We start from the raw sequence: 55236 nt of genomic DNA, 5'->3' as shown, positions 1-55236 counted from the left end.
GTGGTCGCCGATCGGCGGCATCACGTTCTACCCCGGCTGGGGCGAGAACCGGAAGAACGTCATGCGGGACCCGGTGATCGCCGGCGTCGCCAAGGCCCATGACAAGACGCCCGCCCAGGTGATGCTGCGCTGGCACCTGCAGCAGGGCCGCTCCGCGATTCCCAAGTCCACCAACCCTGCGCGCATCGCGGAGAACTTCGACGTGTTCGGCTTTGAGCTGTCCGCCGCCGACCTCGCCGCGATCGACGCCCTGGACACCGGCGTCCGCAGCGGCCCGGACCCGGATGTGGCCCGCCCGGAGCGGTTCGCCATGGTCATCCCCGAAGCCTAAGGAGAGAAACAATGGAATACCGCCCGCTTGGCCGCACCGGGGTGCAGGTCAGCCCCCTCTGTCTCGGCGCCATGATGTTCGGCCCGTGGGGCAACAATGACCGCGCCGACGCCACCCGGATCATCCACCGCGCACTGGACGCCGGCATCAACTTCGTCGACACCGCTGACGTCTACTCCGGCGGCGCGTCAGAGGAGATCGTCGGCGAGGCCCTGGCCGGGCGCCGCGACGACGTCTTCCTCGCCACCAAGTTCTTCATGCCCATGAATGAGGATGACCCCAACCAGCGCGGCGGCTCCCGCCGCTGGATCATCCGCGAGGTGGAGAACTCGCTGCGCCGGCTGGGCACCGACTACATCGACCTCTACCAGGTGCACCGGCCCAGCCCGGACACCGACGTCGAGGAAACCCTTGGCGCCCTCACCGACCTGGTCCGCCAGGGCAAGGTGCGCTACATCGGTTCGTCGTCCTACTCGGGCTCGCAGATCGTGGAAGCCCAGTGGGCGTCCCGCGAGCGCAACCTGGAACGGTTCGTCACCGAGCAGCCGCCTTACTCCATCCTGACCCGCGGCATCGAGGAGGACGTCCTGCCCACCGTACAGCGCCACGGCATGGGCACCCTGACCTACAGCCCGCTCGCCGGCGGCTGGCTCTCCGGGCGGTGGCGTAAGGACTCGCCGTCCACACCCACCTCAAACCGCCGCCCCAGCGCCCGGTTCGACATGACCAAACCCGCCAACCAGCAAAAGCTCGACATCGTCGAAGAGCTGGCGCAGGTGGCCGAATGGGCGGGAGTCACGCTCATCGAGCTGGCCATCGCGTTCGTGATCAACCACCCCGGCGTGACCTCGGCCATCGTGGGCCCGCGCACCATGGAGCAGCTGGAGTCCTACCTCCCGGCCGCGGACACGGTCCTGGCGCCCGAGGTGCTGGACCGCATCGACCAGCTGGTGGCCCCCGGCGTCACCGTCAACCCCGACGACAACAGTTACGGCGCCCACGAACTGACAGCACACGCACGACGGCGGCACAGGGCTTAAGCGCCGGCCCCGCCTTACCCACAAATCACCTCTGAAAGGAAAACCAATGGCAACGTGGCTCATCACAGGCTGCTCCACCGGACTCGGCCGGGCACTGGCGGAAGCCGTGCTCGCGTCCGGGCACAACGCCGTCGTCACCGCCCGGAACGTCGACTCCGTGCAGGACATCACCGCCGGCTTCCCGGACACCGCCCTCCCGCTCCCCCTCGACGTCACCGACAAGGCGCAGATCAGCGCGGCGGTCAAGCAGGCTGAGGAGAAGTTCGGCGGCATCGACGTGCTGGTCAACAACGCCGGCTACGGCTACCGAGCCGCCGTGGAGGAAGCGGACGACGCCGACATCCGCCAACTGTTCGACACCAACTTTTTCGGTGCGGTGGACATGATCAAGGCAGTGCTGCCGGGCATGCGGGCCAACAAGTCGGGCTCCATCCTGAACATCTCTTCCATCGGCGCCCGGATCACAGCGGCCGGTTCCGGCTACTACGCGGCCACCAAGGCGGCGCTGGAGGGCATGTCCGGATCGCTGCGCAACGAGCTGAAGCCGCTGGGCATCAACGTCACCGCGATCGAGCCCGGCGGCTTCCGGACCGATTTCGCGGGCCGCTCGCTCACCCAGTCGGCGACGCCGATCGGGGACTACGCTGACACCGCAGGCAAGCGCCGCAAGGAGAGCGACACGAGCCACGGCAACCAGCCCGGCGATCCGGACAAGGCCGCCCGGGCGATCATCGCCGTCGTCGAATCCCCCACCCCGCCGGGCCTGCTGGTCCTGGGCACGGACGCGTTCGGCGCCTTCGGGATGGTGGCGGACGCCCAGCGGGCCGAACTCGATCAGTGGCAGGAGCTGAGCACCGGCACCGACATCACCGATTGACGCGGGACCGGCGCGGCTCCCGCGACGCGCGAGGTCAGCTTGTCGCCTCGTTGGCAGGTTCTTCCCGCATTGCCCGCAGGCTTCGGGGCCCTGGGGACGGTCGCCGCGGCTCGCGGTCTCCCGCTGTGCCGCCTCTGCCCAACCACAGGATCACCGGCGATCCTATGGGCGCCGTCGCCCCCGATTCCGGACTCTGGTCGGTGACGACGCCGGTGGGCCAACCCGACACCTCCAGGGGCAGGCCGTCTGGGTCGGGGCCGACCGCAACGAATTTGCTGTCCATCAGGACGGCCCGTGCGGAGTCGAGGGACAAACCGATGACATTCGGTACGGTGACTTTTGACTGCCTTCGCCTTCCCCGGGCGGCCTGGGCGGCCAACTCGGCGGCCGCGGCAGCCTCTGCCGCCCGGGCTGTCTGCTCGCCAGAGGTAGGCAGGACGACTCCGGTCGGGATGACCTCGTCAAAGTCCCGCCAGCGTTCCCACGCAGATTGACGGGCGATGCCCAATCGGGCGGCGATTTCCGCCCAGGAGGAGCCGCGGCGACGCGCCGTACGAACGGCCGCGAGCTCCGCCTGATCCAGCAAATACCGCAACTGCCGGACATCACTGAGCGCCCCCAGGGCTTCCACATCACTCGCCGGGGCGTCCCGGGAATCGCCGAACCACGAGCGCAGGCGCTGCCACACCGACTGGCCCTCGCTCCATGGATCTCGTTGCGCACCCATACTGTCAGGATAGCCTGACAGGGCGCCCGCGTCGATGGGTTTGAGTCCGGGATCATGACCGCGTGCCGCCCGGCAGGGCAACGAGCAAAACGATGACGGGCAGATAGAGGAGGAACACCCCTCCCATGGCGGCGATATATCCGGCCGTGTAGCCGAGGATTGTCCCGGTATCCATGATCGCTTCCTACTGCTGGTGGTCAGTGACGGACTCTGCGGAGCCTCAGCCTGCGCCTCGGCCCCGGGCTCTGGCCGGTGACGGAACGTACCCGCCGCCACGACCGGTGGGGCCGGTAGCTGATGGGATCAGGGGGAGTCGGTGCTGCTGCGACCACCGAGGACCCTTTCCTGCGGCGCCGCAATGTCAGCAGAACAACCAGGGTCAGGCCAACCCACACAAAGGCAGCAACAAATATGAGTGCCACTGACTGGGCCGTACTCATGGCAGGGATCGCCGGGAAACCGCGGGGCGGATGAGCGGAAGCTCTTGTACTGAGCGGTCAGCGGTGGACATGATGCCGTCCTGGTTATTCGCGTGGCTACCCCGTTTGGCTGACTGCATAGCGCGGTACATCAAAGTGTCCGCCCTTTGTGACGGCGCGGCAAGAGCGCGGGCACAGAGGCCGGCGGACGGAAAGTGCGGTATAGGCCGACAGCCGCGAAAGACGTGCTACCTGCCTGCGGCCAGGGCCGGGAGCGTGGTCAAGCTCAGCTGCGCACGGTGGTGGCGGTAGTGCTTGGGCGCCCACTCCAGGACGTCCCGTCGGCTCATCCAGGGCTGGAAGTAAGGGTCCCATTGCGTGGGCATGGTCATGCCGCGGTTCAGCGCCTGGCTGTCCGCGCGGCCGTACCAGTGCACAATGATCCGCGTGGTCCGGTCCATCATCCGCAGCATGCCGTGTGGCGTCAGGACCTGTCCTCCGGCCGCGCTTCCCGCCCAGTTCACCCAGTTGTAGGGCCCGGCGCAGGCATTGAGAAGGCGGCTCCAGTTCCGGGACGCCGACGGCGGCAAGTGCGCGAACAGCCCGAGCAGGGGTATCCCGGCAAGTGCGATGTTTTGCCCCAGCGCCATGTGGAAGAGCAGTTGCCGGTTGGTCCACCGCGTTCCGGTCGAGGGCAGGTCCAGCTCGCCGGCTGAGACGTTCAGGATGATGCTCCGGAAGTCGGCCGCGACCCACAGCAGTTCCGCCTTCACGGGGTCGCTGTCGGGTACCGCCATCGGAGCCTCCCTCAATCGGCATCAGCCGGTGCTCACATCATAGATGGACCGTTTCGCCGGTGCGGCCGTGCTGGACACCGGTGGCGAAGCCGATGGTCACCGGCACCGGCGCTCCGCAGCAGCCGTCCCCGGCGGCGGCGTCGTCCGGGATGCTCGTGGAGCAGACGCCGGTTTCCGGGAGCTCGAGTTCCACGGCGTCCGCGGCCTGGGTGTCCCCGGCCAGCGCCGCCGCAATGGACCGGACCTGTTCGTAACCGGTGGCCATGAGGAAGGTGGGTGCCCGGCCGTACGATTTCATGCCGGCCAGGTAGAAGTCCTTCTCCGGCTGGGCCAGGATTTTAGCGCCGTGGGCCGGGACGGTGCCGCAGCTGTGGAAGTCCGGATCGATCAGCGGGCCCAGGGCCTTCGGCGCCTCCACCGCAGGGTCAAGGTCCAGCCGGAGCTCCGACCGCATTGACAGGTCGGGGCGGAACCCGGTGGCGGGGATGACGCGGTCCACCGATACGGCGCGGCCGTCCGCGGCGTGCACGGTCACAGTTCCGGCGCGGGTTTCGATGGAGGCCGTGTGGAAGTCCGTCAGGAGCTGGACGGCCCCGGTGTCGACGGCGGTGCGGAGCCGGGTGCCCAGCTGGCCGCGGGCGGGCAGCTGGTCGGCGTCGCCTCCGCCGTAGGCGCGGGCGGGAGTGGCAGCGCGGATGGCCCAGAAGACTTCCGTGCCGGGGTTGGCGCGGGCCAGGCGGGCCAGGTCAAGCACCATGTTCGCCGCGGAATGTCCGGAGCCGATGACCAGGGTCCGGCGGCCGGCGAACCCGCCGGCGGACACGTCCGGGAGCGGCCCGGTGACCAGCCCCGTGGCACGGGCCCCGGCCTCGCCGGGGACGGGCAGCCCGGAGGCTCCCAACGGCGACGGTGTGGTCCAGGTTCCGGAGGTATCGATCACGGCGCGGGCAAGCACCTCGGTGACCTCGCCGCCGTCGTGCTCTATCCGCAGCAGGAACGGGGCCTCATCCCGGCCCTGGCTGCGGCCTTTGTCCATACCCTGCCGGGTCACGGCGACCACGCGGGCTCCGGTCAGGATCCGGTTCCCCAGTTCCGGTGTGGCTGCCAGCGGTTCCAGGTAGTCGGAAACGATCTGGGAGCCATACGGCAGTGCGGTGGGCCGGGGCGCTTCCCAGCCGTTGCGTTCCAGCAGCCGCACGGAAGCGGCGTCAAGGTTGTACTTCCAGGTGGAGAACACCCGGACGTGCCCCCATTCCCGGATGGCGGAGCCCACCGTGGGCCCGGCCTCAAAGACGAGTGGCTCCAGCCCGCGTTCGAGCAGGTGCGCGGCCGCGGCCAGGCCCACGGGCCCGGCTCCGAGCACGGCAACCGGCAGGGATTCCTGGGATGTCATGCTGGCCACCTTTCAGATCTGTGCAGGGATCAGGGATGCGATGAGGGCTTCCACGCGGGTCTTGATCTCGTCGCGGATGGGCCGGACCGAGTCCACGCCCTTGCCGGCGGGATCCTCCAGGACCCAGTCCTCGTAGCGTTTGCCCGGGAAGTAGGGGCATTCGTCGCCGCAGCCCATGGTGATCACCACGTCCGAGTCCTGCACCGCCTCCGTGGTGAGGACCTTGGGAATCTCGGCGGACATGTCGATGCCCACCTCCGCCATGGCCTCGACGGCGGCCGGGTTGACCTTCTCCGCAGGCTGGGACCCGGCGGAGCGGACCTCGATGGCGCCCTGGGAGAGGGTGGTGAGGTACGCGGCGGCCATCTGGGAGCGGCCGGCGTTGTGGACGCAGACAAACAGGACGGAGGGCTTGTGGCTCATGAGAGCACCTTTCGGCGGGCCGCGGGAGCGGCGGAAGCAACGGGGAGGGAGGGGTAGAGGAAGCGAACCAGGACGAATCCGGCGACGCCGCCAAGGAGTTGGGCCAGGATAAAGGCAGGGGCCGACGACGGCGCGATACCGGCGAAGGTGTCCGTGACGGTACGGGCGATGGTCACCGCAGGGTTGGCGAAGCTGGTGGAGCTGGTGAACCAGTACGCGGCGGTGATGTACCCGCCGACGGCGAACGCCACCCGGTCAGCCCGGCCGGAGCGGACCGCGCCGAAGATGACCAGCAGCAGGCCCACCGTGGCGATGACCTCGCCCAGCCAGAGCCCGGCGCCCGTGCGTTCGTGCGTGGACAAGCTCACCGCGTCCAGCCCGAACATCAGGTTCGCCGCCACGGTGCCGGCCAGGCCGCCGAGCACCTGGCCCGCGATCAGGCCTGCGGCCGTGCGGGTGTCGATCATCCGCAGCGCCCGTTCCACCAGGGTCACCACCGGATTGAACGACGCCGATACCGGCTGCAGTGCCACGATCAGCGCCACCAGCGCGGCACCCGTGGCGAGGCTGTTCTGCAAAAGCTGCAGGCCGACGTCGTCCGGGGACAGCCTGGACGCCATCACGCCCGAGCCCACCACCGCCATGACCAGGAACGCCGTGCCTATGAACTCCGCCGCGGCCCGGCGGACCAGGACGCTCACGCGGCCTGCCCGCCGATCAGGGCGGCCAGGTTCTGCAGGGCCTCGGTGCGGGCCCGGTAGTAGACCCAGACTCCGCGCTTTTCCCGGTCCAGCAAACCCACCTCGTGCAGGATCTTCAGGTGGTGGCTGATGGTGGGCTGGGACAACTCGAAGGCATCGTTCAGGTCGCAGACGCAGGCTTCGCCGCCCTGGTGTGAGGCGACCATGGACATCAGCCGGAGCCGGACCGGATCGGCCAGCGCCTTCAACAGTGGTGCAATGCCTTCCGCGTCCGACTCGGACAGCGGCTCACGCGCCAACGGCGAACAGCACGCGACGGCCTGGACCGGGGTCAACTCCAAAGACATAGACATATATAAATATTTACACTCATCAATGTCTTTGGCAATCGCCGCAATAATCCCGCAGGTCGGGGCAGGCTTCTTGCGGCCCTTCGCGGCAGGACAAATAGGATGGCCCCTACAGCTACTTGCCGCAGATGAAGGGCGCCCCCCCATGATCGAGATCCTTAACCCCGCTGAAGTGGTCCGCGCACGCATAACCGGCGCCCTGGTGGCTGACATCCTGCAGGCCATGAAGAGCCGGGCAACCGTGGGCACCAACCTGCTGGACATCGACCAGTGGACCAAGGAAATGATCACCGAGGCCGGGGCGGAGTCCTGCTACGTGGATTACGCGCCGTCATTCGGGCGCGGCCCGTTCGGCCACTACATCTGCACCGGCGTCAACGACGCGGTGCTGCACGGACTCCCCCACGACTACGCCCTGGCCGACGGAGACCTGCTGACCCTGGACCTCGCCGTCGTCAAGGACGGGGTGGCCGCGGACGCCGCCATCAGCTTCATCGTGGGCGAATCCCGCCCGGCCGGCAGCGAGGCCATGATCGAGGCCACCGAGCGGGCACTCGCCGCAGGGATTGCCGCTGCCGGGCCGAACGCCAAGATCGGCGACATCTCCTACGCAATCGGCCGCGTCCTCACCGATGCCGGATACCCCATCAACACCCAGTTCGGCGGCCACGGCATCGGCTCCACCATGCACCAGGACCCGCACGTGCCCAACATGGGCCGGCCCGGCCGCGGCTTCAAGCTGCGGCCCGGACTGCTGCTGGCGCTGGAGCCCTGGATCATGGCGGATACGGCGGAACTGGTCACGGACGACGACGGGTGGACCCTCCGCAGCGCGACCGGCTGCCGGACCGCCCACACGGAGCACACCATCGCCATTACAGACGACGGCGCCGAGATCCTGACGCTGCCCTCGCCGTAGGAGCTATTCGGTCCCGGCCACGGTGCTGCGGCGCTCCAGGGTATCCCTGCCCAGGGGACGGGTCAGCTCTTCACGAGCTGGGCAGGTTTGATCGCGCTGACCATGGCGGGGTAGTAGCCCTGTGAATATCCGTCAGCGGTGGGGTGGAAGTTGAACTGGGCATACGGGCCGAGGTTGAACCAGGAGGCGGAGGAACCGATTTCGTGGCCCGTGAATTTGGGGGCGACATCCACGAACTGTGCACCGGCGCCCCGTGCCTTGCCCGCGAGGACCGCGTTGAGCTGGTCCGTCCCCTTGTCAAACACCGCTGCGGCCGCTGCTGACATGACACCGCCGCCGGCGGTGACTGTGGTGGATTCCCCGGACGTCGCAAAGAGCCGAGGGTAGCCGAGCCAGGCGATCCTGGCATTTCCTGCGAAGCCGCGGATTGTTCCGACCGTGCCGGCGACATCGACACTGTTCGCGAGGGCGACTCCAGCTGCCGCGGCCGTCTGGCACCCGGTGGCATCCGGCGACGTGTCTGCGGCGCAGGCTGCGATGATCTGGCCGAAGTTGACGTCGTTTCCGCCGGCGGTGAGGGTAACCAGTCCTGTGCTGCTGTTGAGCGCGCCGTCAAAGGACGCCTTGGCCGCCTGCTCGGCGATGGTGGGAATACCCGAGGTTGTTGTTCCAACGGTCGCGCCTGCACAGGCATAGTCGCCGGTGAGGGCCACCGATTGCAGCTGGTCGAACAACGCCACGTCGTCAGGGCCGCCTTGCAGGCAGGCCGGGCTGCCGTACGCCGGATTGACGGTGGCGGTTGGCGCCAACGAGCCCCAGCCGCTTGAGTAGGAGTCCCCGAGATTGACATAGTTGACGGGGACCTGTGCGGCGAAAGCCGGCGCGGATGCCCCCGAGAGGATAAGCGCTGCTGCGGCGGCGGAAGCGGCCGCACTGCGGCGCAAGACTGCGGGGAACTGCATGATGTGCTCCGTACTGTCCTTGAGTAAACGTGTCCCCCGACGCTAGGGCCTGGGCCGGACGCCCAAACAGGGTCCTTGGACCCTGGCAAAGCGTCGACAGGAATTGCCAGCGCACAGATCCTGACGCTGCCCTCGCGGTAGGAGCTATTCGGTCCCGGCCACGGTGCTGCGGCGCTCCAGGAGCAGCGTGTCCTGCCAGTGGCCTGCCTTGGGGCCGTTGCTGATCCGCGCTATCCGCTCCCGGGTTCCCACCACCCGGAACCCGAGCCGCTGGTGCAATACCAGGCTGGCCGTGTTTTCCGGGAAGATGCTGGACTGGATGGTCCAGATGCCGGCGGCCTCGGTGGAATCGATCAGCGCTCCGAGCAGGAGCCGGCCCACGCCCCGGCCATGCGTCTGCGGTGCCACGTAAATGGAGTGCTCCACGAGGCCCCGGTATACCTCCCGTGACGAAACCCGGGATACGGCGGCCCAGCCCAGGACCCGGCCCGCGTCCTCGGCGATCAGCCGGTGCTCAGGCAACCGGCCGGCGTCGAACGCTTCCCACGTGGGCGGTTCGCTCTCGAAGGTCGCTTCTCCCGTGGCGATGCCCGCGGCATAAATCGCGTGCACCGCGTCCCAGTCAGCGGGGCGCATCGGGCGGATGGTTACCGGATTATGCATGGGTCCCATTATGGTGCCGCCGCCGGCCAGTATCTGGCCGTTCATGGACCCCGGATCCATCCCGGGGTAACCTGACCTGCACACAGCCATGGAGTAAAACCTGGCTGACTGCGCCGGCGGGGACGCCGTCGAATCGCATCCGGGGGGATTTGATGACCACACTGGCCCATGCCGATGAAGAACACCGTCCTCCTGTAGGGGAAAACTCCACCCCCGGCCCCGCAGCCTCAGACACCGGCTCGACGAACTTCACCCTCGACGTGGAAGGCGAACGGATTCTCCGGATTACGTTGCGCCCGGGAAGTCGCATAACTGCCGCGGACGGAACTTCTGTGCGGGAGCGTTTACTGACCCTGACCGGAGGCGCGGCCTGCGCGGTCCTCCTGCAGGTCACTGGCGTTGAACATGTCAGCCGGGATGCCGTCCGTGTCTTCAGTGAAGCCGTTACCGTCAGAGCCTTTGCAATCCTCGGCAGCACGTCAGTGGACCGGGTCATCGCCCACGGACGGCGCGGACTGCCCCTGCCACAGTGCCCGAGCAGGTATTTCACAGACGAGCAGGCGGCCCTGACGTGGCTCCGCACGGCCAACCTCCCTGCCGGGTCGTGCGCCTCCTGACGCAGCCTCACCCTGTGCCGACCGCTGCAGAAGGCTGGGACGGCTACCCTGGCGTGGGCCTCCCCGCAATTCACAGGCTGCGCGGGACGGGCCGTAAATAATCCGTCAAAAAATCGCCCCGGCCACCCCGCCCGTGCCCGCGCAGCCCTTTGATGGAGGCATAGCCAGCAGGTGCCGAAGTGAGGAGCTCAGATGCGGTGGGATGATGCGCCGGAGGACCGCGGCAGGGTCAAGTTTGCCGCGGCAGCCGGGGCCGTGGAGGGCTACGGCGGCCGCGGCCTGAACGGGCGTGCCCTGCATCCGGCCACCGGCTATCTCTTCCCCGACCAGGACGGCGAGGGGTGGTGGGTCATCTTCCAACCATGGCCGCCGTCGGGTTCGCACCCGCACAAAGTCCCCGGCGACATCCTTGCCTGCAACGACTCCTACGGCGACATGGTGCACGTGGTGGTGCTGGCAGCCGGCGTGTGGGAGGACGACGCCGAGGCCGCCTTCCGCGCGAACATCCCGCTGACCCTGGGGGACGCCGCCCGGGTTGCGGCCGCGGTGGCGCACGTGGCGCTGCACGAGCACCCCGGGCCCGCACCGGAGCACCCGGAAGGGGCCGCGGCGGAACCTCCCGTCAGCCCACGTGCACCCAAGGGCGCTGCGTGACATCAGGGACGGCCTCGCGCAGGACCTCACGGGTCACCGGCGCGATCTCGCCCTCGCCCAGGAACAGGAACCGCACCAGGTTGGTGATGGGGTTGCCCTCGGTCCAGCGGAAGTAGATGTGCGGCATGAGCCCGGTCACGTCCCTGATGTGCAGGAGCACGGAGGCGATGGTGTTGGGAACCACCGGACCGTGGACTTCGAGGATGTGGTAGCCGTGGCGGTTCACGCCGCGGACATGGAGTTCGGTTTCGAAGTCGGACGAGTCGTCCACAATGACTTCCAGGAACAGGGCGTCGCCTGCCAGCGGGAGGTGGCTGACCTCGATGGCCGACTCCAGCTTGTCCCGGTAGGCCTCCGCTGACAGCCGGAGCGGCTCGTGGGCAATGATCGCGATGGGGCCGTCCAGGGTGCTGGACATGAATTCCAGGGCCTGCTGGTCCAGGTGCACCCGGGTTGCGTGGAGTTCGAAGGAACGCCGGACCCTGGACAGCAGGGAGATCACGATAATGCCCAGGATGAAGATCGCGGCGATCCGAATGCCTTCGGGCCGTTCGAAGATGTTGGCCACCGTGGTGTACGCGAACACTACGGAGATGGTGCCGAAGCCGAAGGTGAGGTTCCGTTGCCCGCGCCGGCGCGCCGACAATGTCACGGCCACGGCGGCGGAGGTCATCAGCACCAGGACGCCGGTGGCGTAGGCACCGCCCTGGGCGTCGACGTCGGCGTTGAAGATGAAGGTAATGACGAAGCCGATCAGGGTGAAGACGAGCACCAGGGGGCGGACAGCCTTGGCCCATCCCGGGGCCATGCCGTAGCGCGGCAGGTACCGGGGAACCAGGTTCAGCAGGCCGGCCATGGCCGAGGCGCCGGCGAACCAGAGGATGCCGATGGTGCTGATGTCGTAGACGCTGCCGAACCCCACGCCCAGGTATTCGTGCGCCAGGAAGGCCAGGGCTCGGCCGTTCGCCTGGCCGCCGGGCTGGAATTCCTGCTCCGGAATCAGGACGACGGTAATGAAGCTGGTGGTCAGCAGGAACACGCTCATGATCACCGCGGCGGTGGTGAGCATGCGGCGGGCACCGCGGATGCGGCCCGCCGGGTTTTCTTCGGTATCGTCCGCTGCGCCCTTGACCTGCGGCATGACCGCAACGCCGGTCTCGAAACCGGACAGGCCCAGCGCCAGTTTGGGGAACACCAGCAGCGCGATGGCCACAGCCATCAGGGGGTTGCCGTGGGATACCCACAGGTTGGTCCACCAGTCCCCCATGGCCACGGGGTGGGAGACCACCTGCATGAGGGTGGCAACCACCACCACGGCGTTCAGGCCCAGGTACAGGACCACCAGGACGACGGCGACGCCGATCGCTTCCTTGAATCCCCGCAGGAACACGGCCGCCAGCAGCGCCAGCAGGACAAGCGTGACAGGCACGTTCTGGTTCTGCAGCCACCCGGGGGCGACCGGGTTGCCGATCAGGTGCGCGGTGGCGTCCGCTGCCGAGAGGGTCATGGTGATCATGAAGTCGGTGGCGGCGAACCCGAGCAGGACCAGCACCAGGAGCTTGCCTCCCCAGCGGGGCAGCAGCCGCTCCAGCATGGCAATGGAGCCTTCACCGCGGGGGCTTTCCCCGGCCACGCGCCGGTAGACCGGCAGCGCCCCCAGCAGGGTCACCGCCACCAGCACCAGCGTGGCCAGCGGGGAGATGACCCCGGCGGCCAGTGCGGCGATGGCCGGCTGGTACCCCAGGGTGGAGAAGTAGTCCACGCCCGTCAGGCACATGACCTGCCACCACGAGTGCTTCTTTTCGTGCTGCGTCGGCACACCGCCGGGGCCTTGATGGGTACCCTTGCTGTCCTGCAGCCCGAACAGCAGCCAGTCCTTGAGCGCCTTCCTGCCGCGTGGGTGGAGCGCGGAAGGATCCGCCGGGGGCCTGCTCAACGTGGTCATGTCTGCCTTTCCGCGCTGCCCTGTGCAACACGATCACTGCGAAGCTAGCACCGGCAAAAATGGCTGACGTGGGAAAAGGGGTTTTCTTAATGATTCCTTTACGCGTGATGTACGACGCCGGCGGGCGGCTTTTTGGGGCACGTCAGGGTTCGAAGCGGTAGCCCATACCGGCCTCGGTGAGCAGGTGCCGCGGCCGGGCCGGGTCCGTCTCCAGTTTGCGGCGCAGTTGGCCCATGTAGACGCGCAGGTAGTGGGTTTCGTTCTCGTAGCCGGGGCCCCAGACCTTCCGGAGCATCTGCTGCTGCGTGATCAGCCGTCCGGGGTTCCGTGCCAGCAGTTCCAGGATGGCCCATTCGCGGGGCGTGAGCCGGACCGGGTCTCCGGCACGGGTCACCTTCCGGTTGGCCAGGTCCACCTCGAAATCCCCCACGTCGATGGCCGGACCGTTGTCCACCGCTTCCGGGGTGCCGCTCCGGCGCCCGGCTGCGCGCAGCCGGGCCAGGAGCTCGTCCAGCCCGAACGGCTTGGTCACATAGTCGTCTGCGCCGGCGTCGAGGGCCCGGACCTTGTCCACGGACCCGTGCCGGGCGGAGAGCACGATGATGGGCATGCTGCTGGTGCGGCGGATCCGGGTGATCACGTCCACGCCGTTGATGTCCGGCAGGCCAAGGTCCAGCACCATCACATCCGGATGGCCGCCCTCCGCGTGGTGCAGGGCGGATGTACCGTCCAGCGCTGTGAGCACCCGGTAGCCTTCCGCTTCCAGGTTCACCTGGAGGGCGCGCAGGAGCTGGGGTTCGTCATCGACGATCAGGATGGTCCTCATGACGTGCTGCTCCCTGCCGGCCGTCGGCGGTCCGGGGATGCGGAGCCAGCGGAGAGCGGCAACCTGATGATCATTGTCAGTCCGCCGCCGGGGGTCGGTTCGGCCACCAGCTGGCCGCCCATGGCTTCCGTGAAGCCCTTCGCGACGGCCAGGCCAAGCCCGATGCCCAGCCCTTCCGGGGCGTCGTCAAGCCGCTGGAACGGCTGGAACATCGCGGCGGCCGCGGCAGCGGGCACACCCTGCCCGTGATCGACGATGCGCAGCTCGCCGAACCGGCCGCCGTCGTCGTCCGTCCGCCTGGGCCCGGCCGAAACGCCCACGATCACGACGTCCGACTCCGGCGCGTACTTGAGCGCGTTCTCCACGATGTTGGCGATGACCCGTTCCAGCATGCCAAGGTCGGCGTCCACGGCGGGCGTGCCGGGGGCAAGGTCAATCCGGATCCTGTCCGCCGGGAGGCCCCGCAGCGCGTCCTCGATCGCATCGCGCCACGTGACCGGTGCTGTCAGCGGGGCCGCCGAACCGCTGGAAATGCGGGACATGTCCAGGAGGTTGGAGATCAGGGCGTCCAGGCGCTCGGTGTAGGACTCGATCGTGGCGAGCATCTCGGCCTGCACCTCCTCGGGCAGCCTGCGGCTTTGGCGGCGCAGGGCGGTGACGGCGAGTTTGATCCCGGCCAGCGGGGTGCGCAGGTCGTGGCTGACGGCCCGCAGGATGGACGTGCGGACGCTGTTGCCCTCCGCCAGTTTGGTGGTGCTTTGCAGCCTGCGCTGCAGGGCCTGGCGCTGGCGCAGCAGCAGGATGTGGGCGCCGTGGGCGGAGAGGAGGAGGCGGTCCCCGGCGGTCAGGGTGCGCCCCGAGAGGACCAGCGCCGTCCGGTCATCAGCCAGTTCCACGCTGTCCGTCAAGGCCGCGGCGTCCGGAGCGGGCGGCGGCAGGGCACCCGAGAAGGCCTGGAGCTCCCAGGCACCGGTGCCGTCACCGGCAACGGTGAACAGCCCCGCCGAGCGGACCTGGAACGTTTCCCGGACCTTGTCCATGAACGCGGCCACGGTGTCATCGGCAAGCAACGCGTCGCGGGCCAGGTCCGCCAGGGTGGCTGCCTCGGCGCGGGCCCGGGCAGCTTCCCGGGCCCGCCGGGCGGACAGGCCGACCACCAGGGAGACCGCCACCGCCGCCGCCAGGAACACCGCCAGGGCGAACACGTTTTGCGGGTCCTTGATGTTGAATGTTCCCACCGGGTCAGTCTCGAAGAAGTTCAGCAGCAGCGAATCCAGGACCGCCGCGAGCACGGCCGGCCACAGCCCGCCAATGAAGGCCACGGCCATGACCCCGGTCAGGTGCACCAGTGCGTGGGTGGCGAGGTTAAGGTCCGGGCTGGCGGCCAGGGCAGCGGTCAGGAGGACCGGAAGGACGACGGCGAGGACAAACCCGACAGTGGTGCGCGTCCGGCCCAGTGCTGCGGTTGCGGGCCTGGGCAGGCCGGCGCCGCCCTGCGGCCGGGACACGATGTGCACGTCGATGTCGCCGGAGCCCCGCACTACTTTGGCGCCGGCTCCGGCGCCAAGCAGCCGGCTCCACAGCCCTCCGCTCGAGGCGCCGATGACGATCTGCGTTGCATTGACGCTGCGGGCGAACTCCAGGAGCGATTGGGCCGCGTCCTGCCCCGAGACCGTGTGCCAGGTTCCGCCGAGGTCCCTGACCAGGCGCTGCTGGGCGTCCAGTGCGTGGCCGGACTCGGCGGTGCCGCCGTCCCCCCGCCGAACGTGTACGGCCAGCAGGTCGCCGCCGTGGACCCTGGACAGGATCCGGGACGCCCGCCGGATGAGCAGTTCCCCGTCCGGGCCGCCGTCCAGGCCAACCACCACCCGTTCGCGTGCGGGCCAAGTGGCGGTGATGCCCTGGCTTTTCCGGTAGGTCGCCAGTCCTTCGTCCACGCGGTCGGCCAGCCAGATCAGGGCGATTTCGCGCAATGCGATCAGGTTGCCCAAGCGGAATCCGTTGGCCAGGGCCGCATCTATGGCGTCCTTGGCGACCACCTTTCCATCGGCGACGCGCTGGCGCAGCAGCTCCGGCGGAATGTCCACCAGCTCGATGTGCTCTGCCCGCCGCACCACGGCGTCCGGCACGGTTTCACCGCCTGGCTGATCAGTGATGGCCGCGACGGCGTCCCGCAGCGACGCCACGTGCTGGACGGTAAGGGTGGTCAGCACGTCCGTCCCGGCCGCCAGGAGTTCCTCGATGTCCTGCCAGCGGCGCCCGTTCCGGCTTCCCGGGGCGTTGACGTGCGCATAGTCGTCGACGACGGCCACCTCCGGGCGCCGGGCCAGCACTGCCGGCACGTCCAACTCGGCGCCCCCTGCTCCCCCGGCGCCGGGCACCAGGTGCGGGGCAACGGCGTCGAGCCCGTCAAGGAGCAGCGCGGTCTCGGTCCTGCCGCGGTCCGCGGCGACGCCGACGGCCACGTCCCGGCCGCACGCCGCAAGGCGGTGCGCCTCACGCAGCATGGAGTATGTTGTGCCGGCTCCCGTTGCCGCGCCCAGGAAGATGCGAAGCGTTCCCCGTGCCATGTTCACAGTCTTATCCCCTCCGGCCACCCGGACCAACTCCCCGGGCTGCCGGCCGCCCGCAGGTACAGGCTATTCCACCCAGCGGAGCAGCCACACGGTCGTGGCGGGCGGCAGGTACCCATCTTGGAGGACGCCGCTGCTGATCACAACGATCCCCTCGGGCACCGGCACGGGTGACCGGCCGAAGTTGGCAATGCAGTGCCACCCGTACGGCCGGCTGAAATGCAGCAGCGCGTCGTCCCGGGAGTCCTCCCAGTGGACGTAGTTGAAGGACTCCAGTTCGGTCCGCCACGCAGAAGCCGCGCGCAGGAAGTCCCTCCGGCCGCCGTCGCCACCGCTACTTGCGTGGTCAGGACCCCGGTGGTCCGGGTTCCTAGGACCCGCGTGGTCCGGGTCCACGGGATCCGCGTCCTCAGGGCAGGGCAGCGCCAGGTTGAGGAGCAGGACGGCCCGGATCCATTGTTCCGCCAGGCTGCGGTCCAGCGGAGGCTGCCGGAGGGCGGCCCGCACGTTCAGTGAAGGCAATCTGTACTCGATTCTGTAGGAAGACCCGCTCGCCGCAATGTTGCCGGCGCACGCAAGGGTGGAATGCCGCGGTGGTTCAGCGCAGGGACCGCTGGATGGCCAGGCAGGCGGCGCCTTTGCCCCAGAGGTCGGCGTCGGCAGGCGCCACCTTGAGCCGGGGCAGGAAGTCGCCGCCCTCGAGCGCATACTCCCGAAGGGACGCCGCCAACCGGCCGGCCAGCAGGTCGTAGGCGGCGGAACCTTCGCCGGTGATGACTACCAGTTCGGGGGCGGCGAGGTTGCATACCACCGCCAGGCCCCGCCCGATCCAGCCGCCTGCGGCGTCGAAGGCTGCCCGGGCGGCGGCTCCCCGCCCGCCCTGGCCGTCCCGGGCCAGCTGCATCGCCGCGCCCACATCCGCGGTGCCGGCGGCGGCGGCGATGGCTGCGTCCCCGGCGAGCGCTTCCAGGCAGCCCCGCCGGCCGCAGCTGCACAGCGGGCCGTCCGGAACCAGCGGGATATGGCCCAGTTCCCCGGCGGCTCCCTGGGCTCCGCCGTACACCTTTCCGTCGAACACGAGGCCCAGGCCGATGCCGGGCCCCAGGGTGACCACGGCGAAGTTGCGGGCGTTCCTGCCGTCGCCGAACAGGTGCTCGGCCACGGCCAGGGCGTTGACGTCGTTGTGGACGGTGACGGGCAGCGCGATCTGTTCCGATAGGGGTGTTGCCACGTCCACCCCGCGCCAGCCAAGGAGCGGGGAAAAGCGGCATGTCCCGGCGTCGGGATCCACGTGCCCGCTGACCGCCACCCCCACGCCCAGCGCTTTTTCCCGCGCGCCGGGCACCGAGTCGAGCAGCCGGTCCACCAGCGCGGCGACGGCCCGGAAGGTGTCCGCCGGCACCAGCGGAACACCCACTTCCTCGCCCCGGGCCAGCACGTTCGCGCCCAGGTCCGTGACGACGCCGGAGATGACCTTGGGACCGATCTTGATGCCCACCGCGGTGTGTTTGGTGGCTACGACTTCGATCAGGCGCTCGGGCCGGCCGCGGCCGTTGGGGGTGGTGGGCGCCTCCACGACGTACCCCTGGTCCACCAGCGGCCGGAGTGTCCGGGCGATGGTGGACGGGTCCAGGGATGCCTGCCGGGCAAGCTCCACCCGCGAGATCGGTGCATGCCGAAGAACCAGGGAAAACAGCCCTGCCCGGTGCGGATCCCGAAGGGCGGGAACCCCGAAGGCCTGCGTCGGTGTGCTCACATGTCCAACTCTATCCAGTTCAGGTTGATGGCTCCCTTGTCCGTGGCGCCCCTGCCGATGGTGACCAGGTTCAGGCCGGCGTCGAGCGTGATGGTGCCCTCGGCCACGCCCCAGGTGTCCCACGACGCCAGTCCCGGGAAGCTGACGTGGACTGGGCCGTCCACGGTGGAACGGTCCGCCTTTTCGGCGGTGACCGTCATGGTGCTGGTATCGCCGGTGGCATTGGCATACCGGTAGCGGATGGCGTAGCTGCCGCGGTGCGGCACCTGGACCGCGAACGTGACCAGCGGGTCCGCGCTGCCGGAGCCTGCCTGGAGCCCGTCCACGAAGCCGTTGCCGTCGTATCCCGGGTGGTTGTTGTTGAAGCCTGCCCCTCCACCCCAGGCTGCGAAGGCCGCCGGGTACCGGGTGGTGCCGTGCATCTTCGGCGGCGTGACGCGGAAGATGGCTGAGGCGTGCGGGGCCAGCGCGGCCGTGGCCCGGGAGTCCATGCCCAGGTTCCTGTGCTCCCAGAGGTCCCGGACGTTGCCCCCGGTTGCCAGGCCGAGGTCCTTTACGAAGTCGATGGTCTTGGTGACCGTTTCGGTGTCGCTGCGGTTGAAGAGCGCAATGCCCCACGAACCGTCCGGGAGCTGACCGGCCCAGCGTTCAGTGTCACGGGAGCCCGGGTCCTTGGAGAACGGGGTGGCGGACCGGTAGAGGGGCTTGCCCACCAGGCCGTCGGCATTGAGCTGGAGCACTTCCTTGTTGGTGTACACCCAGGCGTTGTTGCCGATTTGCTGGTAGGTGTCAGCGATGGCCAGGGGCGATCCGGCCGCGACCATCAGGTTCATCATGGTCTTGCGTTCCTCGTCGCTGGCAAAGGTGCTGGCGCGCATGAAGTCGCCGTCCAGGATCAGCTGGCCCCTGCCGTTGCGGTGGGACCAGCCGGTGAACCCGCAGAACGGGTTGGCCCAGTTGGGCCACGCGTCCTGCCAGTTCTGGCGCATTCCGCTCAACCGGTCCCAGCCGCCCTTGTCGGCGTCGGCATTGATCCGCACCAGGTCGCCGTTGGCCAGTTCCGCGGAACCGTCCTGGAACATGTGCGGCATGACGAGCGAAACTTCCATGTCCTCGCCGGCGGCCTCGTTGATCCAGGAGAGGGCGAGTTCGTAGTTGGCCCGGCCGTGCGGGGCGTTGACCTGCCCGATGTTCGCGTCCCGTCCGTCCTCGTACCAGGAGAGGAAGTCGATTCGCAGGTAGGGGACGCCGAGGTCCTTGAAGTAGCGCACGTAGCCCTGGACGTATTCCTTGGCGCCGGACTTGGTCACGTCCAGCCAGTACAGCTGGTTTCCGCCGATGTCCCGGGCGAAGAAGTCCCCGGGCACCACCAGGTCCGCGATCCTGACGTCGGGCCGGCCCAGGACGGTCTTGGAGGCGTCTTCGACGGCGGCCCGGTGCACCCAGAGCGGGTTGTAGTAGACACCCAGTTTCATCTTTCGCGCGGCCAGGTACGTGGCCCAGTAAGCCCAGTCGTTCTGCCAGGAATCGTTGTAGCTGGTGATGTAGCCGTTGGCAGTGGTGCGGCTGGAGCCTTCGATCCAGCCGTCCGTGCAGGCGATGTCGTAGCCGAATTCGGCAAAGTTCCCGGCCAGCCAGTCGATGTTGGCCTTCCACTCGCTTTCCGGGATGGGGGCGTTGTGCGGGAACGAGTAGCCGTAGATGTTCCAGTACCTGGGGCCGGCACCGCTCCGCGTGAACACACTGTTCCGGCTGGCCAGGCGCAGGGGTGGTGCAGCGGTCACGGGGACGCCCGGGCGTGCGGTGACGGCGGTGGAGGCCTGGGCGGAGGTGGCCATGCCGAGGGCGTAGGCGAGGGTGGCGGCGCTGCCTGTGGTGAGCAGGGTGCGGCGGGACAGGTTCATCATCGATCAGTCCTTTGGGAGGGAGGTTGGGGCACACAAAAGTATTCACGGGCTATATTCGTGCGTCAAGCATTTAATTAATTGCGACGCCGGGACGGCCGTCGGGCGGGCCTGGCACGGGGAATCCACGAGGTCAGTAAGCTGGGCAGATGCCCGACCTTGCCGCACTGGCCCCCACCCTCGCGGCCATCGCCATCCTGGCGGCACTCACGGTGGGCATCCTCTGGGGCTCGCGCACGCCGTCGTACCTTTCCCCCGCCCTGGCCATCCTCCGCGGCGTGCTGCAGCTGGCGGTCATCAGCCTTGTCCTGGGAGGGGTGATCACCAGCCCGGTATGGGTGGGCCTTGCCCTGCTGGTGATGTTCTCCGTGGCGTCCGTGACGGCTACGCGGCGGCTCAGCTGGTCCTGGCGGCGGTTTGCCGTGGTGGCCGCAACCATGGCGGCCGGCATCCTGGTGACGGTCGCAATCGTCTTCGGCACGGGTGCCATCGAATTTTCGCCGCGCTACGCCCTGGCCGTGGGCGGGATCGTGATCGGCAACTCCATGACCATCGCCACGCTGGCGGGCCGCCGTTTCGTCGAGGCCGTCCTGGAGCAGTGGGACCAGGTGGAGGGCTGGCTGGCGCTGGGCGCGACACCCCGGCAGGCCACCCTCATCCAGGCCCGGCAGGCGGTGCATTCGGCGCTGATCCCCTCCACGGACCAAACCAAGACCACCGGCCTGGTCACGCTTCCCGGCGCATTCGTGGGCGCCATCTTTGGCGGCGCTTCTCCCCTGGAAGCCGGTCGGTTCCAGGTGGTGGTGCTGGCGTCCATCATGGCAGCAGGGTCAATTACCGCCGTCGCGTTGATCCGTTCGCTGGGCAACGTGACAGTCCGGCCCGACCCGTTGTAGGGCTGCGCGCCGTCACGGCCCGGAAGCACGGGGCGCCGATTACGTGCCAGGGTGTTGCTTTCCCTAAAGTGGTACCGGGTAATCAGTGGAAGAAGGGTGGCGATTGGCATGAGCGCGCCGTTCCGCTTCCCCCGCGCCTTTGCCTTCACGGTGGCAATGTTCGCCCTCGCCGCGGGAGCCCACGTGCTGGCCCGCGGCGTGTTGCCCCAGCCGGCCATCGTCGCCGGCCTGTTTGCCCTGGTCCTGCTGCCCGTCATGGTGCTCGCGAAAATCCGGGTCAACTCCCCCGTGATGGCCGGCCTGCTCATCGGCGGCCAGCTGCTCCTCCACGAGGCCTTCAGCACCTTGTCGGCTTCGTCCGGCTTCACGCCGGCTCCGGGAGCCCACGTCCATCCGGGTGAACCGCTTGCCGCGGCAGCAGTGGCCGCGGCCCCGGATCACCTGCACGCGCCGGACACGCTGATGCTGGTCCTGCACGCCGCGGCCACCGTGTCCACCGCCCTGGTGCTGGCCCGCGGCGAAGCGGCCGCCTGGGCCCTCGCGGCCTGGCTGCGGCCGCTGATCCGTATCCTGACGGCGGCGTTCCTTCCCGACTGGCCCCAGCTTCCCGCTCCGCGACGCGTTGTTGTGGTGCTGCGCGCCGACGTCCTCCGGCTTCCCGCACTCCGCGGTCCGCCGCGCCCTGCCGCCTCCTGAGCGGCACCTGAACCCACCATGCTGCCCCGGGCCCAAGGCGATGCCCTTGGACCGCTGCCATTGCGCGCGCCCCGGTCAGCCATGCCCTCGCGCCCGGCCGCAGCCGCGGGCCGCCCTGGCGCACCCATACCTTGTGAAAGCGAGATCATGAACACCTCAATCCGCCACACCGCCAAAGCCTTCGCCGCCATCACCGCGGCCGCCGGAATGCTCGCCGCAGGCGCCGCCGCCGCGTCAGCCCATGTCTCCGTGGACCCGGACGACACCGGCGCCAACGGCTACTCGCACCTGACCTTCAACGTCCCCAACGAGTCCCCCACCGCCAAGACGAACAAGCTTGAGGTCAAGCTGCCCACCGACACACCCTTCACCTCCGTCTCGGTCAAACCGGTGGAGGGCTGGACCGCGCAGGTCATCACCAGTGACCTGCCCAAGCCGGTAACGGTGGCCGGCGCCACGGTCACCAAGGCACCCACTTCAGTGGTCTGGACCGCGGACGAGGCCCACCAGTTGGGGCAGAACCAGTACCAGGCGTTTTCGCTCTCGGTGGGCCGCCTCCCGGCCGAGGGGACCACGGTGGTGCTGGAGGCCGCCCAGGGTTACAGCGACGGGACGGTGGTGAACTGGAACGAGCGCAGTGCTGACGGGCAGCCCGAGCCCAAGCACCCGGCCCCCTCCTTCACCACCACAGCCGAGGACGGCACCGCGGCGCACACCACCCCGGCCTCGGCTGCCGCCTCAACTGCTCCGGCCGCCTCGGATGCCATCGAGCGCACCTCCGATGTGACCTCAATCTGGGGCGTTGTCCTCGGCGCTGCCGGGTTTATCCTGGGCGCCGCAGCCCTGGCACTGGTGCTGGCCGGCCGCCGGTCCCGCGCGGCAGCCAAGTAGCAGGCCCCGGATGTTTGCGAATCTGCTCCGCTGGTTCCGGCGCTGCCTGCTGATCCTGGCCGTGGCGGCATGTTCGGTTGTCCTGGCTGTGCCCGCACAGGCGCACGATGTGCTCGAATCCAGTGATCCTGCGAATGGATCGTCCGTTCCGGCGGTTCCCAGCCAGATAGGACTGACGTTCGACCGCACGCCGATGGGCATCGGCTCGGTGATCCAAGTTCAGGATGAGACCGGCACGGACCAGGCCGACGGCGCCGTCACGATTGTCGACAACCATGTCACCCAGGCGGTTAAGGCCGGCGCACCGGCGGGCAAATACACGGTGATCTGGCGGGTGGCTTCCTCCGATGGCCACCCCATAGAAGGAACCTTCACGTTCACGGCCGGCGCCGGAAACTCCAGTGCGGCGCCGTCCGCAGCTGCTGCTGCCGCCGCTTCCGGCGGGCCACAGGCAGGCGTGATCATTGCCGGCGGGGCCGCCGCCGTCCTGGTCATTGGCTTGGCCGTCGGGGCTGTGCTGGTGCGGCGGCGTCTCCGGAGCGCGGAGTCCGACGCCTGACGAGGCCATGGGCCTGGCCAAGCCGCCGGCTTGGCCAGGCACCGTCGGGTAGGTCCCTGTATCAGCCCTGCTTCACGAGTGCGGCTTCGAGGTTGATCTTCACCTTGTCGCTGACCAGCAGGCCGCCGGCCTCGAGGGCGGCATTCCAGGTGAGGCCGAATTCCTTCCGGCTTATCTCGGCTTCGGCGGAGAAGCCGGCCCGGGTGGCGCCGAAAGGATCCACGGCAACACCGGTGAACTCCACCTCGAGCTCCACGGGCTTGGTGACACCCTTGATGGTCAGGTCGCCGGTCAGGGTGTATTCCTCGCCGTCACCTTCGATGGCGGTTCCGCGGAACGTCATCTCGGGAAACTTCTCGACGTCGAAGAAGTCCTCACCCCGGACATGCGCATCACGGTTGGCGTCTCCGGAGTCGAAGCTGGCCGTGGCCACGGTGGCGTGCACGGTGGATTCGGCCAGGGACTCCCCCACCCGGGCTTCGGCCTGGGCATCGGTGAAGCGGCCACGGACCTTGCTGATCCCGGCGTGCCGGACGCTGAAGCCGATCTCGCTGTGGGACATGTCCAGGGTCCAGGTTCCCGGGGTGAGTTGCTGGGGAAGGGTCATGGTCATTCTCCTTGCTCGTAGGGCCGCAGGCTTCGCTGCCCGCTATGGGCGCAAGGTTGCGGATGATCCTAAATATTCCGCATCGAACCCGCATTTATAAGGGGGCCGGGTGAACCGGAAGGGAACTTCGGGCGTATACATAAGCGTGGCACTAAGACTATTTACCGCCCTTGCGTTGTTCATCGATGCCGGCGTACACCTGTTCCTGGCCCCGGGCTACCAGAACGCCCAGCCGGGCACCGTCAGCCAGGGCACCCTGTTCCTGCTGGAGGCCGCGGCGGCGCTTGTGGCCGGAATCTTTGTCCTGCTCCGCGGCAGCCGGGCAGCTTATGCCGTGGCCCTGCTGGTGGCACTGAGCGCCTTCGCGGCCGTGATGCTGTACCGGTACGTTGATATCCCGGCCATCGGACCGATCCCCGCCATGTACGATCCCGTCTGGTTCTTCTCGAAGACCCTCAGCGCCGTCGCCGAGGGAGCCGGGGCCCTCCTGGCCGCCGGGGGACTGGCGCTGGCGTCCGGGAAGCGGCGCTCCGGCGTCGTGAAGCGCCGCGCGACGCGTCCCGGCACGTGATTCCCCGTCCGGATTCCGCGGCACGCCGGTGGCCCGGGTCGGCCGCCGTCGTCAGTGTGCGGGCGGAGGCGGCAGGGCCTCGCGGTGCGGCCGGGCGTGCCGTCCCCGACGCACTGGCCGCCCTGGCCGCCTACGGTTTGTTGGCGCTGTGGCTGTCGTCCTTGTCAGCCCCCGGATTTCCCCTGCAACTGGCAGGCCTGGGCGCGGGTGCGCTGGTCACGGGCGCGGCGGCCGCGTCCGTGCTGCGGCGGGCACCCAGGTTCTCCACTCCGGCCGACCGCCTGACGCTGCTGCGCGCCGTCCTCGCCGCCCTCTGTGCCGCGCTGGCGGTCCCCCAACTGTTCACGGGGCCGCGGGCGGACTTGCTGATTCCGGTCCTGGGCGGGCTGGCCTTCGCGCTGGACGGGGTGGACGGGGCGGTAGCACGGCGGACCGGGCTGTCCTCCACGGTGGGGGCGCGGTTTGATGCGGCCACCGACGCCGGGCTGGTCCTTGCGTTATCCGTCGCGGCCGCTGCGCGGGTGGGGCCGTGGGTGCTGGCGATTGGGGGCATGTACTACGTTTTCGTGGCCGCCGGACGCTTCCGGCCCCACCTCCGCGGGTCACTGCCGCCACGTCAGTCCCGGAAGGCAATCGGGGCGTTCCAGCCGTTCGCGCTGCTCATGCCGCTGATTCCCGGCATCCCGGCGGGGGCCGCGGTGTCCATTCCGGTTGCGGCCCTGGCACTGCTGGCGTTTTCCTTCGGGCGGGACGTGGTCCAGCTGGAGCGTCGTCACCGTGCAGTGCTCCTGGAATCCCGCGCAGCCAAGGCCGGCGCCGGACCGATCACTCCCTGAGCTGCGCGGCTATCCTGCTGCGCCGCCTAGGCTGGCGAGGGCATTCCGGAGCCGCGTCCCGGCGTCGTCCGCCACGTCCTTGACTGCAGGCGCGTCGCTGAGCTGGACCATGGCCTGAGGGTCGATCGCCTCAACTGTGGTCTCTTGGGCACCGGCTTTGCGGCGCACCACCACATTGCACGGCAGCAGGGCGCCCATCTGCGGCTCGGCGGCGAGGGCGCGGCTGGCAAGGGATGGGTTGCAGGCGCCAAGGATGACATAGTCCCCGACGGCGTCCGCGGCCTCGGTGCCGAGCTTGGCTTCGAAGGTGGAGCGGATGTTGATTTCCGTCAGGATTCCAAAGCCCTGCGCTGCAAGGGCCTCGCGGGTGCGTTCCAGCGCTTCGGCCCAGGGAAGGGCGACGGTGGTGGCCAGCGTGTAGGTCATGGTGCTCCTCGAAGTTGCCCGAAAGTGTCCGGCGGACGGGTCAGGCGAGGGACAGGAACAGCTTCTCCAGCTCTTTCCGGTCCATGGTTTCGTCTTTTTGGGTGATGCACTGCTCAAGGCCGGTGGCGATGATGGCGAAGCCGGCGCGGTCAAGGGCTTTGGAGACGGCCGCCAGCTGGGTGACGACGTCCTTGCAGTCCCGGCCTTCCTCGAGCATCCGGGTGACCGCGGCGAGCTGGCCCTGGGCGCGCTTGAGGCGGTTGATCACAGGCGTGAGTTCGGTTGGGTTCAGTTCCATAAGGGGGTTCTCCATCGGTGGGGTGCTGCCACCAAGCATATACCCCCACGGGTGTTTTGACTACCCCCAGGGGTATCTGTAATACTCGGTGGGGTATCCACCCTCCCCCGTTTGAGAGGCCCCCATGACATCCCCTTCCACAGCAACCGCTGTTACTGCACTCGCCCCCGAGACCCTGCAGTCCTGGTTCAACGCGCACCAGGACCTGATGGTGATCGACGTGCGTTCCGCCCCTGAATTCGAGTCCATGCACATCCGCGGCTCCTACAACGTGCCACTCCCCCTCCTCTCCGAGCACACCGGCGACCTCGCCGCCCGGCTGGGCTCACGCGTGGTCCTGGTCTGCCAGTCCGGAGTCCGTGCCCAGCAGGCGCGCCAGCGGATGGCGGCGGTTGGCCTCGACACCGCCCATGTCCTCACCGGCGGCGTGCCCGGCTTCGCCGCCGCCGGCGGCGACGTGGTCAAAGGCAAGGACCGCTGGGACATGGAACGCCAGGTCCGCCTGGCCGCGGGTTCCCTGGTGATGCTGGGACTGGTGGGCGGCAAGTTCGTCTCCCCCAAAATCCGCACGCTGGCCGGAGTGATCGGCACCGGCCTGACCTTCTCCGCCGCCACCAACACCTGCGCCATGGGCAAGGCCCTCTCGGCCATGCCCTGGAACAAGGCCGCCACGGAGCCCACCCGCGAAAGTGCCATCCTGCAGCTTCCCGTTCAGGCGACTGAAGAGGACGCCGCGGCATGATCCCGGCCCTGGGTCTGGGGCTCGTCGTCGGAATCGTCCTGGGCGTCGTGGGCGGCGGCGGCTCCATCATCGCCGTTCCCGCACTGGTGTACGGGGTGGGCATGAGCCCCGCCCAGGCCATCCCGACGTCGCTGCTGGTGGTGGGCATATCGTCACTGGCAGCCCTGCTCCCCCGGATCCGGGAGGGCCTGAACTGGCCCGTCATCGCCCTGGTCGGGGCCGCCGGCATCCCGGCGGCCTGGGCCGGCGCCGCCGTCGGCAAACTCCTGGATCCCAACATCCTGATGCTGGCGTTTGCCGTCATCATGGTGGCCGCGGGCATCCGGATGCTCAGCAAACCCCGCGAAAGCGAAGGAACCTGCAGCACGGGGCCCAACCGGGCCTTCCGGTCCTGCGCACCCAAGGCCGTCGGTGTTGGATTGCTCGTCGGGTTCCTCACCGGACTTCTCGGCGTGGGCGGCGGCTTCCTCATAACCCCCGCACTGACCATCTTCCTGGGCCTGCGGATGAAGCAGGCTGTCGGAACCTCGCTGGCGATCATCGTGATCAACTCCGCCGCCGGATTCAGCGCCCACGCCGCCGGATACACGCTCCACTGGGCCACCACCCTGGCGTTCGCCGTCCCGGCCATCCTGGGATCACTGGTCGCCGCGCGGTTCGCGCGCCACCTGAAGGACAAGCACATCCGCATCTCGTTCGCGGTCCTGATCTTCGCCGTCGCGGCGTGGGTCACCGCCGGCACCGCCACCGCCTGACACCCCCCAAACCCCCTTAGCCCGAAGGAGAACACCATGGGACTGATCGATTCGCTCAAGAAAGCCTTCAGCAAGCCCTACAAGACAATCTCCGTAACGCAAGCCAAGGAGCTCCTGGGTTCCGGTGCCGCGCTCATCGACGTCAGGTCGGCCCAGGAATGGCGCACCGGCCGGGCACCGCAAGCCAAGCATGTTCCCCTGGACCGGCTGCAGGCCAGCACCGCCGGCATCCAACAAACCCGCCCCGTGATCGCCATCTGCGCCTCCGGCGTACGGTCCGCCTCCGCCGCCCGGCTCCTGGCCGCCAAGGGCTACGACGCCTACTCGGTGCGCGGCGGCATGGCCGCTTGGCGCCAGGCCGGCGAACCCGTCCACTGAACGGGCCCCTCTGAACCAGCCACACACCATTTCGAAGGAGACCCACCATGGCTGAAATCACCATCACCGAAACCGACCAGCGCCGCAACGCCGCCCGGATCCTCGACGTCCGCGAGGACTTCGAAGTCGCCGAAGGCATGATCCCCGGGGCCCTGCACATCCCCATGGGCCAGCTGCAGGCACGCCTGGGCGAGCTCGACCCGGCTGTCCCCGTCATCGCGGTCTGCCGCAGCGGCAACCGCAGCGCCGCCGTCGCCGACGCCCTCAACGGCGCAGGCTACTCGGCGGACACCATGGCCGGCGGCATGACCGCCTGGACCCGTGCCGGACTCCCCACCACCTGACATTCCGGGGGATATCTCCAGTTGCTGTATACCCCCCCTGGTATCTAAAATTGGTACCAGGATTTCATATCTTTCCCATTCGAAGGAGCACCAGATGCTGCTTGAACGCATATACGACGAAGACCTGGCCCAGGCCAGCTACCTGATCGGCTGCCAGGCCAAGGGCGAGGCAATCGTGGTGGACGGCCGCCGGGACATCGCCGTCTACCAGGACCTTGCCGCCAGGAACGGCATGAAAATCGTGGCCGTCACCGAGACCCACATCCACGCCGACTACCTCTCCGGCACCCGCGAACTGGCCGCCGCCACCGGCGCCAAGATCTACGTTTCCGGGGAGGGCGGACCGGACTGGCAGTACGAATTCGACGGCGAACGCCTTTACGACGGCGACACCATCACCCTGGGCAACATCAGCATCAAAGCCGTCCACACCCCCGGCCACACTCCGGAGCATCTGTCCTTCCTGGTCACCGACGGTGCGTTCAGCGACAAGCCCGGCTACCTGCTCTCCGGAGACTTCGTCTTCTCCGGCGACCTGGGCCGGCCGGACCTGCTGGACGAGGCAGCCGGCGGGATCGACACCCGCTTCGAGGGCGCCAAGCAGCTCTTCGCCAGCCTGCGCCACAAGTTCCTCACCCTGCCGGACTACGTCCAGGTCCACCCCGCCCACGGCGCCGGCAGTGCCTGCGGCAAGGCCCTGGGCGCCATCCCGTCCTCAACAGTTGGGTACGAACGCCTTTACGCCTGGTGGGGCCCCTACCTCGCCGCCAACGACGAGCAGGGCTTCATCGACGAACTCCTCGACGGCCAGCCCGACGCGCACGCCTACTTCGGCCGGATGAAGCGCGAAAACCGCGTCGGGCCGGCCGTCATGGGCGAGCTTGCCCCGCTGCAGGAGCTGGACACCGCCGATGTCGCCAAGGGCCTGGCGGATGACACCCTGACCTTCATCGACACCCGCTCCAACGCCGAAGTCCACCAAGGCACCGTGGCCCGGTCCCTGAACGTCCCGGCCGGAAAATCAGTAGCCAGCTACGGCGCCTGGGTAGTCAACCCGGAAACGGACAAGAACCCGCTGGTACTCCTGGCCAACAGCCAGGACCAGGCCCAGGACATGTGGGACCACCTGGTCCGCGTGGGCATCGACAACGTGGCCGGCTACCTCACCAGCATCGACGGGCTGCCCACCTTCACGCCGAAGCTGATCCAGCCCGAGGAGCTCGAGAAGTTCGACGCCGCCATGGTCCTGGACGTCCGCAACAAGACCGAACACAAGGCCGGGCACGTCCCGGGCTCGTACCAGCTCAGCGGCGGCCGCGTCATGTGGCACCTGGATGAACTCCCCTCCGGCGGAACCATCGTGTCCTACTGCCAGTCCGGGGTACGGAACTCCGTAGCCGCCAGCGCCCTGCGCCGTGCCGGGTACGACGTCGTCGAACTCGACGGCAGCTACGCCGCCTGGAACTCCTGGCGGAACAGCGTCCCCGCAGCCTAACCGCGGCTAAACCACCCCAAGACGCCCGGGCAGGACCCCCCTCCTGCCCGGGCCCGGCCCGGACGCGTCCCCCGCGCGTCCGGGCCACCTTTTGCCCCATCAGAACGGAGCCACCATGCAGGGCAACACCCTCCGCGGCACCGGCGGATCCCCCGCAGCGGTGCTGGGCCTCCGGCAGAACCTGGCCCAGTTCATGCTGCTGGTGACCGTGAACGCGCTGGTGGGTGGCACCCTCGGCCAGGAGCGCACGGTCCTTCCCCTGCTCGCCGCACAGGAATTCCACCTTGACCTGTACACGGGCGCACTGACCTACATCCTCGCCTTCGGCCTGTCCAAGGCCGCCATGAACTACTTCGCCGGCACACTCTCGGACCGGTACGGCCGGAAACCGGTCCTCATCGCCGGCTGGCTGGCAGCAGTGCCTGTCCCGCTGATGCTCATCTTCGGCCCGTCGTGGGGCTGGATCGTGGCAGCCAACGTGCTGCTGGGCGTCAGCCAGGGCCTCACCTGGTCCACCGCCGTGATCATGAAAATGGACCTGGTGGGCCCCAAGCAGCGTGGCCTGGCCATGGGCTTCAACGAGGCAGCCGGCTACCTGGGCGTCGCCGTCACGGCCCTGGCCACCGGCTACCTCGCCACGGCCTACGGCCTCCGCCCGGCACCCTTCCTGTTGGGGGCCGCGTACATCGCCCTCGGCCTGGGCCTGACGGTCCTGGCGGTGAAGGAGACCCACCACCATGCCAGGACCGAGGCCTCGCAGCATGTCAGTGCGCAGGGCAGCGCCCACGCCGGCCTCACCACCGGCCAGGTGTTCACCCTCACCAGCTTCAAGGACAGGTCACTGTCCGCAGCCAGCCAGGCCGGCCTGGTCAACAACCTCAATGACGGCCTGGCCTGGGGGCTCTTCCCCGTGCTGTTCGCCGGCTCCGGGCTGAACCTGGGCCAGATCGGCATCCTGGCCGCCGCGTACCCCGCCGCCTGGGGCGCCGCGCAGCTGGTCACCGGCGCCGCTTCCGACAAATGGGGCCGAAAATGGTTCATTGCGGGCGGCATGCTGGTCCAGGCCGTCGCCCTGGCGACCATTGCATCAGCGCACAGCTTCGCACCCTGGCTCGCCGCCGCCGTCGTGCTGGGCCTCGGGACCGCCATGGTCTACCCCACCCTGCTGGCCGCCATCGGCGACGTCGCCCACCCGGCCTGGCGGGCCCGCTCGGTGGGCGTGTACCGGCTGTGGCGCGACGGCGGATTCGCCGTGGGTGCCCTGCTGTCAGGAGTACTCGCGGACCTTTACGGCATCCCCGCGGCCATCGCCGCCGTCGCGCTGCTCACCGCAGCGTCCGGTGTTGTGGTCGCCGTCCGGATGCGCGGGAACGACCACGCACCGGCTGGGGCCCACACCCCGCCGAGGGAGCGCGTAGGGCCATAGCCAGTGGACTACGCTGGGCCTGTGCGGCAGCCAACAGTACTGATCTGCGGGGCGGGAATCGCCGGACCCACGCTCGGGTTTTGGCTGGGCCGCCGCGGGTTCCGGCCAACAGTGGTGGAACGCGCCCGGGGACTGCGTTCCAGCGGCAATCCGGTTGACGTCCACGGCGCCGCTACCGAGGTGGCACGCCAAATGGGCATCCTGCCGCGGCTGCAGGAAGCCGCAACCCACGCACCCGGCCTGACATTCGTGGCGCCCAGCGGGCGCAGTACCGGGCCGCTGCGGCTGGGTCGGCCGCGGGGCGACGACGTTGAGATCCCGCGCGCCGACCTTGCGGATATCCTCTGCAAGGCGGCTGGGGACTCCACCGAGTTCCTTTTCGGTGAGTCTGTGACCGGCCTGAAGGCGGATGATGCGGGCGCGGACGTGACCTTCGAGCATGCAGCACCGCGCCGGTTTGACCTTGTAGTGGGCGCCGACGGCCTGCACTCCACTGTGCGGAACCTGGCGTTCGGCCCCGAGGCCCGTTTCGTCCACCCGCTCGGCCTGTACATCGCCACCCTGTCGCTCGGGCAGCCCGCAGCCCACCCCTCAACAGTGGTTATGTACAATCAGCCGGGCTTGTCGCTGACCATCCACCCCGTCCGCGGAACTGCCGGTGCCGGGTTCATCTTCCGGGGTCCGAAAAGTCCTGGCCCGGAGTACCGCGACCCCCGGGTCCAGCGCAGGATCGTCCTTCAGGCCTATACGCGGTACAGGTGGCCGGTGCCTGAACTGCCAGACCTGACCGGCCAGGTGCGTGACGCGGAGGACATGTACTTCGATGCCATTAGCCAGGTCAGCCTGCCGCGATGGTCCAAAGGGCGGGTGACCCTGCTGGGGGACGCGGCCTCCTGCGTCTCCCTCTTCGGCGACGGATCCAGCCTCGCCATGATCGGCGCTCAAACCCTTGCTGAAGCGCTGGGCGCGGCGCCGGAAGACCCCACAACCGCGTTGCGCCGGTACGAGTCCCGCCACCGAAAGGTGGTCGCCGCCCGGCAGCGCGGGTATCGCCTGGGAGCGGCGCTGCTGGTCCCGGCCACCCGTGCCGGACTTACCGCCCGCAACCTGGCTGTCCGGTTGTTCCCCCGCTGACCATGACCGGGGCGTTGGCTTCCTTCAACAAGGCCCCTAAACCGGACAAGCACGGCAGGGTCATTCCCTTGCCTCCGGCATGGACCGCCCCACCGGTGTCAGCAGGAGGTAGTGCCGGAACCACTCGGCGGCAAGGTTGGCGGCCATGGCCAGGGTTCCGGGCTCCTCGAAGAGGTGGGTTGCCCCCGGGACTATCTCAAGCCGTGTGGGTGCCTGCATGCGTGCAATAGCCTGGCGGTTCAGTGCCAGTACCTGAGTGTCGGCGCTGCCAACGATCAGGAGGGTGGGGGCTCTAACGGCGTCGAGCCGCGGACCGGCCAGGTCCGGCCGGCCGCCCCGGGACACCACGGCGGCAACCCCGGCGCCCGGCTCGCCGGCGGCCCAGAGCGCCGCGCCCGCGCCCGTGCTCGCTCCGAAGTAGCCGATCCGGCCGGCCGAGCCGGCATGCCGCGCTTGCAGCCAATGGGTTGCGGCGGAAAGGCGCCGGGCCAGCAGAGCAATGTCGAAGACGTTGGCGCGGTTGACTTCCTCTTCCAACGTGAGGAGGTCAAGAAGCAAGGTGCCCAGCCCTGCCCCGTGCAGGACCGAGGCTACGTAGCGGTTGCGGGGGCTGTGCCGGCTGCTGCCGCTGCCGTGGGCGAAGAGGACCGTACCGTCGCACCGGGCCGGAAGGTGGAGGCTGCCGCGCAACACAGCACTTCCGTCCGGGATCTCGACTTCGTCATCCCGGGTGCCGTCTTCCCTTTCCTCGCCGCCGTCGCGAGGCCGGGAGGCCGCGGCGTCCAGCAGCTGCACCACCTCACCATCCTCGGTGGGCGAGAAGTCATGGTAGTAGTAGCCCACGGCCTGGAAGTCCTGGGGCGAGAGCAGGCAGACGACGTCGTCCGGTTCCTTCAGCTCCACGATGGCGCGGGCGGGGGCAACGGGAACGGCAAGGATTACTGTTGCTGCGCCGAGTTCCCGGGCCACCTGGCAGGCAGCTTTGGCGGTGGAGCCGGTGGCGATGCCGTCGTCCACGATGACCGCCGTGCGTCCGGTCAGGTCGAGCCGCGGGCGCCCTTGGCGGAACCGTGCCACCCTGCTTTCAAGAAGCACCCGCTCCCGCCGTTCAACCTCCTGCAGGTCTTCCTGGGAGACGCGGGCCATGGACATGGTGCGCGGATCCAGGACCCGGACGTTGCCCTCGCCGATGGCTCCCATGGCCACTTCAGGCTGGAAGGGGACCCCCAGTTTCCGCACCACGATCACGTCCAGTGGCGCCTCGAGGGCCTTGGCCACCTCGAACGCCACGGGCACTCCGCCACGGGGCAGTCCCAGCACCACCACGTCCCGTCCGCGCAGGCCGGCAAGCCGTTTGCCCAGCCGCCGCCCGGCGTCGGCCCTGTTCAGGAATGCAACCATCACCCTCACCCGCCGTGCAGGTACAGCTCCGCCATGGCCTCCGGTGCGGCCTGGGCCGAAGTGGATCCCACCTCATACCGCATCACTTCAGTCATGGCGGATGCCGCTAATGCGAGATGCGCAGATTGTGGTGGGCGTCAGTGCTGGGCTTTATGGCCACCGCGGTGACCACCAGCGCCACTGCCCCTGCAATCCACGACGTCCACGCTGCGCCCGTCGCGCCAGTGTAAGATCCCAGCCACGGCGAGAGGATCACTACTGCGGCAATGACAGCCTGGGCGTATTCCATGACCGGTGTTCCGGGCATTGCCAGGTTGATGATGCCGCTGACCACCAGGAGCCCGCCGAAGACGAGCATGAGGGTAGTGGACATGTTTTCCTGCCGCGTGAACAGGACCGCCACCGCGGTGAAGAGTCCGGCGGCAGCCGCTACATAGTCCTGCCACCGATACCACTTTTTCACTGAGTTTCCTTTCCGGTGTGGATGGAACGCCAGTCCGTTTCCGTCCTATGGGCTTCTGCTGCCCATGGATCAAGTCAACGCCTGGCGGGGTGCGCCCAATAGGGCAGAAAGACCTGCTGCAGGGGCTTGCCCTTCCGCTAGTCAGTGTTACTATCTACTAGTAGTCAGCAACACTAGGTACCGAAGGATTTCGATGGGCAAGCAAATGACCGAGATGCTCAAGGGCACGCTGGAAGGCATTGTCCTGGCAACCCTCGCCGCACGGCCGGCCTACGGCTACGAAATCACCGCCCGCCTGCGTGAGCAGGGCTTCTCGGACATCGTCGAGGGCACGGTGTACGCGCTGCTGGTCCGCATCGAACAACGCGGCCTGGTGGACGTGGCCAAAGTCCCGTCCGAGAAAGGACCGCCCCGCAAGGTGTACTCGCTGAACGCTTCCGGCAGTGCCTACCTGGACGAGTTCTGGCGCACCTGGAGCTTCCTCGCCGAACGGATCGAGCAACTCCACCACAACAATCACCCGCAGGAAAAAGGAGAATGACCATGACCCAGGGATGGCTCGAGAAAGTCACCGGTTCCTTCGATGACAAAAAACGCTGGCGCCAGTACAAGGCCCGCAAGGAACAGCTGCCCGGCAACTACCGGACCACCATCGAGGCCTTGGAACGCTACTTCACCTACGCCGGCGCCATCGTCAAGGGCGACGTCCTCATGCAGATGCTGGAGGACCTGGCGGACCTGGTCGAAGGGGCCGCCGCGGACGGCACTCCGGTCCGCGACATCGTTGGGGAGGACCCGGTGGAGTTCGCAGAAACCTTCATCAGCAATTACTCGGACGGCCAGTGGATCAACAAGGAGCGCAAGCGCCTGACGGACACCATCAACCAGGCCGCTGCCGGCGACGCCTGAGAAACGACCCAACGGAAAGGACCGGCCATGGCCACAGACCAGGCCCTGCTACCAGCCATCCGGGTGCAGGGCATCGAAAAGTCGTTCAAGGACCTGCAGGTGCTGCGGGGCGTCGACTTTGATGTGATGCCGGGAAGCATCTTCGCGCTGCTCGGATCCAACGGCGCGGGCAAGACCACGCTGGTGAAAATCCTCTCCACCCTGCTGAAGCCGGACACCGGCACGGCCGCGGTGAACGGTTTCGACGTCGGCACGCAGGCCGAGGATGTACGGGGCTCCATCAGCCTGACCGGACAGTTCACCGCGGTGGACGACGTCCTCAGCGGCAGGGAGAACCTGGTGCTGGTGGCCCGGCTGCGCCACCTGCCCAACCCGGGCACGGTGGCCGGCAGCCTGCTGGCCCGCTTCGGGCTGGAAGAGGCAGCCAACCGCAGGGCTGCCACGTACTCGGGCGGCATGCGGCGGCGCCTGGACATCGCCATGAGCCTGATCGGGGATCCCCCGGTCCTCTTCCTCGACGAACCCACCACGGGGCTTGATCCGCAGGCACGCATCGAGGTGTGGCGGACCATCAGGCAGCTCGCGGGCCAGGGCACCACCGTGCTGCTCACCACCCAGTACCTCGAGGAGGCAGAACAACTCGCAGACCGCATCGCCATCCTGCACCGGGGCACCATCATCCAGAACGGGACGCTCGCCGAACTCAAGCAGCTCCTCCCGGCCGCCACGGTGGAATACGTGGAGAAACAGCCTTCCCTTGAGGACGTCTTCCTGGCCCTGGTGGGGGATGCACCCGAGGACCAGCAGGAACAGCCCACCAGCGCCTCCGCGACACGAAAGGAACACTGATGAGCACCCACGCCCTGCGCGATACCGGCGTGCTGACCGGCCGCTCGCTGCGGCAAATCCTCCGCAGCCCGGACACCATCATCACCACCGCGGTGACACCCGTGGCCATGATGCTGCTGTTCGTCTACGTATTCGGTGGCGCCATCACCACCGGTTCGGGAGGCTCCTACGTCAACTACCTCCTCCCCGGCATCCTCCTGATCACCGTCGCCTCCGGCGTGGCCTACACCGCCTACCGGTTGTTCCTTGACGTCAAGGGCGGGATCGTCGAACGGCTGGGATCCATGCCGATCGCCCGGCCGAGCATCCTGTGGGCACACGTGGTCACCTCCCTGGCCGCCAACCTCGCAGCCATCGCCATCGTGATCGGCGTGGCCCTGGTCATGGGGTTCCGCAGTGGAGCCTCCGTGGCAGCGTGGCTCGAAGTCGCCGGAATCCTGGTCCTGTTCACCCTGGCGCTGACCTGGCTGGCAGTGGTCGCCGGCCTGGCCGCCAAGACCGTGGACGGCGCCAGCGGCATGAGCTATCCGCTGATCTTCCTGCCATTCATCAGTTCGGCGTTCGTTCCCACGGCCACCATGCCCGGCCCGGTCGCCTGGTTCGCCGAAAACCAGCCGGTGACTCCGATCGTGGACACCCTCCGGGCACTCCTCGCGCAGGAACCCGTGGGCACCGGAATCTGGACCGCGCTCGCCTGGCTGGCCGGCATCCTCGCGGTGGCTTACACGGCCGCGGCCGCCATCTACCGCCGGAAAGTGGGCTGAGCCCGGAAAACGGCCGGATTAACTGCGAACTCACAGGGTTTGCCGGTGCAAATCCGGGCCGCGGTATGCGAGAGTGTCCGCAACGCTGGGGAGCCAATACCTGCCGGCCGGGCCGCCACATAGCCCGGCGGGCAGGACCACAGCTGCGAACAAGTGAGGCCGGGCGTGAACAACAGCACTGTTCCCCGCACCATGACAGGCCGGTGGCGGATCCCCGGCCTGCTGATTTTGCCCGTCCTGTTGCTGCCTGTCCTGGCATCCTGTGCCACGAATGGCCCCGCGCCCACGCCTGCTCCGTCGGCCGCCACCAGCCCGGCAACTCCCACCGGGGCAGCCGCCCCGAGCAGCACAGCCGAGCCAAGTCCAAGCATCACGAAGACCGCAAACCACACCCGCACCCCGGGGCACGTGTTCGTCATCAACCTGGAGAACAAGGGCTACGACTCCGTGTGGGGTGACAACTCCCCCGCCCCCTACCTGTCCGGAACGCTTCGCAAAAAGGGCGTGCTGCTGAAGAACTACTACGGCATCGCCCACAACTCACTGCCCAACTACCTGGCCCAGATCTCCGGCCAGCGGCCCAATGACAGCACCATTTTGGACTGCCACACGTACACCGAGTTCAACGCCACCGGCACCGACTCGGAAGGCACCCTGCAGGGCGACGGCTGCGTCTACCCGGCGGACACGCAAACCCTGGCGGGGCAGCTGACCGCCCAGGGCAAGACGTGGAAGGGCTACATGGAGGACATGCAGGAGCCCTGCGAACACCCGCCGCTGGGCGAGCCGGACAACCACATCAAGGCCACCGAGGAGAGCCAGTACTCCACGCACCACAACCCCTTCGTGTACTTCCGCTCCATCACCTCATCACCGGACTGTGCCAAAAACGTGGTCAACTTCGCGGCGCTTGCGGAGGACGTGAAATCCGTGGACACCACGCCCACCCTTTCCTACATCACGCCCAACCTGTGCCACGACGGCCATGACGCCACCTGCGCGGACGGCACCACCGGCGGCTTGGCAGCGGTGGATGCGTGGCTGAAAGAGCAGGTGCCGGCCATCCTGTCCTCACCGGCGTACAAACAGGACGGCATGCTGGTGATCACCTTCGACGAGGCCGAGGGCGACTCGTCCGGCCCCCCTGAATCAGACGCGGCCAGCCCTGCAGGTGGTGCGGGCGGCGGCAAGGTGGGCGCACTGGTGCTCTCCCCGTTCAGCAAAGCGGGCACGTCCTCGGACCGGGCTTACAACCACTACAGCCTGCTGGCTACCATCGAAGATTTCTACTTCCTCCCCCGCCTCGGGCTTGCCGGCGATCCCGCGGTCGCCACCTTCGGCGATGACGTGTTCAGGAAGGAGTCCTAGGGTGAAGCTTGCATGGAACGGCCGACGGCGGACCGTCCTGGCAGGTGCCGTGGCGCTGGCGGTTTTGGTGATTCTCGCCGTCGTTCTTCCCACCGCCCTGCGCGCAGGCTCACCGGCACCGAACGCGCCCGCCTCCGCCCCTGCCTCGGCCCAGGACGCGGGAGTAGCCGCCGGCCAGGGCACGTCTGCCGACGCCGGGATCTCCAAGATCAAGCACGTGGTGATCATCACCCAGGAAAACAGGTCCTTCGACAGCTACTTCGGAACCTACCCCGGCGCCGACGGGATTCCCATGAAGGACGGCAAGCCCGCAGTGTGCCTTCCGGACCCGGCGAACGGAGGCTGCATCGCCCCCTTCTACAACTCCGCGGACAGCAATGCCGGGGGTCCGCACAGCCACGCCGACGCCACCGGGGACATCAACGGCGGCGCCATGGACGGGTTCGTGGCGCAGGCAGAGAAGGGGCTGTCCGGCTGCAGCGCCGCCAGCACCAAATGCACGTACAGCACCACCATGCCCACCGACGTGATGGGCTACCACGACGGCCGGGACCTGCCCAACTACTGGGCCTACGCGCAGAATTTCACCCTTCAGGACCACCTGTTCGCCTCGGCGGCGTCGTGGAGCCTGCCGGCGCACCTGTACCTGGTCTCGGAATGGTCCGCCAAGTGCACCAAAGCCGGGGACCCGTCGTCGTGCGTGAACGCCCTGCAGGACCCGGACCCCGAACCGGAACCGCAAATCATCAAGGACACCCTGATCGGCAAATGCCAGGCCGGAATGGACCTGGACCCCTGCCGTGAAGCCTTGGAAGCCGCCGGGATCGACCCCGGCCTCGCGGCCCGGATCGACCAGCTGATCGGCACCAGCTGCCAGCCCACCGATTCCTACGCCGTCTGCCAGGCAGCCGTGGATGCCGCCCCCGTGTCCGATGACCTGAAGAAGAAGCTCACGGAAGCCGCCAAGAAACTGGAACTGCCGGACTACGCCTGGACGGACCTGACGTTCCTGCTCCACAAGCACCAGGTGCCCTGGGCCTACTACGTCTTCAACGGCACCGAACCGGATTGCCGGAACGACGCCGCCACCTGCGACCCCGTCAAGCAGGACGCCAAGACCCCCGGCCTGTGGAACCCGCTGCTGTACTTCGACACCGTCAAGGAAGACGGCGAGCAAGGCAACATCAAGCCCCTGAGCGGCTTCTACGACGCCGCGCGCCAGGGCACCCTGCCGGCCGTCACCTGGGTGGCGCCCACGGATAAGGTCAGCGAACACGCCCCGGCAAAGATCAGCACCGGGCAGGCCTACGTGGCCGGGCTCATCAACGCGGTGATGAGCGGGCCGGACTGGGACAGCACCGCCATTTTCCTCTCCTGGGATGACTGGGGCGGGTTCTATGACCACGAAAGCCCGCCGGTGGTGGACGACAACGGCTACGGACTGCGCGTCCCTGGGCTGGTGATCAGCCCGTACGCACGGAAGGGGTACATCGACCACCAGGTGCTCAGCCACGACGCCTACTTCAAGTTCATCGAGGACGATTTCCTGGGCGGCGAACGCATTGACCCCGCCACGGACGGCCGGCCCGATGCCCGGCCCGACGTCCGGGAAAACAACCCGCAGCTGGGCGATCTGGCCAAGTCCTTCGACTTCAACCAGGCCCCGCTGCCGCCCCTGATCCTGCCGAACGCCACAACGTACTGATACGCCGGATTCCGCCCGTGTTAGGGGATGCAAACCTTCGTGGTAAAGCCAGCCGGCCGGTGGTTTACTGCCAGCATGTCTGAAACCGTGAAGCTCAGCCACAACGAACCCCACGACAGCAGCGTGGCGGCGCGCCTGAACTGGCTGCGGGCCGGCGTCCTCGGCGCGAATGACGGCATCGTCTCCGTCGCCGCGACCGTGGTGGGCGTTGCGGGCGTGACCAACGACCTCGCCCCGATCCTGGTGGCCGGCACGGCCGCCGTGGTGGGCGGCGCCGTATCCATGGCCCTGGGCGAATACGTGTCCGTCAGCAGCCAGAGCGACAGCCAGCGGGCACTGATCGAAAAGGAACGCCAGGAGCTCAGGGACGATCCCGACGGGGAGCTTGCCGAACTTGCGGAGATCTACCAGGCCAAGGGACTCAGCGAAGCCACGGCCTGGACAGTTGCCGAGGAACTGACCGCAAAGGACGCCCTGAAGGCGCACCTCTCCGCCGAACTGAACATCGACGAGGAGGAAGTAGTGAGCCCCTGGCACGCCGCCATCGCCTCCGCCGTCGCGTTCACGGTGGGCGCCGTGCTGCCGATGCTGGCCATCATCTTCCCGCCGGAACAGGCCCGGATCCCGGTCACGTTCGTCGCAGTTATCCTGGCGCTCGCCCTGACCGGCACCGTCAGCGCCAGGATCGGCGGAAGTTCCAAGCGCAAGGCAACCCTGCGGCTGGTGCTGGGCGGTGCGCTGGCCATGGCCTTCACGTTCGCCGTGGGCAGCTTCCTGGGCACCACCGGCATCGCCTAGCCGGCCGTAAGCGGCACCACCAGGATTTTCCAGGCTAATTACGTCACGCCATGTTTGCGTAATTGATGTGAACCTCGTCACTTAAAGCGCTTTCCGGCTTGGAGCTTAGGTTTGCCTACCCTACAGTTTTTGAACATAGGCACCGCGTCCCGGTGCCCGTAAAGACTTAGGTTCACGCAGACTTTTCCCCACGAAAGCAGCCTCAATGAAGATCCGCAACAGCGCGCTGGCAGGCATCGCACTCGCCGCCACCGCAGCTCTCGGCCTGACCGCCTGCGGCGGCGGCACGCCCGCCGGTGACAGCTCCGCTTCCAACGGTGCCGCATCCGGCGAGATCACTGTCTACAACGCCCAGCACGAAAGCCTCACCAAGGAATGGGTGGACGCCTTCACGGCCGAAACCGGCATCAAGGTGACCCTCCGCCAGGGCGACGACACCGAGATGTCCAACCAGATCATCCAGGAAGGCCAGGCCTCCCCCGCGGACGTCTTCCTCACCGAGAACTCCCCCGCCATGACGCAGGTGGAGAACGCCGGCCTGTTCGCCGACGTCAACAAGGACACCCTGGCCCAGGTTCCCGCCGAATTCGCGCCGTCCACCGGCAAGTGGACGGGCATCGCCGCCCGCTCCACCGTCCTGGTGTACAACAAGACCAAGCTCACCGAGGACCAGCTGCCCAAGTCCATGCTGGACCTGGCCAAGCCGGAGTGGAAGGGCCGCTGGGCCGCCTCGCCCACCGGCGCCGACTTCCAGGCCATCGTCTCGGCCCTGCTGGAGCTCAAGGGTGAAAGCGCCACCGAGGACTGGCTCAAGGCCATGAAGGACAACTCCAAGGCGTACAAGGGCAACAGCACGGCCATGAAGGCCGTCAACGCCGGTGAAGTGGATGCCGCGCTGATCTACCACTACTACTACTACGGCGACCAGGCCAAGACCGGCGAGAACTCCAACAACGTCACGCCGTACTACTTCAAGAACGAGGACCCCGGCGCGTTCCTGTCCGTCTCCGGCGGCGGCGTGCTCAACTCCTCCAAGAATGCTGCCGCCGCGCAGGCGTTCCTGAAGTTCATCACCGGCAAGAAGGGGCAGGAAGTCCTGAAGAACGGAACGTCCTTCGAGTACGCCATCGGCTCCGATGTGCCTGCCAACGACAAACTGGTACCCATCAAGGACCTGCAGGCGCCCAAGGTTGACGCCGCAAAGCTCAACTCCCAGAAGGTCAGCGATCTCATGACCCAGGCCGGGCTCCTCTAATTCCGTGACCACCGATCTATCGGCTCCCGCCAGGCGGGGCACGACGACGGCGGGCCGGGGCAACAGCCCCCGCCCGCCTTTCGGCGTTTCCGCGGTGTCCGTCCTGGCGGTGCTGATCGCCCTCTTCTCCCTCGTCCCGCTGGGGTACGTGGTGTACATGACGGTGGCAACCGGGTGGGATACCGCCGTCGCCCTCATCCTGCGCCCCCGCGTGGGCGAACTGCTGGTGAACACCCTGCTCCTGATGGCCGCCACCATCCCGCTGTGCCTGCTGCTTGGCGTGGCGGGGGCATGGCTGGTGGAACGGACCAACCTCCGCGGCCGCCGGATCTGGGCTGTCCTGCTGGCCGCCCCGCTGGCCATCCCGGCGTTCGTGAACAGCTACGCCTGGGTTTCGGCCATCCCGTCTCTGGGGGGCCTGGGCTCGGGAATCCTGATCGCCACCCTGTCCTACTTCCCGCTGGTGTACATTCCCGCGGCAGCAACCCTGAGCCGGCTGGACCCGGCCATCGAACAGTCCGCCGCCGCACTGGGGCTGGGCGCCTGGCGGGCCTTCTTCCGGGTGGTGCTTCCCCAGATGCGGATCGCCCTCACGGGCGGCGGCCTGCTGGTGGGGCTGCACCTGCTCGCCGAATACGGTGCGTTCGCCATGATCCGGTTCGATACCTTCACCACCGCGATCATGACCCAGTACCGCTCCACCTTCAACGGCGCCGCCGGCAACATGCTGGCCAGCGTGCTGGTCTTCTTTTGCCTGCTCCTGCTGATGGCCGAGGTCCGCAGCCGCGGCACGGCCCGCTACGCGAGAGTCGGCTCCGGGGTGCAGGCAAGGGCCCTGCGGCTCCCCCTTCACGCCTACCAGGTTCCGGGCCAGCTCTTCCTGCTGGCGCTGACCGCCCTGGCGTTCGGCCTGCCGCTGTACTACGTGCTGAAGTGGATCGTGGCCGGCGGCGCCGACGTCTGGACCGCCGCCGAATTCCTCCCGGCGCTCCTGGCCACCTTCGGGTACGGCCTCGCAGGCGCGGCGGCCACCATCGTGGTCGCGTTCCCCATGGCGTACCTCGCGGTGCGGAAGCCCGGCTGGTTCAGCAAGTCCCTGGAGCTGTCCAACTATGTCACCAGCTCGATGCCCGGCATCGTGGTGGCCCTGGCGTTCGTCACCGTCAGCATCCGCGTGGTGCCGGGAATCTACCAGACCGCCGGCGTGCTGGTGGCGGCGTACGTCCTCCTGTTCCTGCCCCGGGCCCTGGTGAACCTCCGGGCCGGGCTGGCGCAGGCTCCCAAGGAACTCGACGAGGCCGCGCAGGCGCTGGGCAAACCGCCGCTGCTGGCTTTCATCCGCGTCACGCTGCGGCTCACCGCCCCCGCCGCTGCCGGCGGTGCGGCCCTGGTGTTCCTGGCCATCGCCAACGAGCTCACCGCCACCTTGCTGCTGTCCCCCAACGGCACCAAGACCCTGGCCACCGAGTTCTGGAGCAAGAGCAGTGAAATAGACTATGCCGGAGCCGCGCCCTATGCCCTGCTGATGATCCTGCTTTCCGCTCCCATGACCTACCTTCTCTTCCAACAGTCCAAGAAAGTAGCCGGACAGTGACAGCACCATCCACCCGGCGGCTGCCGGAACCACGGGTCTCCCCATCCGTGGCGGCAACCACCAACAGCCACCTGCACATCACGGACGTCACCAAGAACTTTGGCTCCCAGGCGGTCCTGAGGGGCGTCAACCTGTCCGTGGCCAAGGGCGGCACCACCGCCATCGTGGGTCCGTCAGGCTCCGGCAAGACCACGCTGCTGCGCCTGATCGCCGGGTTTGAACACCCGGACACCGGCACCATCTCGCTCAATGGCACCACCGTGGCCGGTGACGGCGCGTGGCTCCCGGCGCACAAGCGGCAGATCGGCTACGTGGCCCAGGACGGCGCCCTGTTCCCGCACCTGACGGTAGGCCAGAACGTTGCTTTTGGCCTGGATCCGGCCAAGCTGGAGGGCGGCCGCCGGGCCATTGCTGCCCGGGTGGCGGAACTCCTGGAGATGGTGTCCCTGGATGCGTCCATGGCAAAGCGGCGTCCGCACCAGCTCTCCGGCGGCCAGCAGCAGCGCGTTGCCCTGGCCCGGGCCCTGGCCCGCGAACCGGAACTGATGCTCCTGGACGAGCCGTTCTCCGCCCTGGACGCCGGCCTCCGAGTGGCCACCCGCCGCGCCGTGGCCAAGGTCCTGGCCGAGGCCGGGGTCACCACCATCCTGGTCACCCATGACCAGGCCGAGGCGTTGTCCTTCGCCGACCAGGTTGCCGTGATGCGCGGCGGCAAGCTGGCCCAGATCGGCAACCCGTTCGTCGTCTACACGCGTCCCGCGGACCGGGCCACCGCCGAGTTCCTGGGCGACGCCGTCATCCTGGATGCCTGGCTGGAAGGATCACTTGCCACCTGCTCGCTGGGTGGCATCCCTGTCCGCCGCCCCCCGGCGCAGGGCAAGGTCCAGCTCATGCTGCGCCCCGAGCAGATCCGCATCGCCGAGGACGGCCCCATCCGCGGCGTGGTGGTGGACACGGACTATTTCGGCCCCGAAACCACGGTGCGGCTGAAGCTCAATGTGCCCAAGGAAGTGGCGGAGCACGCCGACCACCGGTACCCCGGCGGCGGCGAAGTGATCACCATCCGGCACTGGAACGCCTCGATCGCCAGGCCCGGGATGGAACTGTGCCTTCGGGTGGTGGGCGAGGCAGTCGCGTTCCCGCTGGACGACTAAGCTCCGGCCCCCAGCCGCCACTCCTGACACAGAAAAAACACCGGGCGGAAACACTTCGGCAACCTCTTCACGGCAAGCTGTGCTTACGGGGACACAACAGCAGGAGGCAGCTCTCATGGAGGCATCAGGAATACGTACCGCCCAGCTCCGCATCGGGGACCAGATCGAGGCCTGGCACCGGGGCAAGCTGTTCCACAGCGGCCGGGTGACCGACGTCGTCCCGGCCCTTGAACTCTTCTGGATCCTGGACGCCCGGACCGGTGCGCGGAAGCTGCTGGACCCGGAGGCCCTGGAGATCCGCCACGTGGAGGCCCCGGCCGTGCCGCCTGCCCAGGCGAAGCCGCTCGCTACGGCCTGAGCGGCCGTCCCGGCCCCCGGCGCGGCGGGCGGGCCGGCGGGCGACCTGCCGGACCACCGGGTTAGGTGCGTTCCTGGTAGACGTCCGGGACGCCGTCGTGGTCCGAATCCACTTTCTCCAGCTCTTCGGCGAGCCGGTACTGGCGGTTCCGGGTGCGCAGCACCACCGTCGCCAGCAGCGCGGCGATCAGTGAGGCGGCCAGGATGCCCACCTTGGCATGGTCGTCATGCAGGCTGCCATGGCCGAAGCTGAGCTCCGCCACGAGCAGGGAGACCGTGAAACCGATCCCGGCCAGCAGCGCCACACCGAACACGTCGATCCACTTGAAGGAGCTGTCCAGGCTGGCCCGGGTGGCTTTGGTCAGCACCCAGGTGGTGCCCATGATGCCGATCGGCTTGCCAAGGACAAGGCCAAGGATGATGCCCAGTGCCACGGGATCCGACAGGGCTGAACCCAGGCCTTCCCAGCCGCCCACCAGCACGCCGGCGGAGAAGAACGCAAAGACGGGGACCGCCACGCCGGCGGAAATCGGCCGGAACCGGTGTTCGAAGATCTCCGCCAGACCCGGGCCTGCCTCCGGACCGCCGGAGGCCTGGGACCTGATCACCGGTACAGCGAAGCCCAACAGCACGCCGGCCACCGTGGCGTGGATACCGGAGGCATGCACCAGCGCCCACGTGACCATACCCAGGGGCAGCAGGATCAACCATGCCGCGGCGGCGTGGCGGCCGAAGAACCGGCGGTACCTCTGCGCCAGGAACGCGTAGGCCGCCAGCGGCACGAGCGCCAGGAGCAGCGGCGCGACCTGGATGTCGGCCGAGTAGAAGAACGCGATGATGGTGATCGCGATCAGGTCATCCACCACGGCCAGCGTCAGCAGGAAGATCCGGAGCGCGCTGGGCAGGTGGGATCCGATGATGGCCAGGACAGCCACGGCAAACGCGATGTCGGTTGCCGTGGGAATGGCCCAGCCGCGCAGGGTTTCCGGGCTGGCGAGATTGACGACGGCGTAGATCACCGCCGGGACGGCTACGCCGCCCACGGCGGCGGCCACCGGAACGATCGACTTGCTGATCTGCCGCAGATCGCCGGCCACGAATTCCCGCTTGAGTTCCAGGCCAACCAGGAAGAAGAAGATGGCCAGCAGGCCGTCAGCCGCCCAGGCCCCCAGGCTCAGTTCCAGGTGCCAGGGCGCATAGCCCACCTTGAGATCCCGGAGGGCAAAATAGCTCTCCGACGCCGGGGAGTTGGCCCAGATAAGGGCGATAACCGCCGCGATGACCAGGAGGGCTCCGCCCACGGTTTCCTTGCGGAGGATTTCGCCGATCCGGAGGGCCTCGGCATAGCTGCCGCGGGAGAAGACGGTGGAGCCCTGAGGTGTGGAGGCGTTGGGCACAGGCGGGGTGGAGGTCATGGAGGCATCCTTATTTCCGGGTTCGACAAAGCCATGCCGACCAGACTTCCCGGCGCACCTGTTTCCATTCTACCGGGGCAGGAGGGTCAGCCCGCGCGGCGGCCGCCGGCGTCCCTGCTTCGTCCGTGCAGCTGGATGGCCCGCACGGCGCGGTCCAGGTAAGTCCGGCCGTCCACGGAATTGGCCAGCTGCACCAGTTCCGCGGCCACCACCACAAGCTTGACGTTCCGGTGGCTGCTGGTGGCCACCAGCAACTGGAAGGCTTCGTCCGAGCCGAGCTTCAGCAAACCCATGAGGATGCCGCGCGCCTGGTCGATCACCGTGCGGGTGGAGGTGGCTCCGGCAACGGCGTCCCGTGCGGTCTGTTCGGTCTCGCGTTGCAGGGTCCGGGTGAGGTCCACCATCACGCCTTCGAGCGCCACCACCGAGCCGTCGTCGCCGAGGATCGCTTCACCGGAGGTCATGACCCGGCGGGTGTGGCCCTTGGCGTCGTTGATGCGGTGGTACATGCAGAAGAAGCCGCCGGTTTCGGCAACCCTGGCGGTGATTTCCTCGCACCGTTCGCGGTCCTCGGGGTGTTTGTGCGCAAAAACGAGATCCCGAGTGGGTACTACCTCGCCGCGCTGGTAGCCGTGCAGCTGGTACATGCCCTCGGACCAATGGAACGTCATCCCGTCCAGATCCATGCGGAAAACTCCTGCGACGCACTCGTTGTCGCCGAGGGCACTGGAGTACGTGTACAAGTCGCTTAGCTCGGTCACAAAGCCCACTTCCTTGGTATGAACCAGCCCCCAGCGGGCCGGCACCATACTCGCTCCTCCAAGTATGGGCGAACGGAGCAGTGGAAAGTAGTGCGGGAGGTCCTATGGAAGTTGCAGGAAAAATGGACTACGCACTTGCAAAGCTATACCCCAGGGGGGTATATTCGAGGTGTTGTCAGTGACGTGGTATGTCCCGGCAGGTGCCTCGCACCGCCTTCACAGCCGGTCAACCCCAGCACGAATGATCCCGCAATGGATTGGAACTGACATGAGCCTCGGGAACCACTCCCACCACTCTCACCAAACCTCGGGCGGCCCGCTTGCAGAGCCGCCGGAACACCCGGCCGGCCACGCCCACCACGGCGCCCCCGCGGGTGACGACGACCATGCCGTCCACACCCACGGGCAGCACGCCGGCCACAGCACCGCCATGTTCAAGAACAGGTTCTGGCTGACGCTCGCCCTGTCCGTGCCGGTGGTCTACTTCAGCCCCATGATGGGCCACCTCCTGGGCTACATGCCACCGGAGTTCCCCGGCGCCGCCTGGATCCCGCCGGTACTGGGCACCGTCATCTTCCTCTACGGCGGCCAGCCATTCCTCAAGGGCGGCCTCCAGGAACTGAAAGACCGCACGCCCGGAATGATGCTCCTGATTGCCATGGCCATCACCGTGGCCTTTGCGGCGTCCTGGGTCACCAGCCTGGGGATCGGCGGCTTCGACCTGGACTTCTGGTGGGAGCTGGCTCTCCTGGTGGCCATCATGCTGCTGGGCCACTGGATCGAAATGCGCGCCCTCGGATCCGCCCAGGGCGCCCTTGATGCCCTCGCCGCGCTGCTCCCGGACGAAGCGGAGCGCATCACGGACGGCGGAACCGAGACTGTCCCCGTTTCCGACCTGGCCCCCGGCGACCTGGTCCTGGTCCGCCCCGGCGCGCGGATGCCGGCCGACGGCGCCGTGCTGGACGGGCAGGCCGAGTTCGACGAATCCATGATCACCGGCGAGTCAAAAACCGTGACGCGCGGACCGGGCGACCCCGTAGTGGCCGGAACCGTGGCAACAGACAGCAGCGTCAGGGTGCGGGTTACTGCAGTCGGCGACCAGACCGCCCTGGCCGGGATCCAGCGGCTGGTGGAGGAGGCACAGGCCTCGTCCTCGCGCGCGCAGGCCCTCGCGGACCGAGCCGCGGCTTTTCTCTTCTACTTTGCAGCCGGCGCCGGCGTCCTGACTTTTGTCGCCTGGACCCTGCTGGGAAGCGTTCCCGACGCCGTCACGCGGACCGTCACCGTGCTGGTGATCGCCTGCCCGCACGCCCTGGGCCTGGCCATACCGCTGGTGATCGCCATTTCCACGGAGCAAGCCGCCCGCGCCGGGGTGCTGATCAAGAACCGGATGGCGTTGGAGCGGATGCGAACCATCGACGTCGTCCTCTTCGATAAAACCGGCACCCTCACCACCGGGGAGCCCGAGCTGAAGGACATCGCCGCGGCCGAAGGAACGGGCGCCGATGCCGTGCTGGCCCTCGCCGCCGCCGTCGAATCCGACAGCGAACACCCGGTGGCGCGCGCCATCGTCCGCGCCGCCCGGGCCCGGAACCTGAGGCTCCCGGCGGCCACCGGCTTCACCGCCCTGCCGGGCCGTGGCGTCCGGGCCGGGGTGGACGGCCGCACCGTGCACGTAGGCGGGCCGGCGCTCCTGCGCGAGCTCGGCGTCGTCGAACCCGAGGCCCTGGCCGCCCGGACGCGCGAATGGATGGACCGCGGCGCCGCCGTCCTGCACGTAGTGGACGACGACGGCACCGTCCTGGGTGCCGTGAGCATGGAGGACGCGGTGCGGCCGGAGTCGCGGCAGGCCGTGTCAGCCCTGCAGCGGCGCGGCATCAAGGTGGCCATGGTCACCGGCGACGCGCGCCAGGTGGCGCAGGCAGTGGCCGCGGATCTGGGCATCGACGAGGTGTTCGCCGAGGTCCTGCCGGCTGACAAGGACAAAAAGGTTGCCGAGTTGCAGGGCCGCGGGTTGAAGGTGGCCATGGTGGGCGACGGCGTCAATGACTCGCCCGCGCTCGCCCGCGCCGAGGTGGGCATCGCCATTGGCGCCGGCACCGACGTGGCCGTGGAATCCGCCGGCGTGGTACTGGCAGGAAACGATCCGCGGGCCGTGTTGTCCATGGTGGACCTGTCCCGGGCCAGCTACCGGAAGATGTGGCAGAACCTGGTGTGGGCTGCGGGCTACAACATCCTGTCCGTGCCGTTGGCCGCAGGCGTCCTGGCCTTTGCAGGGGTGGTCCTCTCGCCGGCTGCAGGGGCGGTACTGATGTCCGCCTCCACCGTGGTGGTGGCGCTGAACGCCCAGCTCCTCCGGCGCCTGAAACTGAACCCGTCGGAAGTACGTTGAGTTCAGGAGATCCAGTGGAAGGAGGAGCCACCGTGACAACCCGTGCCGTGTCGCTCCTCCTCCGCGGGGCGTCGCTGTTCGCCACTGCCTTGGCCGTCATCACCGGGTTGCTGGGCATGCACGTGCTGACCTCGGGGCACACCTCGCACGGGACTGCTTCCCATGCCCCGTTGTCCCAAGGCGGAATGGCCCCCGGCCTGGCGCCACCTGCGGCACCTGCGGCACCTGCGGCACCTGCCGGGCATACCGGCGTCGCACATCCTGCCAATCCGGACTATGTCCGCCACATGCCGGCTGCCGCCACGGACCTGCCGGCCTTTGATCCTGCCGTCAGCGGCGCTTCCTGTCCCGGCGCGCAGGAATCGGGGGCGCCGTGTATCCCAACGGCGCCCGGCGGCCCGGCCACCATTGCCCCGCCCCGGGCAACGCAGGCCACCGTGCCACTGCTGCCGGCAGCCGGCAACGACGGTTCTGCCTACGGCTACCTGCCACCCGGCCCAACACCCTGCGACCTGTCCATCAGCCGGACGTAAACCGGTCTGCGCCAACCATTAAGGCCCAGTATCCGACGACTTCCCTGAAAGACACCATGAACACCACATTCAAGACCCTGTCCATCACCGCTGCCCTCGCCGCGTCGCTCAGCCTCGCCGGCTGCGCCACCGGCACGAGCTCCGGCAACAGCATGCCCATGGACCACGGCAACTCCAGCCCCATGTCCAGCATGAGGCCCAGCACGAGCCCGGAGTCCAGCGCCGCCGACCATAACCAGGCCGATGTCATGTTCGCCCAAATGATGATTCCGCACCACGCCCAGGCGGTGGAAATGAGCGGCATCATCCTCGCCAAATCAGACATGCCGGCGGAGGTCACTGCCCTTGCCACCAAGATCAAGGATGCGCAGGCACCCGAGATCCAGCAGATGACCGGATGGCTCACGGGCTGGAACGTGCCAACCATGATGGGCGACGATTCCGGGCACGGCATGTCCGGGATGGTGGACGATGCCGGCATGGGCAAGCTCAAATCCGCCACCGGTACCGAAGCCGCGCGGCTCTTCCTCGAGCAGATGATCGGCCACCACGAGGGCGCCATCGAGATGGCACAGCAGGAAATCAGCGCCGGAAAGGCCCCCGATGCCGTGAAGCTGGCCCATAACATCGTGGACTCGCAGCAGGACGAGATCACGCAGATGAAGCAGATGCAGGCCGCACTGTAAGGCTGCCCGGCAGCGGCTCAGCAGCAAAACACCCACGGCGCGGCGGCGGCACCTGGTCCAAGGCCCGTCGTCGCGCCGTTGCGTGTTAAGTTGAAAAGCACGGGCCCACCCGGTCCTGCCACCAGCTGGGAAAGAGAACATCTCCTTGGACACTTCCGCGCCAGTCAAGATCCTGACCGTCTGCACCGGGAACATCTGCCGCTCGCCGGTGGCCGAACGGCTGCTGCAGGCAGGGCTGGACCAGGCCGTGCCGGGAGGTTTCCAGGTGGCAAGCGCGGGCACCCGGGCCATGGTGGGCGAACCGATGCAACCCATCTCGGCGGATATCGTGCGGACTTTTGGCGGGGATCCGGAAGGATTCGCAGCACGGCAACTCACCCCCAAAATCCTGCGCGGCGTGGACCTGGTGCTCACCATGACGTCCGGGCACCGCGGCGAGGTCCTGCAGCTCGACGCCTCCCTCCTCAAGCGCACCTTCACCATCCGCGAGTTCGCCCGCATGCTCGATGTCCTGGACCAGCGCGACACGTCCTCGGGCTCGTCCGGGGACAACACGGCCGTCGACGACGACGGCTGGCTGGCTGCCCACACGGCGTTTTGGCGGGGGTTGCCGGCGCGGGCCGCCGGGGTGCGGCATCTCTCGCTCCCCGCCGACCCTGCCGAGAACGACATCGTGGACCCCTACCGCCGCCCGCCGGAGGTGTACCGGCAGATGGAGGACCAGCTGGCCCCCGCCATCGTGTCCATCCTGCGCCATGCCCGCCTCAACTCCGCTGTCAGGAACTCCCCGGCCCGCGGGGGCGCCACCGGCGCGCCATAACGAATCTGCGTGCCCGGCGCCCCGGCGACACGCCGCAGGTGACAGTTTGGCCAAGCCTGTAGCCAACAGGGGCATCACTGGCGGACACTGATCCCACCCGCAACACGATGAGGTGGAGGCACCGCATGAGCACGCCTGATCCGACAGGACCTGACGGTACCGCCACCGGCCCGTCCGCTTCCCACCGGCCTGCCTGGGTTGTGGCCCTGGGCCGCCGCCGCTGGATCGCCGCCCTGCTGGCCCTGGTGCTGGTGGCGGCCGCCGGGATCGCGGTGTTCAGCCTCAACCGGGCAGGCACGCAATCCGCGCCCGCAGCCACGCAAACCCAGTCGCCAAGTGAGACACCCACGCCCACGGCCACGCCGTCCCCGACGCCCCCGCCGGCGCCTGCTCCCCCGCCCCCGCCGCAGCCGATTCCGGACCTCCCGGCAGCGGAAATGAACGTCCTCATCATCGGCAGCGACAGCCGGGGCATTGCCCGGAACGAAGCAGACCACACCGCACAAACCGGTGAACCGTCAGACCAGCGCTCGGACTCGTTGATGGTGGTCCATGTGCCCGCTGACCGCCACACGCTCTATGTCATCTCGATCATGCGGGACACGTGGGTGGACGTCCCCGGCGTGGGCGGCTCCAAGATCAACGCGGCCCTGGAATACGGCGGCATCGACCTGACCACCCAGACCGTGCAGCAACTGTTGGGCATCACCATCGACCACACGCTGATGCTCGATTTCAACGGCTTCCGGGCGCTCACGGACGGGCTGGGCGGCATCGACGTCAACGTCCCCTTCGCCTTCCAGTCCACCATCGAAACCCAGCATGTGTTCAGCCAGGGCGTCAACCATCTTGACGGGCAGGCGGCCCTGGAGTTCAGCCGCGAGCGCCATGCGTTCACCGACGGTGACTACCAGCGGGTCCAGAACCAGCGGACCATGCTGCGTGCCATCCTGGCCCGGCTCACCGGCGGCGGCGCCCTGAATGACGTGAACGCGGTCCGGTCGCTCGTGGACTTCGCCGGCTGCTGCCTTACGGTGGACAAAGGATTCGACCCCGTCCAGGCCGCTATCCTCGCCTACAGCCTGCGGAACCTGGACGTGAATGCGATCGGCACCATGACCCTGCCCACCGCGGGAACCGGCATGGTGGCCGGTCAATCGGTCGTATTCCCCGATTACGGGGGCATCGCGGCGGTCGGCGCAGCGCTGCGGGAGGGCAGGATCGCCGACTTCGCGGTCCCGTAACCGTTCAGGAGGCCGCAGCAGCGATGTGCAAAGTCATCGCTGACGCGCATATTCCCTGAGGCGACCAAATGTGGGGTCCGCCGTTGCCAGCCGGTGTCGCAGAGTATTTTGCGCGTCGCCAACGCGATAGCTCCCGTCCGGGCCCCGCCTGTTCAGCACCGGCTCACCCCTGGTTTACCGGCAGGACAAAGTCTGTGCGTCCGCACGGGGCAACCTCAAATCATGACTGAGAACTCCCCCGCCTCCGTTTCCCGCCGCACCGTCGTCAAAGGCTCGGTCCTGGCCGCGGCGCTCGCGTCCGTCCCCGCCGCCGCCCAGGCAGCGGCGGCCGGCCAGTCTCCCGCCGGCGTCGCGCTGGTCCGCAAGCGCCTCACCCTGCCCAGCGGCATCGCCACCGGGGACGTCACTTCCGATTCGGCCGTCCTGTGGTCCCGCGCCTCGGGGGCCGGCCGGATGACGGCGGTCCTGCGGGCGGTGGACGACGGCGGCCAGGTCCTGCGCGGGCGCGGTGCCTTTGAGCGGGTGCTCCGCGGCCCCCGCGCCACCCAGGCATCAGACTTCACTGCCAAGATCCACGCCGGCAACCTGCCGTCCAACACCCGATTCGCCCTGGAGATCAGCTTCGAGGACGACGGCGGCGCGGCCGGTGAGACGGTGAGCGGCAGTTTCCGCACGGCCCCCGACACCGGGACGGTCAACGGCAAGGGCCGGACTGGTGGGACGGGCAACGGAGGCGACGTCCCGGCGTCGTCCGCGCAAAGCTTCGTATGGACCGGCGATACTGCCGGCCAGGGATGGGGCATCAACGAGGAGATCGGCGGGATGCGCGGCTACCTGGCCATGCACCAGACCCGTCCGGACTTCTTCATCCACTCCGGCGATACCATCTACGCAGATGGCCCCATTGCGGAGACCGTCACCGAAAAGGACGGCCAGGTGTGGAAGAACCTGGTGACCGAGGAAGTGTCCAAGGTGGCCGAAACGCTGACCGAGTTCCGCGGCCGGCACCGCTACAACTCGATGGACGCCAACATGCGCGCCCTGTTCGCTGACGTGCCGGTCATCGCCCAGTGGGACGACCACGAGACCCACAACAACTGGTACCCCGGCCAGATCCTGGATGATTCCCGCTACACCGTGCGGGACGTCAACACCCTCGCCGCCCGCGGCCGCCAGGCCTGGCAGGAAAACATGCCCATCGCGGACAGCTCCGCCCTGTGGCGCCCCGGCACCTTCGACGACGCCGGCACCTACCAGCCCGCCCGCATCTACCGGAAGATCTCGCGCGGGCCGCAGCTGGATATCTTCTGCCTGGACATGCGCACCTACAAGTCGCCCAACACGGACGGAAAGGAGCCCTACGCCACATCCATCCTGGGCCAGGAGCAGGTGGACTGGCTCATCAGCGAGGTGTCCAAGTCCAAGGCAACGTGGAAGGTCATCGCGAACGACCTGCCCCTGGGCGTCGTGGTCCCGGACGGCCCCGTGAATGAGGAAAGCGTCTCCAACCGCGACCCCGGCGCCCCCTTGGGCCGTGAGCTTGAGCTGGCCGGGGTCCTGAGTGCTTTCAAGCGCAATGGGGTGAAGAACACGGTGTGGCTGACCGCCGATGTGCACTACTGCGCCGCCCACCACTACTCCCCCGAGCGGGCGGCGTTCACCGACTTCGACCCCTTCTGGGAGTTCGTGGCCGGCCCCATCGCGGCAGGCTCGTTCGGCCCCAACGCCATGGACGGCACCTTTGGGCCGGAAGTGGTGTTTTCCAAGTCCGGCCGCTTCGCCGGAGAGTCCCCGCGCGACGGCGAAAACCAGTTCTTCGGCCACGTCCAGCTGGGTGAGGACAACAGCTTCACCGTGAGCCTCCGGAACGCGAACGGCGCAACGGTGTTCTCCAAGGTACTCGCGCCCCAGCGGTAGGTTCCACCGGCCCGCCAAGGTGCGCGCCCGTCGTCGTCCGTTATTTTGCGCCGCCCCGTGGGTACGCCGCAGATAGTGTGTATTCGCGGCAAACGGACGGGGTGGTTTCTTGAACGGCGATTCTCCAAACACGGGTCTTTCGGACGAAAGTTCGTCCGGCGACGACGGTCTGACAGCGGCCGTCCGGGCAGCCGGAGCTGTGGAGCTGCTCCTGATCAGGCACGGTGAGAGCGAAGGCAACGTTGCCGCCACCGAGGCGCATGACGCCGGAGTGGAGGTCATCGATGTTCCCGCCCGCGATGCCGATGTGAACCTCTCCGGTACCGGCAGGGACCAGGCCAAGGCGCTGGGTATTGCGCTGGCCCGGATCGCGGCGGAGTTCCGTCCCGATGCTGTTGTCTCCTCGCCGTATGCGCGCGCACGGCAAACCGCTGAAATCGCCGTGGAAACAGCGGGCTGGCCGCTGCAGGTGCGTACTGATGAACGGCTCCGGGACCGCGAACTGGGCATCCTGGACCGGCTGACCCGGCTGGGCGTGGAGAACCGCTACCCCGGCGAAGCCGAACGGCGGGACTGGCTGGGCAAACTGTATTACCGGCCGCCGGGAGGGGAATCCTGGGCGGACGTGGCGCTCCGGCTGCGGTCCGTGTTGGCAGAGCTGAATGGACTGGGCACGGGCCACCGGGTCATGCTGGTGTGCCATGACGCCGTGATCATGCTGTTCCGGTACGTGCTGGAAGGACTCAGCGAGAAGGAACTGCTGGACCTTGCGGCCACCCAAGCCATCCTTAACGCCTCGGTGACCAGGTTCGTGCGCCCCTCCGGCGAGGGGCCCTGGACCCTGGAAAGCTTCAACGTGGCCGACCACCTGGCCGAGCAGGGCGTCGCTGTCACCGAGCATGCGGGAGACACCAGTGTCC

Annotated in this window: 60 protein-coding genes (3 of these 60 only partly in view); 38 read left to right on the top strand and 22 right to left on the bottom strand. The window is 68.1% G+C overall.

Annotated elements, in window-relative coordinates; translation table 11 throughout:
* The 3 genes in view from AB4Y79_RS01070 to AB4Y79_RS01060 are tightly spaced (at most 46 nt apart) and all read left to right on the top strand, a layout consistent with a single transcriptional unit that may run on beyond the window.
* On the top strand, positions 1-331 hold the end of the coding sequence (locus AB4Y79_RS01070; RefSeq protein WP_441857968.1) for an aldo/keto reductase. Its footprint begins 557 nt before the window's first position; 331 of the gene's 888 nt are visible here — the last part of the coding sequence; its start codon lies off the left edge, out of view; its stop codon occupies positions 329-331.
* 11 nt (positions 332-342) lie between these two features.
* Entirely contained in the window at positions 343-1371 is a 1029-nt protein-coding gene (locus AB4Y79_RS01065; protein ID WP_441857967.1) for an aldo/keto reductase, read from the top strand.
* Between the two features lie 46 nt (positions 1372-1417).
* Positions 1418-2248 carry an oxidoreductase gene (locus AB4Y79_RS01060; RefSeq protein WP_441857965.1) on the top strand — a complete coding sequence of 277 codons (831 nt, stop codon included), beginning with the start codon at positions 1418-1420 and terminating at the stop codon, positions 2246-2248.
* 34 nt (positions 2249-2282) lie between these two features.
* On the opposite strand, the gene AB4Y79_RS01055 is transcribed toward AB4Y79_RS01060, so the two are convergent.
* From AB4Y79_RS01055 to AB4Y79_RS01025, 7 genes are all read right to left on the bottom strand, one after another.
* On the bottom strand, positions 2283-2975 hold the full coding sequence (locus AB4Y79_RS01055; protein ID WP_441857963.1) for a PASTA domain-containing protein: 693 nt from the start codon (positions 2973-2975) through the stop codon (positions 2283-2285).
* 52 nt (positions 2976-3027) lie between these two features.
* Positions 3028-3150, bottom strand: coding sequence for a hypothetical protein (locus AB4Y79_RS01050; RefSeq protein WP_441857961.1), 123 nt, complete (start codon positions 3148-3150; stop codon positions 3028-3030).
* Between the two features lie 492 nt (positions 3151-3642).
* Entirely contained in the window at positions 3643-4191 is a 549-nt protein-coding gene (locus tag AB4Y79_RS01045; RefSeq protein WP_441857959.1) for a DinB family protein, read from the bottom strand.
* A 37-nt stretch (positions 4192-4228) separates the two neighbouring features.
* On the bottom strand, positions 4229-5584 hold the full coding sequence (locus AB4Y79_RS01040; RefSeq protein ID WP_441857957.1) for an NAD(P)-binding protein: 1356 nt from the start codon (positions 5582-5584) through the stop codon (positions 4229-4231).
* A 12-nt stretch (positions 5585-5596) separates the two neighbouring features.
* On the bottom strand, positions 5597-6007 hold the full coding sequence (locus AB4Y79_RS01035; RefSeq protein WP_441857955.1) for an arsenate reductase ArsC: 411 nt from the start codon (positions 6005-6007) through the stop codon (positions 5597-5599).
* Positions 6004-6708 carry an aquaporin gene (locus AB4Y79_RS01030; protein WP_441857953.1) on the bottom strand — a complete coding sequence of 235 codons (705 nt, stop codon included), beginning with the start codon at positions 6706-6708 and terminating at the stop codon, positions 6004-6006. The genes AB4Y79_RS01035 and AB4Y79_RS01030 overlap by 4 nt, the downstream gene beginning before the upstream one ends.
* Positions 6705-7055: a metalloregulator ArsR/SmtB family transcription factor gene (locus tag AB4Y79_RS01025; protein WP_441858295.1), complete on the bottom strand. Its 351-nt coding sequence runs from the start codon at positions 7053-7055 to the stop codon at positions 6705-6707. Before AB4Y79_RS01025 ends, AB4Y79_RS01030 begins: the two co-directional genes overlap by 4 nt.
* A 148-nt stretch (positions 7056-7203) precedes the next feature.
* On the opposite strand from AB4Y79_RS01025, the gene map reads away from it, so the two are divergent.
* Positions 7204-7977, top strand: coding sequence for a type I methionyl aminopeptidase (gene map / locus AB4Y79_RS01020; protein WP_441857951.1), 774 nt, complete (start codon positions 7204-7206; stop codon positions 7975-7977).
* A gap of 62 nt (positions 7978-8039) precedes the next feature.
* Here map and AB4Y79_RS01015 read toward each other — a convergent pair whose 3' ends face one another.
* Positions 8040-8939, bottom strand: coding sequence for an SGNH/GDSL hydrolase family protein (locus AB4Y79_RS01015; RefSeq protein ID WP_441857949.1), 900 nt, complete (start codon positions 8937-8939; stop codon positions 8040-8042).
* A gap of 144 nt (positions 8940-9083) precedes the next feature.
* Positions 9084-9602 (bottom strand): GNAT family N-acetyltransferase, encoded by a 519-nt coding sequence (locus AB4Y79_RS01010; protein ID WP_441857947.1) that lies wholly within the window; start codon positions 9600-9602, stop codon positions 9084-9086.
* Between the two features lie 152 nt (positions 9603-9754).
* Between AB4Y79_RS01010 and AB4Y79_RS01005 the strand changes: the two genes are divergently transcribed.
* Both AB4Y79_RS01005 and AB4Y79_RS01000 read left to right on the top strand, forming a co-directional pair.
* On the top strand, positions 9755-10219 hold the full coding sequence (locus AB4Y79_RS01005) for a DUF7793 family protein (protein ID WP_441857944.1): 465 nt from the start codon (positions 9755-9757) through the stop codon (positions 10217-10219).
* Between the two features lie 192 nt (positions 10220-10411).
* Positions 10412-10873 carry a hypothetical protein gene (locus AB4Y79_RS01000; protein ID WP_441857941.1) on the top strand — a complete coding sequence of 154 codons (462 nt, stop codon included), beginning with the start codon at positions 10412-10414 and terminating at the stop codon, positions 10871-10873.
* On the opposite strand, the gene AB4Y79_RS00995 is transcribed toward AB4Y79_RS01000, so the two are convergent.
* The 6 genes from AB4Y79_RS00995 to AB4Y79_RS00970 form a co-directional block, all read right to left on the bottom strand.
* Positions 10842-12818, bottom strand: coding sequence for an amino acid transporter (locus tag AB4Y79_RS00995; RefSeq protein WP_441857938.1), 1977 nt, complete (start codon positions 12816-12818; stop codon positions 10842-10844). The two genes, AB4Y79_RS01000 and AB4Y79_RS00995, sit on opposite strands and share 32 nt — an antisense overlap.
* 142 nt (positions 12819-12960) lie before the next feature.
* Positions 12961-13644, bottom strand: a complete 684-nt coding sequence (locus AB4Y79_RS00990) for a response regulator (protein WP_308930006.1) — start codon at positions 13642-13644, stop codon at positions 12961-12963.
* Entirely contained in the window at positions 13641-16214 is a 2574-nt protein-coding gene (locus AB4Y79_RS00985) for a DUF4118 domain-containing protein (RefSeq protein ID WP_441857935.1), read from the bottom strand. The genes AB4Y79_RS00990 and AB4Y79_RS00985 overlap by 4 nt, the downstream gene beginning before the upstream one ends.
* A gap of 69 nt (positions 16215-16283) precedes the next feature.
* Positions 16284-16739: a hypothetical protein gene (locus AB4Y79_RS00980; protein WP_441857932.1), complete on the bottom strand. Its 456-nt coding sequence runs from the start codon at positions 16737-16739 to the stop codon at positions 16284-16286.
* A 76-nt stretch (positions 16740-16815) separates the two neighbouring features.
* Positions 16816-17973 (bottom strand): ROK family protein, encoded by a 1158-nt coding sequence (locus AB4Y79_RS00975; protein WP_441857929.1) that lies wholly within the window; start codon positions 17971-17973, stop codon positions 16816-16818.
* Positions 17970-19880, bottom strand: a complete 1911-nt coding sequence (locus AB4Y79_RS00970; protein ID WP_441857926.1) for a hypothetical protein — start codon at positions 19878-19880, stop codon at positions 17970-17972. Before AB4Y79_RS00970 ends, AB4Y79_RS00975 begins: the two co-directional genes overlap by 4 nt.
* Before the next feature lie 146 nt (positions 19881-20026).
* Between AB4Y79_RS00970 and AB4Y79_RS00965 the strand changes: the two genes are divergently transcribed.
* The 4 genes from AB4Y79_RS00965 to AB4Y79_RS00950 all read left to right on the top strand — a co-directional run bounded on the left by AB4Y79_RS00965 (position 20027) and on the right by AB4Y79_RS00950 (position 22919).
* Positions 20027-20773 carry an ABC transporter permease gene (locus AB4Y79_RS00965; RefSeq protein WP_441857923.1) on the top strand — a complete coding sequence of 249 codons (747 nt, stop codon included), beginning with the start codon at positions 20027-20029 and terminating at the stop codon, positions 20771-20773.
* Between the two features lie 108 nt (positions 20774-20881).
* Entirely contained in the window at positions 20882-21469 is a 588-nt protein-coding gene (locus AB4Y79_RS00960) for a hypothetical protein (protein ID WP_441857921.1), read from the top strand.
* Positions 21470-21616: 147 nt separating this feature from the next.
* Complete coding sequence (locus AB4Y79_RS00955) at positions 21617-22360, top strand: YcnI family copper-binding membrane protein (protein ID WP_441857918.1); 744 nt, start codon at positions 21617-21619, stop codon at positions 22358-22360.
* Positions 22361-22370: 10 nt separating this feature from the next.
* On the top strand, positions 22371-22919 hold the full coding sequence (locus AB4Y79_RS00950; RefSeq protein WP_441857915.1) for a copper resistance CopC family protein: 549 nt from the start codon (positions 22371-22373) through the stop codon (positions 22917-22919).
* Positions 22920-22980: 61 nt separating this feature from the next.
* On the opposite strand, the gene AB4Y79_RS00945 is transcribed toward AB4Y79_RS00950, so the two are convergent.
* A complete protein-coding gene (locus AB4Y79_RS00945) occupies positions 22981-23526 on the bottom strand; it encodes a YceI family protein (protein WP_026264567.1) in 546 nt (181 codons plus the stop codon).
* 145 nt (positions 23527-23671) lie between these two features.
* Between AB4Y79_RS00945 and AB4Y79_RS00940 the strand changes: the two genes are divergently transcribed.
* Together AB4Y79_RS00940 and AB4Y79_RS00935 are read left to right on the top strand one after the other, a co-directional pair.
* Positions 23672-24097 carry a hypothetical protein gene (locus AB4Y79_RS00940; RefSeq protein WP_441857912.1) on the top strand — a complete coding sequence of 142 codons (426 nt, stop codon included), beginning with the start codon at positions 23672-23674 and terminating at the stop codon, positions 24095-24097.
* Positions 24094-24933, top strand: a complete 840-nt coding sequence (locus AB4Y79_RS00935) for a CDP-alcohol phosphatidyltransferase family protein (protein WP_441857909.1) — start codon at positions 24094-24096, stop codon at positions 24931-24933. Before AB4Y79_RS00940 ends, AB4Y79_RS00935 begins: the two co-directional genes overlap by 4 nt.
* 9 nt (positions 24934-24942) lie before the next feature.
* Here AB4Y79_RS00935 and AB4Y79_RS00930 read toward each other — a convergent pair whose 3' ends face one another.
* Complete coding sequence (locus tag AB4Y79_RS00930) at positions 24943-25359, bottom strand: DUF302 domain-containing protein (protein ID WP_441857906.1); 417 nt, start codon at positions 25357-25359, stop codon at positions 24943-24945.
* Between the two features lie 40 nt (positions 25360-25399).
* On the bottom strand, positions 25400-25657 hold the full coding sequence (locus AB4Y79_RS00925) for a metal-sensitive transcriptional regulator (protein WP_109045264.1): 258 nt from the start codon (positions 25655-25657) through the stop codon (positions 25400-25402).
* Between the two features lie 124 nt (positions 25658-25781).
* On the opposite strand from AB4Y79_RS00925, the gene AB4Y79_RS00920 reads away from it, so the two are divergent.
* From AB4Y79_RS00920 to AB4Y79_RS00890, 7 genes are all read left to right on the top strand, one after another.
* Positions 25782-26399, top strand: coding sequence for a rhodanese-like domain-containing protein (locus AB4Y79_RS00920; RefSeq protein ID WP_441857902.1), 618 nt, complete (start codon positions 25782-25784; stop codon positions 26397-26399).
* Positions 26396-27154, top strand: a complete 759-nt coding sequence (locus AB4Y79_RS00915) for a sulfite exporter TauE/SafE family protein (RefSeq protein WP_441857900.1) — start codon at positions 26396-26398, stop codon at positions 27152-27154. The genes AB4Y79_RS00920 and AB4Y79_RS00915 overlap by 4 nt, the downstream gene beginning before the upstream one ends.
* Before the next feature lie 36 nt (positions 27155-27190).
* Positions 27191-27532: a rhodanese-like domain-containing protein gene (locus AB4Y79_RS00910; RefSeq protein ID WP_441857898.1), complete on the top strand. Its 342-nt coding sequence runs from the start codon at positions 27191-27193 to the stop codon at positions 27530-27532.
* A gap of 47 nt (positions 27533-27579) precedes the next feature.
* Positions 27580-27876 (top strand): rhodanese-like domain-containing protein, encoded by a 297-nt coding sequence (locus AB4Y79_RS00905; protein ID WP_441857896.1) that lies wholly within the window; start codon positions 27580-27582, stop codon positions 27874-27876.
* A gap of 94 nt (positions 27877-27970) precedes the next feature.
* The gene (locus tag AB4Y79_RS00900; RefSeq protein WP_441857893.1) at positions 27971-29371 is read left to right on the top strand and encodes an MBL fold metallo-hydrolase; all 1401 of its coding nucleotides are present in this window, start codon (positions 27971-27973) and stop codon (positions 29369-29371) included.
* A 115-nt stretch (positions 29372-29486) separates the two neighbouring features.
* Complete coding sequence (locus tag AB4Y79_RS00895) at positions 29487-30797, top strand: MFS transporter (protein ID WP_441857890.1); 1311 nt, start codon at positions 29487-29489, stop codon at positions 30795-30797.
* 21 nt (positions 30798-30818) lie between these two features.
* Positions 30819-31931, top strand: coding sequence for an FAD-dependent monooxygenase (locus AB4Y79_RS00890; protein WP_441857887.1), 1113 nt, complete (start codon positions 30819-30821; stop codon positions 31929-31931).
* Positions 31932-31991: 60 nt separating this feature from the next.
* Here the strand turns inward: AB4Y79_RS00890 and AB4Y79_RS00885 are convergent, their stop codons facing one another.
* On the bottom strand, positions 31992-33332 hold the full coding sequence (locus AB4Y79_RS00885) for a phosphoribosyltransferase family protein (protein ID WP_441857884.1): 1341 nt from the start codon (positions 33330-33332) through the stop codon (positions 31992-31994).
* A 106-nt stretch (positions 33333-33438) separates the two neighbouring features.
* On the bottom strand, positions 33439-33795 hold the full coding sequence (locus AB4Y79_RS00880) for an SPW repeat domain-containing protein (RefSeq protein WP_308929981.1): 357 nt from the start codon (positions 33793-33795) through the stop codon (positions 33439-33441).
* A 193-nt stretch (positions 33796-33988) separates the two neighbouring features.
* On the opposite strand from AB4Y79_RS00880, the gene AB4Y79_RS00875 reads away from it, so the two are divergent.
* The 11 genes from AB4Y79_RS00875 to AB4Y79_RS00825 all read left to right on the top strand — a co-directional run bounded on the left by AB4Y79_RS00875 (position 33989) and on the right by AB4Y79_RS00825 (position 44549).
* Complete coding sequence (locus tag AB4Y79_RS00875; RefSeq protein WP_441857881.1) at positions 33989-34336, top strand: PadR family transcriptional regulator; 348 nt, start codon at positions 33989-33991, stop codon at positions 34334-34336.
* A 2-nt stretch (positions 34337-34338) separates the two neighbouring features.
* Positions 34339-34704 carry a DUF1048 domain-containing protein gene (locus tag AB4Y79_RS00870; RefSeq protein WP_441857878.1) on the top strand — a complete coding sequence of 122 codons (366 nt, stop codon included), beginning with the start codon at positions 34339-34341 and terminating at the stop codon, positions 34702-34704.
* A gap of 27 nt (positions 34705-34731) precedes the next feature.
* Positions 34732-35553, top strand: a complete 822-nt coding sequence (locus AB4Y79_RS00865; RefSeq protein WP_441857875.1) for an ABC transporter ATP-binding protein — start codon at positions 34732-34734, stop codon at positions 35551-35553.
* Entirely contained in the window at positions 35553-36317 is a 765-nt protein-coding gene (locus tag AB4Y79_RS00860) for an ABC transporter permease (protein WP_441857872.1), read from the top strand. Before AB4Y79_RS00865 ends, AB4Y79_RS00860 begins: the two co-directional genes overlap by 1 nt.
* 165 nt (positions 36318-36482) lie before the next feature.
* Entirely contained in the window at positions 36483-37685 is a 1203-nt protein-coding gene (locus AB4Y79_RS00855) for an alkaline phosphatase family protein (RefSeq protein ID WP_441857869.1), read from the top strand.
* 1 nt (position 37686) lies between these two features.
* Positions 37687-39390 carry an alkaline phosphatase family protein gene (locus AB4Y79_RS00850; RefSeq protein WP_441857866.1) on the top strand — a complete coding sequence of 568 codons (1704 nt, stop codon included), beginning with the start codon at positions 37687-37689 and terminating at the stop codon, positions 39388-39390.
* 75 nt (positions 39391-39465) lie between these two features.
* A complete protein-coding gene (locus tag AB4Y79_RS00845; RefSeq protein WP_441857863.1) occupies positions 39466-40188 on the top strand; it encodes a VIT1/CCC1 transporter family protein in 723 nt (240 codons plus the stop codon).
* Positions 40189-40393: 205 nt separating this feature from the next.
* On the top strand, positions 40394-41443 hold the full coding sequence (locus AB4Y79_RS00840) for an iron ABC transporter substrate-binding protein (RefSeq protein ID WP_441857860.1): 1050 nt from the start codon (positions 40394-40396) through the stop codon (positions 41441-41443).
* A 4-nt stretch (positions 41444-41447) separates the two neighbouring features.
* Positions 41448-43037: an ABC transporter permease gene (locus AB4Y79_RS00835; protein ID WP_441857857.1), complete on the top strand. Its 1590-nt coding sequence runs from the start codon at positions 41448-41450 to the stop codon at positions 43035-43037.
* Positions 43034-44191 carry an ABC transporter ATP-binding protein gene (locus tag AB4Y79_RS00830; protein WP_441857854.1) on the top strand — a complete coding sequence of 386 codons (1158 nt, stop codon included), beginning with the start codon at positions 43034-43036 and terminating at the stop codon, positions 44189-44191. The genes AB4Y79_RS00835 and AB4Y79_RS00830 overlap by 4 nt, the downstream gene beginning before the upstream one ends.
* Before the next feature lie 115 nt (positions 44192-44306).
* Positions 44307-44549, top strand: coding sequence for a hypothetical protein (locus AB4Y79_RS00825; RefSeq protein ID WP_441857851.1), 243 nt, complete (start codon positions 44307-44309; stop codon positions 44547-44549).
* Positions 44550-44610: 61 nt separating this feature from the next.
* Here AB4Y79_RS00825 and nhaA read toward each other — a convergent pair whose 3' ends face one another.
* Together nhaA and AB4Y79_RS00815 are read right to left on the bottom strand one after the other, a co-directional pair.
* Entirely contained in the window at positions 44611-45963 is a 1353-nt protein-coding gene (nhaA, locus tag AB4Y79_RS00820; protein ID WP_441857848.1) for a Na+/H+ antiporter NhaA, read from the bottom strand.
* 86 nt (positions 45964-46049) lie between these two features.
* Positions 46050-46724 carry a PAS and ANTAR domain-containing protein gene (locus AB4Y79_RS00815; RefSeq protein WP_441857846.1) on the bottom strand — a complete coding sequence of 225 codons (675 nt, stop codon included), beginning with the start codon at positions 46722-46724 and terminating at the stop codon, positions 46050-46052.
* Positions 46725-46992: 268 nt separating this feature from the next.
* Here AB4Y79_RS00815 and AB4Y79_RS00810 point away from each other — a divergent pair, with 268 nt between their 5' ends.
* A complete protein-coding gene (locus AB4Y79_RS00810; RefSeq protein ID WP_441857843.1) occupies positions 46993-49116 on the top strand; it encodes a heavy metal translocating P-type ATPase in 2124 nt (707 codons plus the stop codon).
* Positions 49117-49148: 32 nt separating this feature from the next.
* Positions 49149-49649 carry a hypothetical protein gene (locus tag AB4Y79_RS00805; RefSeq protein WP_441857840.1) on the top strand — a complete coding sequence of 167 codons (501 nt, stop codon included), beginning with the start codon at positions 49149-49151 and terminating at the stop codon, positions 49647-49649.
* A gap of 56 nt (positions 49650-49705) precedes the next feature.
* Positions 49706-50335: a DUF305 domain-containing protein gene (locus AB4Y79_RS00800; protein WP_441857837.1), complete on the top strand. Its 630-nt coding sequence runs from the start codon at positions 49706-49708 to the stop codon at positions 50333-50335.
* 145 nt (positions 50336-50480) lie between these two features.
* Positions 50481-51155 carry an arsenate reductase/protein-tyrosine-phosphatase family protein gene (locus AB4Y79_RS00795; RefSeq protein ID WP_441857835.1) on the top strand — a complete coding sequence of 225 codons (675 nt, stop codon included), beginning with the start codon at positions 50481-50483 and terminating at the stop codon, positions 51153-51155.
* Between the two features lie 125 nt (positions 51156-51280).
* Entirely contained in the window at positions 51281-52399 is a 1119-nt protein-coding gene (locus tag AB4Y79_RS00790) for an LCP family protein (RefSeq protein WP_441857832.1), read from the top strand.
* 222 nt (positions 52400-52621) lie between these two features.
* Positions 52622-54316 carry an alkaline phosphatase D family protein gene (locus AB4Y79_RS00785; RefSeq protein ID WP_441857830.1) on the top strand — a complete coding sequence of 565 codons (1695 nt, stop codon included), beginning with the start codon at positions 52622-52624 and terminating at the stop codon, positions 54314-54316.
* Positions 54317-54425: 109 nt separating this feature from the next.
* On the top strand, positions 54426-55236 hold the 5' portion of the coding sequence (locus AB4Y79_RS00780; RefSeq protein ID WP_441857827.1) for a histidine phosphatase family protein. The gene runs 11 nt beyond the window's last position; only the first 811 of its 822 coding nucleotides appear in the window; its start codon is at positions 54426-54428; its stop codon lies beyond the right edge, outside the window.
* Positions 55231-55236, top strand: partial view of an NAD(P)H-hydrate dehydratase gene (locus AB4Y79_RS00775; RefSeq protein ID WP_441857825.1) — the start only. It continues 912 nt past the right edge of the window; only the first 6 of its 918 coding nucleotides appear in the window; it begins with the start codon at positions 55231-55233; its stop codon lies beyond the right edge, outside the window. The genes AB4Y79_RS00780 and AB4Y79_RS00775 overlap by 17 nt, the downstream gene beginning before the upstream one ends.

Origin of the sequence: Pseudarthrobacter sp. YAF2, from assembly GCF_052113345.1 — a bacterium.
In the GTDB taxonomy this organism is placed as follows: Bacteria; Actinomycetota; Actinomycetes; order Actinomycetales; family Micrococcaceae; genus Arthrobacter.
This window is presented reverse-complemented; position numbering and strand designations above follow the sequence as displayed.

Bases quoted from the DNA above. Each gene is read 5' to 3' on its own strand.
- AB4Y79_RS01065 (WP_441857967.1), top strand. From the start codon at position 343: ATGGAATACCGCCCGCTTGGCCGCACCGGGGTGCAGGTCAGCCCCCTC.
- AB4Y79_RS00950 (WP_441857915.1), top strand. From the start codon at position 22,371: ATGTTTGCGAATCTGCTCCGCTGGTTCCGGCGCTGCCTGCTGATCCTG.
- AB4Y79_RS01000 (WP_441857941.1), top strand. From the start codon at position 10,412: ATGCGGTGGGATGATGCGCCGGAGGACCGCGGCAGGGTCAAGTTTGCC.
- AB4Y79_RS00965 (WP_441857923.1), top strand. From the start codon at position 20,027: ATGCCCGACCTTGCCGCACTGGCCCCCACCCTCGCGGCCATCGCCATC.
- AB4Y79_RS00810 (WP_441857843.1), top strand. From the start codon at position 46,993: ATGAGCCTCGGGAACCACTCCCACCACTCTCACCAAACCTCGGGCGGC.
- AB4Y79_RS00885 (WP_441857884.1), bottom strand. From the start codon at position 33,332: ATGGTTGCATTCCTGAACAGGGCCGACGCCGGGCGGCGGCTGGGCAAA.
- AB4Y79_RS00925 (WP_109045264.1), bottom strand. From the start codon at position 25,657: ATGGAACTGAACCCAACCGAACTCACGCCTGTGATCAACCGCCTCAAG.
- nhaA (WP_441857848.1), bottom strand. From the start codon at position 45,963: ATGACCTCCACCCCGCCTGTGCCCAACGCCTCCACACCTCAGGGCTCC.
- AB4Y79_RS00955 (WP_441857918.1), top strand. From the start codon at position 21,617: ATGAACACCTCAATCCGCCACACCGCCAAAGCCTTCGCCGCCATCACC.
- AB4Y79_RS00870 (WP_441857878.1), top strand. From the start codon at position 34,339: ATGACCCAGGGATGGCTCGAGAAAGTCACCGGTTCCTTCGATGACAAA.
- AB4Y79_RS00875 (WP_441857881.1), top strand. From the start codon at position 33,989: ATGGGCAAGCAAATGACCGAGATGCTCAAGGGCACGCTGGAAGGCATT.
- AB4Y79_RS00825 (WP_441857851.1), top strand. From the start codon at position 44,307: ATGGAGGCATCAGGAATACGTACCGCCCAGCTCCGCATCGGGGACCAG.
- AB4Y79_RS00970 (WP_441857926.1), bottom strand. From the start codon at position 19,880: ATGATGAACCTGTCCCGCCGCACCCTGCTCACCACAGGCAGCGCCGCC.
- AB4Y79_RS00900 (WP_441857893.1), top strand. From the start codon at position 27,971: ATGCTGCTTGAACGCATATACGACGAAGACCTGGCCCAGGCCAGCTAC.
- AB4Y79_RS00845 (WP_441857863.1), top strand. From the start codon at position 39,466: ATGTCTGAAACCGTGAAGCTCAGCCACAACGAACCCCACGACAGCAGC.
- AB4Y79_RS00790 (WP_441857832.1), top strand. From the start codon at position 51,281: ATGAGCACGCCTGATCCGACAGGACCTGACGGTACCGCCACCGGCCCG.
- AB4Y79_RS01035 (WP_441857955.1), bottom strand. From the start codon at position 6,007: ATGAGCCACAAGCCCTCCGTCCTGTTTGTCTGCGTCCACAACGCCGGC.
- AB4Y79_RS00860 (WP_441857872.1), top strand. From the start codon at position 35,553: ATGAGCACCCACGCCCTGCGCGATACCGGCGTGCTGACCGGCCGCTCG.
- map (WP_441857951.1), top strand. From the start codon at position 7,204: ATGATCGAGATCCTTAACCCCGCTGAAGTGGTCCGCGCACGCATAACC.
- AB4Y79_RS00895 (WP_441857890.1), top strand. From the start codon at position 29,487: ATGCAGGGCAACACCCTCCGCGGCACCGGCGGATCCCCCGCAGCGGTG.
- AB4Y79_RS00785 (WP_441857830.1), top strand. From the start codon at position 52,622: ATGACTGAGAACTCCCCCGCCTCCGTTTCCCGCCGCACCGTCGTCAAA.
- AB4Y79_RS00840 (WP_441857860.1), top strand. From the start codon at position 40,394: ATGAAGATCCGCAACAGCGCGCTGGCAGGCATCGCACTCGCCGCCACC.
- AB4Y79_RS00920 (WP_441857902.1), top strand. From the start codon at position 25,782: ATGACATCCCCTTCCACAGCAACCGCTGTTACTGCACTCGCCCCCGAG.
- AB4Y79_RS01060 (WP_441857965.1), top strand. From the start codon at position 1,418: ATGGCAACGTGGCTCATCACAGGCTGCTCCACCGGACTCGGCCGGGCA.
- AB4Y79_RS00930 (WP_441857906.1), bottom strand. From the start codon at position 25,359: ATGACCTACACGCTGGCCACCACCGTCGCCCTTCCCTGGGCCGAAGCG.
- AB4Y79_RS01055 (WP_441857963.1), bottom strand. From the start codon at position 2,975: ATGGGTGCGCAACGAGATCCATGGAGCGAGGGCCAGTCGGTGTGGCAG.
- AB4Y79_RS00905 (WP_441857896.1), top strand. From the start codon at position 27,580: ATGGCTGAAATCACCATCACCGAAACCGACCAGCGCCGCAACGCCGCC.
- AB4Y79_RS00945 (WP_026264567.1), bottom strand. From the start codon at position 23,526: ATGACCCTTCCCCAGCAACTCACCCCGGGAACCTGGACCCTGGACATG.
- AB4Y79_RS00960 (WP_441857921.1), top strand. From the start codon at position 20,882: ATGAGCGCGCCGTTCCGCTTCCCCCGCGCCTTTGCCTTCACGGTGGCA.
- AB4Y79_RS00985 (WP_441857935.1), bottom strand. From the start codon at position 16,214: ATGGCACGGGGAACGCTTCGCATCTTCCTGGGCGCGGCAACGGGAGCC.
- AB4Y79_RS01025 (WP_441858295.1), bottom strand. From the start codon at position 7,055: ATGTCTTTGGAGTTGACCCCGGTCCAGGCCGTCGCGTGCTGTTCGCCG.
- AB4Y79_RS01015 (WP_441857949.1), bottom strand. From the start codon at position 8,939: ATGCAGTTCCCCGCAGTCTTGCGCCGCAGTGCGGCCGCTTCCGCCGCC.
- AB4Y79_RS00910 (WP_441857898.1), top strand. From the start codon at position 27,191: ATGGGACTGATCGATTCGCTCAAGAAAGCCTTCAGCAAGCCCTACAAG.
- AB4Y79_RS01050 (WP_441857961.1), bottom strand. From the start codon at position 3,150: ATGGATACCGGGACAATCCTCGGCTACACGGCCGGATATATCGCCGCC.
- AB4Y79_RS00865 (WP_441857875.1), top strand. From the start codon at position 34,732: ATGGCCACAGACCAGGCCCTGCTACCAGCCATCCGGGTGCAGGGCATC.
- AB4Y79_RS01005 (WP_441857944.1), top strand. From the start codon at position 9,755: ATGACCACACTGGCCCATGCCGATGAAGAACACCGTCCTCCTGTAGGG.
- AB4Y79_RS00800 (WP_441857837.1), top strand. From the start codon at position 49,706: ATGAACACCACATTCAAGACCCTGTCCATCACCGCTGCCCTCGCCGCG.
- AB4Y79_RS01045 (WP_441857959.1), bottom strand. From the start codon at position 4,191: ATGGCGGTACCCGACAGCGACCCCGTGAAGGCGGAACTGCTGTGGGTC.
- AB4Y79_RS00915 (WP_441857900.1), top strand. From the start codon at position 26,396: ATGATCCCGGCCCTGGGTCTGGGGCTCGTCGTCGGAATCGTCCTGGGC.
- AB4Y79_RS00995 (WP_441857938.1), bottom strand. From the start codon at position 12,818: ATGACCACGTTGAGCAGGCCCCCGGCGGATCCTTCCGCGCTCCACCCA.
- AB4Y79_RS00990 (WP_308930006.1), bottom strand. From the start codon at position 13,644: ATGAGGACCATCCTGATCGTCGATGACGAACCCCAGCTCCTGCGCGCC.
- AB4Y79_RS01040 (WP_441857957.1), bottom strand. From the start codon at position 5,584: ATGACATCCCAGGAATCCCTGCCGGTTGCCGTGCTCGGAGCCGGGCCC.
- AB4Y79_RS01010 (WP_441857947.1), bottom strand. From the start codon at position 9,602: ATGCATAATCCGGTAACCATCCGCCCGATGCGCCCCGCTGACTGGGAC.